Consider the following 55,822-nt stretch of genomic DNA (forward strand, 5'->3'; position numbering starts at 1 on the left):
ATCACGGATTTTTCCCGCGTGGTTCCCTTACTCACGCTTCGTTACATATGTATTTTCAAAAATGACACTGCGACGACGGATACCCATCGACAGAACGAATCGGTGATGTACACTTCGTCGTCCGGTCGAATCCAAGGTTCACCCCTACCGAGGAGGTTTCGAATGACAATTCAGGCACATCTGGTTGAATTGGAACGGAAGCACAAAACTCTCGAAAACGAATTGCACGAAGCTCTCGTGCACCTTTCAACAGACGACCTGCAAATTGTTGAGTTGAAGCGACGGAAGTTGATGGTCAAGGACCAGATCGAGCGCCTGAGGCACGGCGACACGCTCCACTAGTAACCCCCGTAAACAGCGTAGAGTTGATCGCACCCTTTCACGCAGGGATGGGAGCCTTTGCGCTCATCCCTGCTGCAAGGTGCGCACCGTGCAAAGATTTGCGCGGCTCTCGCTTCTTGTCTGGGCCGGTTCTTTACGCGCAACCGGAATCCACTTCGCTTTAAAACACTAGATGTTTGCGAGCTCGGCGACGTGATCCGCGATCGCGAGCGACGACGTCAATCCGGGTGACTCGATGCCGAACAGATTGATCAGGCCGTCGATGCCGTGATCGCGCGGGCCTTGCATCAAGAAATCCTGCGTGGCCACCGCCGGCGGCACGATCTTCGGGCGGATGCCCGAATAGCTCGGCATGAGCGCGCCGTCAGGCAGCGTCGGCCAGTATTTGCGGATCGCCGGATAGAAGCGCTCGGCGCGTGACGGGTCGACCTCATAGTCGATCGTCTCGATCCACTCGACGTCGGGACCGAAACGTGCCTGCCCTGCCATATCCAGCGTCAGATGCACCCCTAGCCCGCCGGGCTCGGGCACTGGATAGATCAGGCGCGAGAACGGCGCCCTGGCATTGCAGCTGAAGTAGTTTCCCTTGGCGAGGTAGGCCGTCGGGATCCGTTCCAGCGGCATGCCCTCGATGTTGCGCGCCACCGTGGTCGCCGACAGCCCGGCGGCGTTGACGAGGAGGCTGCATTGCAGCGTCATCGGCGCTTCGCCGCCCGCCTCGATCTCGATCACGCCGGCGGTCGCCTTGGCACGGATCAGCGGGGTGTGAAATGCGAAGGCCGCGCCCGCGTCCTCGGCTTCACCGCGCAGCGAGAGCATATAGGCGTGGCTGTCGATGATGCCGGTCGACGGCGACAGCAGCGCGGCGTCGCAGGCGAGCGCCGGCTCCAGCGCACATGCCGCATCGCCCGTGAGGAGCTGCATGTCGAGCACGCCATTGGCCTCGGCATGCGCCTTGATCGATTGCAGCTTCTCGGTCTCTTTCGGATTGGTCGCTACGATCAGCTTGCCGCTATTCCTGTGCGGGATGCCGCGCTCGGAACAGTAACGGTAGAGCGCGTGCTTGCCGTCGACGCACATGCGCGCCATCCAGCTTCCGGCGCGGTAGTAGATGCCGGCATGGATCACCTCGCTGTTGCGCGAGGAGGTGATGGTGCCGATGGCCTCGGCTTCCTCGAGCACGATCACCTCGCGCCCGGCTTGCGCCAGCTTTCGAGCCACCGCGAGCCCGATCACGCCGGCTCCGATGACGACGCAGTCGACCCTATCCATGGTTGTGCAGGACGTCCGTTCGAAACGATGGCCTGACGCCTGGGAATGGCGCGGGGGCGTTTTCCGTTAAGGAAGCATTTATCATGTCAGGGCAATTGCCGTATTTGATGCCACATTTTTCCGTTGCGCGTACAGGCGTTTACCCGATCCAAACCCGCGAGGCCAGACAATCCGACGTTGAAATCGCGGGTGGCTGATGGCTGAGAAGAACTGGCACGCGGGCAGCGCGCTTCCGATTGCGGTGCAGGCCGTCGTGTGCCTGGCCGCAGCGGTGACGCCTGCGCGCGCCTTTGCCCTCTCCGACAGCTTCACCCCTCCGAGCTATCTCGGCCACCTTGATCCCAACGTGATCTGGGAAGCCCTGATCGCGGGCGTCGTGATCTGCTCGTTCCTGGTCGCGATCGCGCTGTGGATCCATTCCTCGCTGCGCCGGACCAGGCGTCTGCAGCTGCGGCGCAATGCCTTCGTCTCCTCCGCCATGAACAACCTCAACCAGGGCGTGGTGATGACGGATGCGCAGCGGCGTATCATCTTCTGCAACGATCGCTATCTCGATATCTACGGCCTGATGCGGTCGGACATCTGGGCGGGAATGACCGGCCACGACATCCTTGAGCTGCGACGCAAGCGCGGGGTGCTCGGCGGGGCCTCCGACGACGAGTTCTACGAGAAGGCGGCAAGCACCAACGGCTTAATCACCGAACTTCCGGATGGGCGGGCCATCCTGGTGAAATATTTCGTGCTGCCCAACGGCGGTTCGGTGGCGACGCATCTGGACGTCAGCGAGCAGCGCAGGCTGTCGCGGCAACTCGCCTCCACCAAGCAGTTCCTGGAAACGTTGCTGGATCACGTTCCGGCCTGCGTGGCCGCGAAGAGCATTGAGGATGGCCGCTACATCTTCGCCAACAGCGCCTATGAGCGGTTCTGGGGCTTCTCGCGCGATCATGCCGTCGGCAAGAACGCCCGCGAGCTGTTTGCACCTGTCTCGGCGGACGGCATCGAGGCAACCGACCGGGCGGCACTCGATTCGCCGGACGGCCAGTTTCGCAACGAATTCGAGGTCGACCGCGCCGGCGAGCGACGCATGGTTGCCTCGATCCGGATCGTGGTCCGCAACGAGAGCAACAAGCCTGAATTCCTGATGCTCGTGTTCGAGGACATCACCGACCGCCGCTCGCTGTCGAAGGAGCTGGAGAGCACGAAGAAGTTCCTGGAGCTCGTGGTCGACAACATCCCGGTGGCCCTGATCGTCGAGCAGGTCAAGGACGGCCGCTATCTGCTCGCCAACCGCAGCGCGGAGACGATCCTCAACCGCAGGCGCGAGGAAGCTACGGGCCTGACGGCGTCCGACATTTTCAATCCCAAGGAAGCCAAGCTGATCATCGCGCGGGACGAAGCCGCGATCAAGAAACGTGGGATGATCACCGAAGAGCACCCGATCTCCACCAAGGACGGGCTGCGGCTGTTCCTCACCCGCCGCGCCACCGTGTTGGGCGACACCGGCGAGCCGCAATATCTGATCAAGACCCACGAGGACGTCACCGATCGCCGGCAAACCGAGTCGCGCATGGCGCACATGGCCTATCACGACGGCCTCACCGATTTGCCGAACCGTGCCGCTTTCCTGCAGGCGTTGACCCAGATGATCGAGGCCTGCGAGGGCACCGGCGAGGAGTTCGCGGTTCTGTGCGTTGACCTCGACGGCCTCAAGGAGGTCAACGACGTCTTCGGCCATGCGCACGGCGACAAGCTCCTGGTCGAGGTGGCGCAGCGGCTCCAGGACTCCGCGCGCGGCGGCGTGGTGGCGCGCCTGTCCGGCGACGAGTTCGGCCTGATCATCGACGGCAAGCAGCCGGAGGCAGGTCTCGCGCTGGCGCAGCAGATCGGTGATGCCATCGCCGCGGAATTCCAGATTGACGGTCGCCCGGTCCGCGCCGGTGTCTCCACCGGCATGTCGATCTTCCCTCACAACGGCGCCGACGCCGCCTCGCTGCTCGCCAATGCCGGCGCGGCGCTGTTCCGCGCCAAGCAGAAATCGCGCGGCACGATCAGCCTGTTCCAGCCGGAGATGGACCAGCAGATCCGCGATCGCCGCGTGTTGCATCAGGACCTCTCGATGGCGATCAAGAACGGCGAGCTCTCGCTCGCCTTCCAGCCGCAGGGAGCCGCGGGCCACAGCGTCGCCGAGAGCGAGATCATCGGCTTCGAGGCGCTGGCGCGCTGGCAGCATCCGGTGCGCGGCCAGGTCTCCCCGGCCGAATTCATCCCGATCGCGGAGGAAAGCGGCCTGATCGTCGAGATGGGCGAGTGGATCCTGCGCGAGGCCTGCCGCGAGGCAGCGTCCTGGCCGACGCCGCTTCAGGTCGCGGTCAACCTGTCGCCGGCGCAGTTCATGCACGGCGACGTGGTCGGGCTCGTCCATTCCATCCTAATCGAGACGGGTCTCGCACCCGGCCGGCTCGAGCTCGAGATCACCGAGGGCGTGCTGATCGAGGACTTCGATCGCGGACTTGCGCTGCTGCGCCGGCTCAAGGCGCTCGGCGTGCGCATCTCCATGGACGATTTCGGCAGCGGTTATTCCTCGCTGAGCTATCTCCAGGCGTTCCCGTTCGACAAGATCAAGATCGACCGCGCCTTTATCATCAATCTCGGCCGCAACCCGCAATCGGCGGCGATCGTGCGCGCGGTGATCGATCTCGGCCATGGCCTGGACATGTCGATCGTCGCGGAGGGCGTCGAGACGCTGGAACAACTCGCCTTCCTCGCCGAAGAAGGCTGTGACGGCGTGCAGGGCTATCTGCTCGGCAAGCCCCTGCCGATCGGGAAATATGCCGGCCTCGTCGGTCGCGCCGAAGTCATGGAGCTTGCACTCAAGACCGGGTAGAGCGTCTTCGAGCGAAGTGATGCCGGTTCGCGTCAAGAAAACGCGCCAAACTGGAATCTAGAGCCCCGTTCCGATTTCATCGGAGCGGAAATGGCTCTAGAGATGGCGAGCGTTTCGCTCCCATTCGACGGCTTTATGGCGGATTACGACCTTGCGATCATCGGCGGCGGCCTGAACGGTGTCAGCCTCGCGCGCGATGCGGCCGGCCGCGGCCTGCGGGTCATCCTGTTGGAGCAGGGCGATCTGGGCGGAGCGGCGTCCTCGGCAACACCGCGGCTGATCCACGGCGATCTCGCGGTGCTGGAACGGCGCGGCTTCCGGCGGGTGCGCCGGGCGCTCGCCGAGCGCCGGACCTGGCTCCGGATCGCGCCGCATCTGGTTCGGCCGATGCGCTTCGTGATCCCGGCGCATTCCGACGAGCGGCCACCATGGCTGCTGCGCCTCGGCCTGCTCCTCTACGACAGCCTCACCAGCCGGAGCGGCCTGCCTGCAACGGCGACCCTCGACATCACGCATCATCCGGTCGGCAACGCGCTGAAACGGCCATTCGGCACGGCCTTCGAATACTCTGACTGCGTCGTCGACGATTCCCGACTGGTCGTGCTCACGGCACTGGATGCGGCCGAGCGCGGCGCCGCGATTCGGACCGGAGCGCGCTGTGTGCGCGCCGATCGAACCGACACATGGCGGCTTGCGGTGGTGGACCGCGGCCACCGCCGCACGATTACGGCCCGCGCACTGGCCAACGCCACCGGCGGCTGGACGTCGATGGTCGCGGAGACCGTGCTGCGGCAGCCGCAACCCGCCATGGCGGCGATGCAGATGAGCCAGATCATCGTCCCGCGGTTGTTTGATTCCGATAACGTCTACGTCTTCCAGAACAGCGATGGCCGGCTGATCTTCGCTAGTCCCCTCGAGCGCGACTTCACGCTGATCGGCACAGTCACGCACGATTTCGCCGGCGATCCCGCGATCGTCGCGATGCGGGGGGCCGACGTCGGCTATCTCTGCGAAGCGGCCAGCCGCTATTTCCGCGAGCGCGTCGCCCCGACCGACGTGGTGCGCGCGGTCTCCGGCGTCAACCTGACGCTGGCGTCCGCGCGCCGGCGTGACGGCACGACGCTGTTTCACGCGCGGCGGCGCAAGGCGCCGCTGATCACAATGTTCGGCGGAGACGTCACCACCTCGCGCCTGCGCGCGGAGCGGGCGGTGACGAAGTTGACGCCGTTCTATCCGATGTCGCCGCCCTGGACCGCAGGCGCGGCGCTACCCGGCGGAGATTTCGCCTGGGATCGTTTCGATACCGAGGTCGATCTTGCGCGTGATCGCTGGCGCTTTCTCTCGGAGACGCAGGCCCAACGTCTCGTCGCGGCCTATGGTTCGCGGCTATCGGCTGTGCTTGGCGAGGCGAAGACCCGCGACGATCTCGGCCCCGCCTTCGGTCCCGAGTTGACCGGCGCCGAGGTGCGCTATCTCATGACCCACGAATGGGCGCGTTTTCCCGAGGACATCCTGTGGCGCCGCTCCAAGCTCGGCCTGACGATGTCGGCGGAGGAGCGCGATGCGCTGGCGGCGTTCATGCCGAATCCGATGTGAAAGAACCGCCTCTAACCGGTTGAGCTAGGGACGATCGGCCGCTAGCGTGCGGCGGGATTGGGGTTGGCAGGGACCATGACTGACGAGTTGCCCAGAACAGACGCTGCTGCGGATTCGGTCGGAGACACGCAGTTCGCGGCCGGCGAGCCGCTGCTGCGCATCGAGGGCGTCGCCAAGAGGTTCGGGACGTTCCGTGCCGTGGATGGCGTGTCGCTCGACATCAAGTCCGGCGAGTTCTTTGCACTGCTCGGGCCCAGCGGCTGCGGCAAGACCACGCTTCTGCGCATGCTCGCCGGTTTCGAAGCGCCGGATCAAGGGCGCATCCTGCTCGGCGGAAAGGACATTGCGCAGGCGCTGCCGCATGAGCGGCCGATCAACATGATGTTCCAGAACTACGCGCTGTTTCCGCATCTCGCGGTGCGCGACAACATCGCCTTCGGCCTGAAGCGCGCCGGCATGGCGCGCGCCGACATTGCCACGCGTGTGGCGGAGATGGTTGCGCTGGTGAAGCTTGACGGGCTGGAGAAGCGCAAGCCCGACCAGCTCTCCGGCGGCCAGCGTCAGCGCGTGGCGCTGGCCCGGGCGCTGGCGCGGCGGCCGCAATTGCTGCTGCTCGACGAGCCGCTCGCGGCCCTCGACAAGAAGTTGCGCGAAAGCACCCAGGGCGAGCTGATGGAGCTTCAGCGCCGGCTCGGCATGACTTTCATCATCGTCACCCACGACCAGGAAGAGGCGATGACGATGGCAAGCCGGATCGGCGTGATGAGGGACGGCAAGCTCGCGCAGGTCGCCAGCCCGCGCGAACTCTACGAGGCGCCACGCTCGCGCTGGATCGCGGAGTTCGTCGGCGACATCAATCTGTTCGACGGCGAGTCCAAATTGCGCGACGGTCATCGTCTGGTCATTGGCACGCGTGATGCGGGTGCGTTGGTGGTGGCCGAGCCGCGCGAACCGGTCGGTGCCGGAAAATTCTCGGTCGCGATCCGCCCCGAGAAGGTCAAGCTGTCGCGCCGGGGTCCGGTGAGGGAAGCCGGTCATGAAACGGCGATCAACCAGCTGGACGGCGTGATCGCCGATGTCTGCTATCTCGGCGGCACCACCACTTACAAGGTGAAGCTCGACGCCGGCGGGATGCTGCAGGCTTCGGTCGCCAACAGCGCGCGCCTCGACGTCGACGCCTACGGCCTGAACCAGCCTGTCGTCGCCTGGTTCACGCCCGACGACTGCGTGGTGCTGCCCTCATGAGTGCGCGCCGCATCTTCGCGCGACCGGCGCGGTTTGCCGCTATCGCGCCTTATGTCTGGATGGTGCTGTTCTTCCTGGTGCCGTTCGGCTTCGTGCTGAAGATCAGCCTGTCGCAGACGGCGATCGCGCAGCCGCCTTACGAGCCGGTGTTCGACCTGATGGCGGGATGGGGGGCGCTGAAGGCCGCTTTTGCGGCGCTGTCGATCGACAATTTCAAGCTGCTCGCCTCCGACGATATCTACGTGTTTGCCTATGTGCGTAGCCTCACCGTCGCCGTCACCGCGACCGCGCTGTTGCTCCTGATAGGCTATCCCATCGCCTACGGCATGACGCGGCTGCCGACGCGCTGGCAGGCCGTGGCGATGGTGCTGGTGATCGTGCCGTTCTGGACCTCGTTCCTGATCCGCATCTATGCCTGGATCAACATCCTCCAGCATGACGGCCTGCTCAACCAGATCCTGCTGGCGCTGCATCTGGTCAGCCAGCCGGTGGTGTGGCTCTCCACCGACAGCGCGATGTATATCGGCATCGTCTATTCTTACCTGCCGTTCATGATCCTGCCGCTCTACGCCACGCTGGCCAAGATGGAGCCGGTGCTGGAGGAGGCCGCCTCCGATCTCGGCGCGCCGCGCTGGCAGGTGTTCTGGCTCGTTACCTTCCCGCTGTCGCTGCCCGGCGTCGGCGCCGGCGTGCTGCTGTGCTTCATCCCCATTGTCGGCGAGTTCGTCATTCCGGATCTGTTGGCCGGCTCCAATTCGCTGATGATCGGCCAGACGCTGTGGCTCGAATTCTTCACCAACAAGGACTGGCCGGTCGCGTCCGCCGCGGCCATCGTGCTGCTGGTGGTGCTGCTGGTCCCGCTGCTGCTGTACGAACGGCTGCAGAAGCGGCAGCTGGAACAGGTGCGGTGAGGCGATGCGAAAGATCTCCCGCCTGTCCCGCTTCAATATTGCCTCGCTAGCACTGGGTCTGGCCTTCCTCTATCTGCCGATCCTGATCCTCGTCATCTATTCCTTCAACGCCTCGCGGCTGGTGACGGTGTGGGGCGGCTGGTCGCTGCGCTGGTATCACGAGTTCTTCAATGACCGCGCCATGATCGAAGCGGCCTGGATGAGCCTGCGCGTCGCGGTCTCCTCCGCGACCATTGCGACCCTGATCGGCACGCTCGCCGCATTGGCATTGTCGCGCGGCGAGCGGTTCCGTGGCCGCACCCTGTTCTCCGGCATGCTCTATGCGCCGCTGGTGATGCCAGAGGTGATTACCGGATTGTCGCTATTGTTGTTGTTCGTGGCGCTGAACGCCGAGCGCGGCTTCTGGACGGTGACGATCGCCCACGCCACGCTGACGATGTGCTTCGTCGCCGTCGTCGTGCAATCCCGCCTCGGGTCGCTCGACCGCTCCTTGGAAGAGGCCGCAATGGACCTCGGCTGCGACCCCGTGCAGGCCTTCGTGGCCGTGACGCTGCCGCTGATCGCGCCCGCGATCGTCGCGGGCTGGATGCTCGCCTTCACGCTCTCGCTCGACGATCTCGTCATCGCGAGCTTCACCACCGGCCCGGGCTCGGCGACGCTGCCGATCCGGATCTATTCGGAGGTGCGGCTGGGGGTGAAGCCCGAGATCAACGCGATCTGCACGCTGGTGATCGCGTTGATCGCGGTGGTCATCATCATCGCCTCGCTCGCCTCTAAACTATCGAGCTCGCGGGGCGAGAGCGCGGCGCCGCTGTGAGCGGGAGGCATCGTGGCGATGGCCTACCAGATCCTGATCCACACGCCGCCCTGGGTCTTTGCGTTGTTTGCCTATCTGGTGTGGCAGGGCATCAAGGCGATGCAGCCGCGCGCGATGCCAATCTGGCGCGCCTTGATCGTTCCGGTCGTGTTCATCGTCTGGGGGATGTCGCGGATCGGCCTCGGGCATCAGGACAGCGCATGGCCGCTGGTCGCCTGGACCGCGGCGGCGCTGGTATTGTTGCCGCTCGGCGTGCTGACGCCGCGTCCGTTCGATGTCGACCACACCACCGGACAAATCATCCGCCCAGGCGGCGCGTTTGCCCTGATCCGCAACCTCATCGTGTTCTTCCTGCAATATGCGGTCGCGGTGATCGCGGCGATCGACGCCAGCGACCGCGCGTTCGCGATCATCGTCGGCCGGGCCATCTCCGGCGCGACCGCCGGCTATTTCATCGGCTCGGCGATCGCGCTGCTGGTCGCGTATCGACGCAAGCGCGCGGCGGGATGATCAGCGCGACCGGGGGGCCCGTTTCGAGGCTCGTGTCCCTGTCGACCGCGAGCGCGTCGCGGAGGCTGCGGCGGGCTCGGCGTACCGCGCGCGCAATCCGCCCTGAACGGCTGAGCCAAGCTGCCGCAACGCAAGGCTGTCGAGCGGAAATTCGAGCAGGATGTGGATCAGGCTCAGCGCCAGCAGGAAGGTGAAGCCGAACGCGTAGTCGTAGAAGTACAGTGCGGTGGAGGCGGCGCTGGCGCAGGCCATCGCTACCAGCCGGGCCTTCGGCACCGCCGTCCAACGGATCACATCGGCTTTGATGAACCAGTTGAGATAGTGATAGGTGTAGACGAAGGCGAGCAGGCTCGTCAGCCTGGTGTCGAGCACCAGGCCGGGCACACCGAACAACCGGCTCAAGGCCGGGCCGACATTGCCGAAATAATCCTGTCCGACGCGGGCAAAGCTCGCGATCCGGATTTCGGCAGTTGGCGGCAGCAGCAAAATCGTGGCGATTGCGACGAGGTAGACGGCCACCAGTGCGGCCTGTATCCGGCTGCCGGACCGGTAGGCACCGAGCACCATGAAGATCAGCGTGAACAGCGAAACGTGGATCAGGGTCGGGATCAGAACGCCGATGACGGCGAGCGACGACCCGCTCGAATACATGATCGCGGACAGGGCTATTGCCACCATGAACAGCAGCATGCTCTCGACCGCCGAGGTGGTGGCTGCCAGCATGGCACACACGATCAGCGCGCCCCACATCGCGAAGCCGAACCAGGACGCGTTGTCGATCAGGGCCGCGACCACGGCGATGATCGCGAGCGCGGCCGCGATCCCGCGGTGAGGAAGATAGTAGCTGCGGTCGTGCAGCCACGAGATCTCGGTGAAGTAGTGCGCCGGGCCGAGCACGACATAGGCCAGCAGCAACAGCTCGAACGGCACCAGATAGGACGCGGCGAGCGCGCCGAGCATCAGGCCGAGATGGAGTGCATCGTTGCTGCGCATGAGCGCCCCGCTGGCTTTGCGGGCCGCAAGTTAGAGCAGGCGCGGACAACTTGCAATTGTCCGCTAGCCTGCTCAAGCGCCTTGCTTGTGGCGCCCCGATCCGTCCCGCTGCGTCAGGACTTCACCGCACCGGCCGTGAGCCCGCCCACCATGTAGCGCTTGAAGGCGTAATAGACCGCGGCCGGCGGCAGCGCGTAGATGAAGCCGGTGGTCATCAACAGCTCCCACGGCGAGTCGTCGGCGGCGAGGAAGTTGCCGAGCGCGACCGGCAGCGTGATGTCGGTGTCCTTGGACAAGAGCAGGAACGCGTAGAGATATTCGTTCCAGGCCAGCAGTACGGCATAGGTGCCGATCGCGACCAGCGAGGGCATCATCAGCGGCACATAGACCAGGCGGAACAGCTGCAGCGTGGTCGCGCCGTCCATCACGGCGGCCTCGTCGAGCTCGACCGGCAGCTTGTCGGACGCCTGCTTCAGCACCCAGATCGCGTAAGGCGAGGCGATCGTCACCATGGCCAGGATCAGCGACCAGTGATTGTTGAGCAGGCCGTAATTGCCCATGGTGCGGTACATCGGCACGGCGAGGAACGCCGCCGGGATGAAGTAGGTGAACAGCGCGAGATTCATCACCCAGCGGCCGCCCGGCACCTTAAGCCGCGAGATCGAGAATGCGGCGGCGGTCGCGATGAACAAGGTCAGCGCGCCGGCGGCCAGTGCGATCACAGTCGAGTTCCAGAACTGGATCCAGAAGTCGCGCAGGAAATAGTGCTCCTGGTAGAACACGATGTGGAAGTTGTGCAGCGTCGGATGATCCGGCCACAGCTTGCCCGAGAACGCGTCCTCCTTCGGCGAGATCGCGAACAGGAACATGTGGTAGATCGGAATCATGGTCCAGATGAAGACCGGGATGCCGATCAGCAGGAGCTTGGCTTCGGTGCCAACTTCGCGGAGGGTGGGAAGCTTCATCGCGACAACCGTTTCATCATGAAGTACATCAGCGGCAGCACGAGCGGTATCGCGCAGACGATGGAGGCCATCGCGAGCGAGAGCTGGTCGAGCCGGAGGTAGCGGATGCCGAGTGTCGACAGCACATGTGTGAGGTCGGCCGGCCCGCCGCCGGTGAGCAGATAGACGCTGTTGAAGTCGCCGAGCGTCCAGATCATCGAGAGCAGCGTGCAGGTGACGTAGAGCATCTGCATCGACGGCCATGTGATGAAGCGGAATTTCTGCCACGGACTGGCGCCGTCGACCTCGGACGCCTCGTACAGATCCTGCGGGATCGCGAGCCGCCCGGTCAGCAGGATCAGCGTCCAGAACGGCAGCGACTTCCAGATATGCACGGCGATCGCCATGGTCAGCGCGACCGTCGGATCGTTCAGCCAGTTCGGGCCGTCATCGCCGGTGAGGGAGAAGATGAAATGGTTGACCATGCCCCATTCGGGATTGAGCATGAAGCGGACCGACAGGATGGTCGGGATCGACGGCACCGCCCAAGGCAGGATGAAGATCACCGACAGCCATTTGATCCAGGGGCGCTGCTGGGCGAAGAAGCCGGACAGGAACAGCGCGATCAGCATCTTCACGTTGATGCCGATGACCAGGAAGATCAGCGTGTTGACCGCGGCGCGCGCGAAGATCGGGTCGTTGTACAGCGCGACATAGTTCGCCGGATTGCGCGCCAGCCACAGCCCGTAGCCGACGGGATAGACGACGAAGGCCAAGAAGACGAGGAGATAGGGCACAAGCAGCAAGATGCCCCAGACCTGCTGCGTGGTCAGGCGCGCCGACAGGGGAGGGGCCGGAATTGTGTCTGAGCCGGAAAGTGTGATCGCCATATCGCATACCCACCGAAAGCAACCGGTCGCGGAGAGCCGCGACCGGTATTAGCATATACCTTATTGCAGTCCGGGATCAGCCCGCGACCGCCTTGATGCGGGCGATCAGTTCGTCGACCGCCTTGTCCACCGGCACCTTCTCGCTGACCACGCGGTTCATCGCCTTGGCCCAGACGTTCTCGTTGTTCAGGATGGTGAACTTCCAGTTCTTGGTGAAGTCGAACGGCGCGGTGCCGCCCTTGAACTGCGCGTAGACCGCCTTGCGATGCCGGTCGGCCTGCCAGAACGGGCTCTCCTGGCTTTCCTTCGTCACCGGGAACCAGCGGCCGAGCGCACCCTCGATATAGGGCCGGACGTTCTCTTCCTGGAGCAGGAAGGCGATGAACTGCTTGGCCTCGGCCTTGTTCTTGGCCACGGAGAAGACCAGCCCGGTCTTGACGTCCGAGCGGTAGCGGATCGTCGAACCGTCCGGAGCCTTCGGGAAGGACGCGGTGATGATGTCCTCGCCATAGGCCTTCTTGCCAGCGTCGCGCTGCTCCTGCGTCAGAGACTGATTCTGGGAATCCTCGAACCACTTCGCCGCGATCGAGATCGTGAAGTTGTGGGTCATCACGATGGTCTTGTTGTGGAAGGCGACGTTGTTGTCCGGATCCTTCCAGGTCGTTGAGGACGGCGGCGTGCAGCCCTTGATATAGGTGTCGGTGTAGTCCTTCAGCGCGCCGATCAGGTTCTCGCGCACCTTGGGATCGTCGACCGTGAGCTTGCCGTCGTCGTCGACCAGCTTGACGTGGTAGGCGTCCATGAAGGTGTAGAACGACTGGAAGGCGTCGGTGGATTCGACGCCCATCGGCTGGCCGACGCCATAGATGCGCTGGCCCGTGGCCTTGCGGATTCCCGGCTGCACCTTGTCGCACCAGAATGTCCAGTAGCCCGCCCAGTCCGTCGGGATGTCGGCGAGCTTGAAGCCGGCCTTCTCCAGCATGTCGTTCCAGATCTCGACATGCATGCTCTGCTGCTTCAGCGGGAAGCCGTAATAGGCCTTCTTCTTGGTGACGTCGTTGTAGAGGATCGACGCATCCAGCGTGTTCTGCACGAACCGATCCTTGATCGGCTCCATGATCTCGGAGAGGTCCTCGAGCTTGCCTTCGTAGGCCCACTTGCCCTGCACCTGCACGTCGTAGGTGTCGGAATAGGCAACATCGGGCACGGTGCCTGAATCGAGTGCGGCCACCGTCTTCGGAATCATGTCCTGGATCGCGTACTGCGACAATTCGACCTTGATGCCGGTCTTGGCTTCGAACTTCTTGATCGTCTCGAGCAGCGCGTCATCTTCGGAGCGGTAGAAGCCCTTGCCCCACCAGACCGTAATCGTCTTCTGCTGCGCAAATGCGGGTGCAGCGGCTGCAAACAGCCCGGCCGCAGCGACCGCCAGTGATACTGCGCCAATAACCTTGGATTTCACGTTTTTCTCCCTCAAACGGCCGGTGTTTTTAACCGGTCGTATAAAACACTAGCGCATGGCCGTGATACGATCTAGCGGCTTGTTGTCAGACATAGGTCGTGGGGGTGTCGGGCGAGAGGAGATGCTTAACGTGCGCATCGATCCAATCGCGGCATCAATGCGCCCTGATCAATTCGCTCGATCGGCTGATGCCGCTTGATCGCCGTCCTCAATTGGACTTCGCGCCTTCCTTGGCGTTCTCCGCCGTCGGCGCTTCGGCCGGTGCGGGACGTTTTCCGGTGCCGGTGATGCGCTCGATCGCGGAGCGCACCGCGTCGCCCGGCTTGCGGTCTTTCAGCATGTCGAGCAGCGGCGCGGAGGCCGGCGAGCGGCGGATCAGGCTTTCCGGATCGGGAAAGACCAGGGGATCGTCCCAGGGGCCCTGCACCACGAAGGGCAATTCGAACCCCGACGCGCTGTTGAGGCTGGCCACGCCCTTCATGTCGTATTCGCGCGTCGGCACCGAGGCGGTGCCGGTCATCGTGATCTTCGCTGCAGGTCCTTCGACGCGGATGTCCTCGGCGGTGGCGACGCCGTCGGAGAACTTCACCGCGATGGTGAGATTGTCGTAAGGGGTGGAGCCGTTGCGGAAATTGCCGCCGCCGGACAGCGGCCGGCGCTCGAGCCGCTTCAGGAGCTGCTCGGCATTGAAGCCCGAGATCGCGCCGTCATGCCCGGTCACGGTGGCGCTGCCGTCGAGCGACTGCACGAGGCCGAACGGGCTCGAGCCGGACGCCAGCAGCGAGACGTTGATGTTGCCGCGCCCGGACAGCTTGTTGATACCGAACAGCTCGGAGGCGCAGGCCTGAAGGTCGACGTCGGTGAACTGGAATTGTGCCTTGATGTCGGCGACGGTGTCGGAGCGCGCGATGCCGAACGAGCCCTTGGCGATGCCGCCATAGACCTGGGCCTCGCCGACCGAGAGCGCCAGCGTGCCGTTGCGCAGATTCGCGCCGATCGCGGTGCGGCCGAGCTTCGACGCCCCGACCGTCAGCTTGGCGGCCGACAGGCGCATGTCGAGGTCGGTGGTCGACAGGGCGTTGAGATCGAACAGCTGCCTGTTCCAATCGCGGGCGCCGCTCGCGAGCAGGCGGAAGGTCGAGATATAGGGCGTGAAGTCGAGCGCGTCGGCTGCAAGGGTCGCCTGCAGCGTCTGCCGGCCGTTATTAGCGTAGGTCATCACGCCCTCGGCGGTGTTGCCGTCGAGCTCGACATTGACGTTGGTGAGCGCGATCGAGGCGCCGACGACGTTGGCGCGCGCCTTCAGCGCGAAGCGGCCGAAGCCGCCGCTGGCGGGCTGCGGTTGGCCGGTCCAGCGCAGCGCGTTGCGCAAGGACGGGCTGTCGATGGTGAGCGTGCCCTCCATCATCGGGCTGGTGCGGTTGGCGACGCTGCCGTCGAAGGCAAGCTTGAGCGGTGCGCTGGCGATCCGCGCCTTCAACCCCGAGCGCTCGCCGGAGAGCGCGGCGACGAAATCGGAAAAGCTGATCGAGCCGTCGACCCGCTCGCCGCGCCAGTCGAACTGTCCGGTCGCGGCGAAGGAGCGCGAGATCGAGGGCCAGGCCAGCGACAGATCGATGTCCTCGAACTTCTCGGTGCCGTGCGTGGCAGCGTCCTCGTAATCGAGCACGCCGTCCTGGATCCGGATCTCGGAGAACGACACTTGATTCTCGGCGCCGGGCTTCATGGTGCGCGCGATGGTCTGGATGAACGGCGTCCAGTTACTTTCGCCGTCCGGCTTCAGGCTGACATGGATGCGCGGCCGCAGCAGCGTCAGGTCGGCGATCTCGAACCGTTGCAGCAGCAGCGGCAGCAGCCGCAGGTTCGCGGTCAGCACATCGACGTGTAGCGCGGGGTCGCTGGTACCGCCGCCCTTCAGGCCGACGTCATGGAAGGAGATGTAGCTTGCCGGCAGCACCGAAATGTCGATCGCGCCTGCGACATTGACCTCGAGCCCGGTGACGTCACGGATCTGCGTTTCCACCGCCTTGCGCAGCGCGTCGCGGTTGATGAGCCATGAGGTCGCGATCAGGGCGATCAGCGCCACGCCGAGCAGCGCCGCGATCGGCGTCCCGAGGCGCTTCATTCCTTGGGCCATGGTCAATGGCATGTCCTGATCGAGTTGGTCGCTGGAGCCAGAAGGCGGGCCGGGAAACCTGCGCGCCTCACGCCCAAGAGCTATTGTGTTAAGTGCCGCAACTTGATGGGTTTTCTTGTCGCTTTCAAGGCCGCGGGAACGGTTGCGCCCACGGCTTGGGCAGCTTCTATCACCCGGGGGCGGAGCGGAGAACCCCGTATCATTGACGGCTTCGGACGATTTCGCCTAATAATCGCCGCCAATAAGGCGCGACGCCTGCAAGCCGAAGGTTCACTCGAAGGTTATTTGCATGAACAAGGTCTATCCCGACGCCAAGTCGGCTCTCGAGGGCGTTCTGAAAGACGGCATGATGATCATGTCGGGCGGCTTCGGCCTCTGCGGCATCGCCGAGACGCTGTCGGACGCGATCCGCGACTCCGGCGTCAAGGACCTGACGGTGGTCTCAAACAATGCCGGCGTCGACGGCATTGGCCTCAGCCGCCTGCTCGAAACCCGCCAGATCAAGAAGATGATCTCGTCCTATGTCGGCGAAAACAAGCTGTTCGCCCAGCAATTCCTCGCCGGCGAGCTGGAACTCGAATTCAATCCGCAGGGCACGCTGGCCGAGCGCATCCGCGCGGGCGGCGCCGGCATTCCGGCCTTCTACACCAAGACCGGCGTCGGCACGCTGATCGCCGAGGGCAAGGAAGTGAAGGAATTCGACGGACAGAAATACCTGATGGAGCGCGGCCTGTTCGCCGACCTCGCCATCGTCCACGCCTGGAAGGGCGACACCGCCGGCAACCTCATCTACCGCAAGACCGCGCGCAATTTTAACCCGATGATGGCGACCGCCGCCAAGGTCACGGTGGCCGAGGTCGAGCATCTTGTTCCGGCCGGCGAACTCGATCCCGACCACATTCATACGCCTGGTCTTTTCGTCAAGCGCATCGTCGAGGTCGGAACGGCCAAGAAGCGCATCGAATTCCGCAACACCCGCCCGCGCACGGCAGCTTGAGATCAGGAGACTAAGATGGCCTGGACCCGTGAACAGATGGCTGCGCGCGCTGCGAAGGAACTGCGTGACGGCTATTACGTCAATCTCGGCATCGGCATTCCAACGCTGGTCTCGAACTACATCCCCGACGGCATGGACGTCAGCCTCCAGAGCGAGAACGGCATGCTCGGCATGGGCCCGTTCCCCTATGAGGGTGAAGAGGACGCCGATCTCATCAACGCCGGCAAGCAGACCGTGAGCGAGCTGCCGTCGACCTCGTATTTCTCGAGCGCGGATTCCTTCGGGATGATCCGCGGCGGCCACATGGATCTGTCGATCCTCGGGGCCATGCAGGTGGCCCAGAACGGCGATCTCGCCAACTGGATGATCCCCGGCAAGATGGTCAAGGGCATGGGCGGCGCGATGGATCTCGTCGCCGGCGTCAAGCGCGTCATCGTGGTGATGGAGCATTCGGCCAAGGACGGCGCGAAGCTCCTGAAGCAGTGCAATCTGCCGCTGACCGGCGAGCGCGTGGTCGACATGGTCGTGACCGACCTGGCTGTCTTCACCATCGACAAGCACGGCAGCGGCGGCATGGCGCTGATCGAGCTCGCCGACGGCGTCTCGCTCGACGAGGTCAAGGCCAAGACCGAAGCCGAATTCCGCGTCGCGTTGAAGAACACCTGATATAGCAGTCGCGAATGATCGTGAATGGCCGGGCATCGTCCCGGCCATTTTTGATTCAGCTTTGGCGCCGCTGTGACCACATCTTCGGTGTCGTCCTGGCGAAAGCCAGGACCCATACCGCGAGGTCTATCGAGCGCAGTCGGTGGACGTCCCAAGGCCTGTTAACGCGAGCCTTCGCCAAACTTTGCTTGGTGGTTATGGGTCCTGGCTTTCGCCAGGGCGGCATTGTGGAGGCGGTACGCACATTGCCTCCTCAATCGCATCATGACTTAACCAACCATGTCCGACCCCATCGCGCCGACACGCTGGCGACCCAGGACGTTTCCTCTCTAACCAGGCGGAAGCCGAGATTGGCGGGCGGCACGCCTTGCGCGCAGCCGCCGGCGCGGGCGTCGCGGATGAAATCGGTGACATAGGCGCGGTGCGCACCCTCGGCGATACGCACGCCGCAGTTCACGGTGGGGCGGCCGGCATTGCCGGCCTCGTCGATCCGCGAGCGCACGAAGCAGGTCGAGGTCCACTCCCAGACGTTGCCGGCGAGATCTTCGATGCCGTGCTCGTTCGGGCCGAACCTGCCGAACGCATAGGCCGTCGTGTCGAAGAGGTCGCGCTCGGATTCGCGCTCGTAGCGGCCGATCCAGCGCTTCGATGGATCTGCTGCGTCCACTGGAAGGCCGTCATCCCTGAATCGGGAGCCGGCCGCAAAGGCCCATTCCGCGTCGCTCGGCAGGCGGTAACTGTGACCGGTCTTGCGCGACAGCCAACCCGCATAAGCCTCGGCATCGTGCCAGCTCACCTGCACCGCAGGTCGATCGGAGGCGATGGCCACGCCGCGATCAAGCGCGCGACAAGCGCCCTCCTGCACGCAAATCTGGTAGTCGGATGACGAGACCTGATGCTGCATGATGTGCAGCGGCTTCTCGAAGCGCATCGCGCGCAGCGGCGCTTCCGCCTGCTGCCCGGCGCGCGTGAAATCGCCGGCCTCGCGATAGGACAGGCTGCCTGGCGCGATCCTGACGATGGCGGGCTCCGTCGCGGTGCCGCGGGGCCCGATGTCCGACACCAGCGGCGCTACAGCGATCGGCCCTGCAAGCCCGGCGGCGCAGGCGAGTAGCAGTTTCAGCTTGAACGCTATCAGCATGGTCGTTCCCCAGGAAAAAGGGGCCGGTCCTCACCGGCCCCTGCGTCGCGTCTAGTTGGTGTTGGGGGCCGGGATATCCGCAGGGGCCTTCACCTGGGTCATCAGATCGTCGTTCCACTTGCCTTCGACCTTGAAGTGCGCGGTGGCGCCGAGGTCGGCGGCCTCGATCAGATTGTGCGTGACATAAGCGTAGATGCCGGGCTGCATGAACTTGTACAGCGCAGCTCCCGCCGAGCCGCCGCGGATGAACCAGGTCTCGAGCCCGGTCTCCGGCGCGTTGGAGAACTTGCCGGTCTCCCAGACATAGTCGCCATGGCCGCCGATCAGATGCGGACGGCTGTCGCGGTTGGCCTGCGAATGCACGATCAGCACGTTCTCGCCGACATTGGCGGTCAGCGCATTCTTGCCGGTGAGCGCGCCGACCTTGCCGTTGAACACGACATGGGAGGGGATCAGCTTCTTCATCACCTCTTCGGTGTCGGTGAAGGCTTCGCCCGGCGATTCATAGGACTTGAAATTGCCCTTGTCGTCGCGCGGCACGTACATGTCCTGCTCGCCGACATAGTAGATCTTGTCGTATTTCAGTGCGTGGCCCTTGCCGTCGTTGAGGCCGTCGCGCGGCAGCACCATCACGGCGCCGTTCATGCCGGAGACGACGTGCCAGGGGATCATCGGACCGCCCGGTGCGCAATGGTAGACGAACACGCCGGTCTTGGTCGCCTTCCAGCGCAAGACGACTTGCTCGCCGGGATTGACCAGCGTGAGCGCACCGCCGCCGAGCGCACCGGTCGCGGAATGGAAGTCGATATTGTGCGGCATGGAGTTGGTTGCGGGATTGACCAGCGTGGTTTCGACGTAGTCGCCCTCGTGCACGACCATCATCGGACCTGGCATCGAGCCGTTGAAGGTCATTGCCTGGAAGGTGGTGCCCTTCTCGTCGATGACGACCTTCTTCTCCTCGATCGTGAGTCGGAACTCCACGATCTTGGGCCCCTGCTTGGTCGCTTGCTCGTGCGCATGCACGAAGGGCGGAGCGACCAGCTCGACCTTCTGGCGCGGCAGTTTGAGATCGTCGGCAGCCAAGGCGGGTGTCGCCAGCATCAGGGCGGTCGCGGCGGCGCTGATCAATGCGGCTCGGCGGGTGAACATCGGAAGCATCCTTCATCTGAAATGGTTTTGATGACGGAATGCAGTGTGCGCCGATCGCGGCAAGCGTGTTTGTGCTGCGACAAGCTTTTGCCGAATTCGCTTCCGGTAAAATCCTCAGGAGCTTTTCGAAGACCGCATCGGCGATACGAAAGACGCGGTGGCGCGCGACGTCAGCCGCATCGACCGCAAGTCGCTCGCATGTTCAGTTGCGTTTATTGCGAATGGATTGTTGTCGGCTAGAGCAACTGGATCGCAATCCAGACCGTGCCCCAAACCGCGAGCGACAGCGCGGCCAAGACGGCGGCCGAAATGACCATCACGCGTACCAGGTGGCCGACGCCAATGCTTGGCGTGGAGGGGACGGGGGGAAAATCATCGAAGCGCGGGATATGGCCGCGAACGCCGGTGAGCCACAGAACGAGATCGAGCGCGAACGACGCCATAACCTGTCTCCAGAGGGCAATAATCAAATGTCACCATGGCTCCGATCCCGTGCTCGGACTTTGAGCGAGCGCAAGGTTTCGCACCCGAAAAACGGGTAATTTAATGCCATCCGGGATGCGCCGCCCCGCTGCGCAGCATTGATTTACGAATGGGTAAGATATGAGGGCCGATCTTGCGGCGAGTTACGGCGAAGAACGACTGCCGCGCTACACGAGCTATCCGACCGCACCGCATTTCTCGCCGGCGATCGACGAGGGCGCCTACGCCCGGTGGCTGGCTGAACTCCCGGCGGCGGCCAGCGCGTCGCTTTATCTGCACGTGCCGTTCTGCCGCGAGATGTGCTGGTATTGCGGCTGCCATACCCAGATCGTTCGTCGAGACGGTCTCATCACGGCCTATCTGCGTACGCTGCGCAGCGAGATCGCGCAGGTGTCCGAGACGATCGGCCGGCGCCTCAAGGTCGAGCACATCCATTTCGGCGGCGGCACGCCGACAATCATGGCGGCGGAGGCTTTTGCCGACTTGATGGCGACGATGCGCCAATCGTTCTTCGTGCTGCCGTCGGCCGAGATTGCAGTCGAGATCGATCCCCGCACGCTGACTGCCGACATGGTCGAGGCCATGCGGCTCTCCGGCGTCAATCGCGCGAGCCTGGGGGTGCAGAGCTTCGATCCTGTCGTGCAGCGCGCGATCAACCGCGTGCAGAGTTATGAGCAGACGGCTGCCGTCGTCGACATGCTCAAGCGCGCCGGCGTCAACGGCATCAACTTCGATCTCATCTACGGACTGCCGCACCAGACCGTTGCCTCGTGCCTGGACACGGTGCGACGTTCGCTCGAGCTTGGGCCCGCCCGCTTCTCGGTGTTCGGCTACGCGCATGTGCCTGCTTTCAAGAAGCACCAGCGCATGATCAACGAGGCCGTGCTGCCCGACGGCCTTGCGCGCCACGACCAGGCCTGCGCGATCGCAAATGCGTTGAAGGAGGCCGGTTATGTGCAGATCGGGCTCGATCATTTCGCACGACCAGACGATTCCATGGCCGTGGCCTTCGAGCAACGCACGCTGCGGCGCAATTTTCAGGGCTACACCACCGACAAGGGCGAAATTCTGCTCGGCTTCGGCGCGAGCGCGATCGGACATTTGCCGCAGGGCTATGTCCAGAACGAGGTGCAGATCGGCGCCTATGCGCAGAGCATCGCCGCGGGCCATTTGGCCACCGCGAAGGGCTATGGACTCACCGACGACGACCGGCTGCGCGCCGACATCATCGAACGCATCATGTGCGAGTTCAGCGCCGATCTCGGCGACATCTGCGCGCGTCATGGCGCGGAGGCTGGGGCAATGCTGAAATCGGCATCGCGTCTGAAGCCGCTGATTTCCGACGGCGTCGTGAGACTGGACGGCGACCGAATCGCAGTCGCAAAGGACTCGCGCTTCCTGGTCCGCAGCGTCGCGGCCGCATTCGATGCGCATCTGGATCCGGCGAAGCAGCTGCATAGCCGGGCAGTGTGAGATCACCTTGCCGTCATGCCGGAATGACGGGCCAGCTTGCGCTTCGACAAAGAGACCCTCGCCCGCTCCGCTATCGTGGTTTCGGAACGGAGTTGTTGTCCATGCCTTTTGGATCCGACGATCTGGTCGATGACATCATGCGCACGGCGCCGCACACGATCCGCGTGTTTCTCGCCTTCAGGATGGCCTGCGTGGGCTGTCCGATCGCAACCTTCCACACGGTCGATGACGCCTGCCGCGAGCATGGCATCGATCGCGACAAATTCCTCGCCGCGCTGTGCGACCGCGTGCCGGCGTGAACCGGTCTGGAATTCGCGCGGGCCGCGCGCGGATTCCCGGGTGAGGGGCGCTTTCGCCGTAAGCGGACGCACCCTCACCCCTGTTTTCCTTCTTCACCTCTCCCCGCTTGCGGGGAGAGGTCGGATCGCCTTTTGCGATCCGGGTGAGGGGGTACAGGTCTCTCGACGATCTCATACGCGGAAAGAGGCCCCTCAACCCGACCCTCTCCCCGTAAGAACGGGGAGAGGGAGAAGAGCTACGCCGCGCCGCTGTCGGGACTCCGCTCCGCCAGCACGACGATCCCATGCGGATCGCGCAGGATGATGCGCTGACGGCCGCTCTCGACCAGCCCCTGCTGTTCCCAGCCGCTCAGGATGCGGCTCACGGTGTGCAGCGTGGTGCCGGTCATCTGCGCGATGTCCTGGCGGCTGATCGGGAAGTCGATCTCGATGCCGTGGTCGAGCTTCTTGCCGGATTGTTTGGCGAGGCGCAGCAGCGCATGCGCGACGCGCTGCTCGACCTGCTGGGTCGACATTTCCAGGATCCGCGTGTGGCTCTCCTGGAGCCGCGTGCCGACAGTCTGGAGCGTGTTGGCGGCAAGCGAGGGAAATCGCTCGATCAGTCGCGGCCAGGCCGACGTCGGCCAGATCAGGGCGACGCTGTCGTCGACGGCGATCGCCGTGGCCGGATAGCGCGCGGCTCCGATCGCCATCGCGAGACCGAACGTTTCGCCCGGCGCGACATAGCGGACCACGATCTGCTCGCCGGTCGGTGTGGTCTTGGCCGCGCGAACATGGCCGTGCAGCAGCAGGAAGAAGGATTGTGCGTCCGCGCCCTGCTCGAAAATGGCACTGTTCTTGGGGTAGCGCGCCGAGCGGGCCTCGCGCAGGATCTCCTCGAGGTCCTCGGGTTTGACACCCGCAAACAGCGGCAAATGCGCAACCAGCGATGTGTCGACCTTGGCCATTCTGCCTCCTTGGCGCTGGAAGTGTGATGACACCTGCAATCGTCAGGGTGTTTGCGATAGCTCAAAAGGCGGACGCCCGGACGGCAGTATTTTTCCAGGCGACGATTTGAATCGACTGGAGTTGACCATGGCTGGCGCCCGATCCCGTAACTTTGAGGGCTGGCCGCTGTTTGCGAACAGCTTTCGGCCCTTTTTCCTGCTCGCCGCGATCCAGGCAGGGCTTTCGATCCTGGCCTGGCTGCCGATGTTCTACGGCGAATTGTCGGTGAGCTCCGCTTTCGCGCCGCGCGACTGGCACGTCCATGAGATGCTCTACGGCTTCCTGCCGGCGGTGATCACGGGATTCCTGTTCACGGCGATCCCGAACTGGACCGGGCGGCTGCCGATCCAGGGGACGTCCTTGGGCGCGCTGCTGGCGGTCTGGCTCGCCGGCCGCGTGGCAGTGACGCTGTCCGCCGATGTCGGCTGGGCGTTTGCGCTTGCCGTCGATGCCTCCTTTCTGACGTTGGTCGTCGCCGCTGCAACACGCGAGATCATCGCCGGCGGCAACTGGCGCAACCTGCCCGTGGTGGTGCTGGTACTCGTGCTGCTCGCCGGCAATGTCGCCTTCCATCTCGAAGCGCATTATGCGGGTGGGGCCGATGTCGCCATCCGCGTCGGGATCGGCGTGGTCGTCCTGACGATCTCGCTGATTGGCGGCCGCATCATCCCAAGCTTCACCCGCAATTGGTTGGTCAAGTTCAACCCTGGCCGCCTGCCGGTGCCGTTCGGGCGTTTCGACGGTGTGGTGATCGGGTGCAGCGCGCTGGCGCTCGTCTCATGGATCGTCGCGCCGTTGAGTACGGGCACCGGGGCGGTGATGGCTTTGGTCGGTGTGTTGCACCTGGTGCGGCTCGCACGCTGGGCCGGTGATCGCACCTCGCGCGAGCGGCTGCTCCTGATTCTCCATGTCGGCTATGTCTTCGTGCCGCTCGGCTTCCTTCTGCATGCTTTTGCCGTCTTCGGCGCGTTGCCGCCGAGCGCGGGCATCCACGCCTGGATGGCGGGCGCGGCCGGAACCATGACGCTCGCGGTGATGACCCGTGCGAGTCTCGGCCATACCGGACAGGCGCTGACGGCTTCGCCGGCGACACAAGGCATCTATGCCGCGATCGTCGTCGCGGCGCTGGCGCGGGTCGCGGCGGTGGTTTGGCCTGCGCACAGCGATGCGTTGCTGCACCTTGCCGCCTGCGGCTGGATCGTTGCGTTCCTCGGCTTTGCCATCGCGTTCGGCCCGTTGCTCGCCGGCAGCCGTCGCCGCGCGCTTGCCATCATGGGCGTGCCCGTCCCGGCACGCTGAATTCAAGCTGCGGTTGCCACGGTCGATGATCCCGGTGGCCGGACGCCTTTGCGCCATGCGGTGATGGTGCAGCCGAAGCGGCCGCGGAACCAGCGGGCCATGGCGCTCTGTGCGGAGAAGCCGAGCTGCGCGGCGATGTCGGCCAGCGGCCGGCCGGGGTCGTCGATCAGCTGGACCGCGAGATCGGCGCGCTGCGCGTCGAGAATGGCCGAGAAGCTGGTGCCGGCTTCGGCGAGGTGCCGGTGGATGGTGCGGCGGGTACAGGCAAGGTGCTCGGCGACGCGCTCGACCGTGCAGTCGCCGCCGACGAGCAGGAGACGCACGACCTCGTCGACCTTCTCCTCCCAACTTGCCGGCCGCGTCTCGATCGCCTCGATCCGCTTGCGGAGATAGCTCGCGATCAGCGGATGCGCACTCGGGATCCGGCGCTCCATGTCGTGTGCCGACAACAGGATCGAATCGTCCTCCGCGTTGAAGATCACACGGCAGCCGTAGAACTCGCGGTAGCGCTTGCGGTCGTGCGGCGGTGGATAATGCAGGTGCACTTCCTGCGGCCGCCAATCGCTGCCGAACAGCGACTGGATGATGCGATGGACGCTGCCGAGCGCCATGTCGATCGACTGGCGCGGCGCGGTCGGCTGTCGGCCGCGCAGATGCAGCGTGACGGTCACGGTCTGCTTGTTGCGGGTGACGTCAAGCTTCATGCCGTCGTGATGGATCGGGATGAAGCGCGAGAAGGCTTCGATGGCTTCACCAACGGTCGCCTGTTCGCGCACGATCAAGCCGACCGCGCCGAAATTGGTCAGCCCGCCACGCTCGGCAAGCCGCAAGCCGAAATCTTCGGCTCCGGACGCCTCCGCCGACAATTCGAGCAGACGTCGCAGGCCGGTGACGGCAATGGGCGTATCGGGCTTGTCGAGGCAGGCCAGCGGCAGCCTGATCTTGCGCATCATTTGCTTGGGGTCGAGCCCGACCGACCGGGCGACCTCCGGATAGTAGCTCAAGCCCGCGCTACGAATGAGGTCGGTCATGCGACCCGCTCCTGCCAGCCATCCGGCAGATGTCCCGAAATGTAAAGTTTCTGTCCCGATCCGTCAAATCCGGGAACAGCGTGGAACATACATAAGTGAAACCGAAGCACGGCGTGAATGCCGTGCATATGACGGCGCGGCGCGATGAGGCCCCGCTGCCGTCTCGGACCATTTGACCAAAGACATTGCTGGATCGGAATTATGCCGGGGAACATGCTTTCCAAGGGTGAGGTATTCGTCATCGACACCGATGCCGCCTCGCGCGAACAATTGTCCACCGCGCTTCAACAGAGCGCATACAACGTAATCTGCTTCGCCGATGGCGCCTCTCTGCTCTCGGAAGCCAAGGCGCGGATGCCGGCCTGCGTGCTGCTGGAGATGCCGCCCGATCGCTCCGGTCTCGACGTGCTAAAACGCCTGCGCGAGGAAAACTGCATGGCGCCGGTGCTGGTGACCGCGACAAACGGCAGCATCGCTATGGCGGTCGACGCCATCAAGAGCGGTGCGGCCGACTTCATCGAGAAGCCGTTCCGCACCTGCGACATCGTCGACCGGATCGATGCTGCGATCGACGAGTTCGCACAGCCCGGCTCCAACCGGCAGCGCTGGTTGCCTGGCTGCGAACCCCTGACAGAGCGGGAAGGCGACGTACTCGAGCATCTCGCCGCCGGCCTGACCAACAAGGAGATCGCCCGGCGCATGCATCTGAGCGCACGGACTGTCGAGGGCTATCGCGCCGGCATTTTGAGGAAGGCCGGTGCCAAGAATGTAACCGATCTGCTCCGCCGCATTTTCGGACAGGGATCGTCCGCTCAGGATTAAGGGCTCCGTCGCGGGCCGACGCCACGGTCCGGGCCTTGCTGCCGCCGCGGCGGCGCCCCACGGAAACCCCAATCGAACCAATTCCTTCCCTGCCGCGTCCAACCATGTTGGCGAGGCATTGGATCGCGCGTCCGGCTGGCGGCGGCGATGACTTGGAGGAGGGACTTGATGCGCATCACCGCAAAATGTTTGGCAACGACGAGCCTGGTTCTGGTGACCACGGCATTCGCGTCGCCGTCATGGGCCGCCGAATTGGACGCCACATCGGCGATCGATACCGTCACCGTTTACCCCGATGGCGCGACCGTTACCCGCGTCATCGCGGTGGACCTGCCGTCTGGTGACTCGACGCTCATTACCAAGGACTTCCCGCTTGGTCTCGACACCTCCTCGATCCGGGTGGAGGGTGAGGGGGGAGCGAAGCTCACCATCGGCACGATCGATGCGCGAACACCGCGTGCGGCGCCTGTCAATTTGCCGGAGCTGGACAAGCGCATCGAGGCGCTGAACGACCAGCGCGCCGACCTGCAAGGCGCCATCGACTCGGCCAATGCGCGGCGCAAATTCGCGGAGCATTTTGCGGAAGCGTCGCCCGCGGGCATCGGCGACAAGGGCGAGGCGCGACCGATTGCCGAATGGCGCACGGCCTTTGCCACCGTCGGCGAGGAAATTGCGAGCGCCGATACCGCCGTTCGCGACGCCACGCGCAAGATGCGCGAGATCGATCGGCAGATCGCCCAGTTCGAAGTCGAGCGCAAGGCCAAGCCGCCGAGCAAGCTCGAAGTCCGCATGGACATCGCCGCGCCGGCAGCAACCAAGGCGACGTTGAGGGTCACCTACAATGTGCGCAATGCGCGCTGGCTGCCGCTCTACGACGCCCGCCTCGACACCGGCGCGAAGGATCGCAAGCCGCAGCTCGAGCTTGTCCGCCGTGCCGAAGTCACCCAATCAACCGGCGAGGACTGGTCCAACGTCACGCTCGGCGTCTCCACGGCGCGGATCGGTCGCGGCGGCAGCGCGCCGGAGCTGAATTCGCTGGTTGCACAATATCCGCAGGTGCCGAGGCCGCGGGCGCTGGGCTCAGTTTCGGATTCGGCAATGCCTGCGGCGGCGCCAATGCAGCAGCGAAAGATGGAAATGTCGACGGCCAAGGCGGCCGACGATATCCGCGAGCGCGCCGAAGAACAGCAGGCCGTTGCTGAAATCGGCGACTTCCAGGCCACCTACAAAATTCCCGGCCGTGTCAGCCTCGGCGCCGCCGAGGGCGCCAAGAGCCTGCGCATCGCCTCGATGACAGTGCCCGCCGATCTCATGGTGCGCGCGGCGCCGGTGATGGACCCCACCGCCTTCCTCGAAGCCAGCTTCAAGCAGACCGACGACACGAGTCTGTTGCCGGGTAAGGTCGCAATCTATCGGGATGGAACCTTCGTCGGCCGCGGCAAGCTCTCGGCTTCGGTCAAGGATGACATCGTGCGGCTCGGCTTCGGCGCCGACGACAAGGTCAGGATCGAGCGCGCCGTGCTCAAGCGCAACGAAGGTTCGGCCGGTCTCCTGGTCACGACGTCGAAGACTGACGAGCGCGCATTCAAGACCACAATCCGCAATGGTCACGACTTCCCGATCAAGGTCGCGATCGAGGACCAGTTGCCGGTCAGCGAGAACGAGGACATCCTCGTCGAGATGTTGCCTGCGACCACGCCGCCGACCGCAAGCAACATCCGCGACCGGCGCGGCATCCTGGAATGGTCGTTCGACGCCAAGCCCGGTGAGGTCAAGGACATCAATTTCGCCTGGCGCATTCGCTGGCCGAAGGACAAGAGCGTGGTGATCGTGCCGGCTGGCTAATGGGCGGCGCCGAAGTGCGATGTTGTCTTAGCTCGCGCTCGCTCACTCCCTGTCATGCCCCGCCTAGTGCGCAGTTGCGCACAGGGGCGGGGCATCCGGTACGCCGCGACGTCACGATCTAATCGCTGTCGACGCGGATTACTGGATCGCCCGGTCGAGCCGGGCGATGACCGTGTTGAGAGCGCCTTACTTCGCCTTCAGGAAGTCCGCGACGTCGAGCAGCATGAACTCGTCGTCGTCGGCCTTGTTAGGATCGCGGCTGGACGAGAACGGCAGATTGTTGTCGTTGCCGACGATGATGTGGGTGTCGTCGACACGATCGACGTTCTCGATGGTGAAGAACGGGAAGGTGTAGACGCCGTCATTGAGCGGCTTCCTCGCCTTCTTGTCGGGATCCCTGATCTTCAGGAGGTCGATATAGCCGATCTTGCGCACGGGCTTGCCGACATTGGCGTCGGTGAGCTCGATCTTGTAGACGCGCTTGAACTTGGCCACGTCAGGGAAGCAGTTCTCGCCGCGGGTGCCTTGCGGGCAGGCCTTGTCGGGCGTGCCTTCGCCGTTGTCGCGCTCGATGATCAGGCCGGCGCTCGGATCGATCATGTTGAAGTCGCCGATGGCATTGCCGTTCTGCTCGAACACATATTGCCAGTAGCGGCCGGTGAACTTCTCCGCGGTGACGTCGAATTCGAGGATGCGCGAGGCTTCCTTGCCGTCGACCTTCTCCCAGTCCTTCTTGTCGGCATCCCAGAGCGGACCCTCGAGCAGGCCGTAGAGGAACTTGCCGTCCTTGGAGGAGGCGAAGCCCTCATAGCCCTTGGAGCGGCGCAGGTTGACATTGGTGTAGGTTGCGCCCGGCGCGCCCGGCGTCGCCGCCGCCCAATGATCCGGCGATCGCACCGGTTTGCCGTCGGCGACCGTCTCGAACAGCCCGAGGATCTTGCCGGTCTTGTCGGCCTTCAGGATGTAGGGCCCGAACTCGTCGCCGATCCAGAAGGTGTCGCCGATGATCTGAAAACCCTCGGTGTCGAAGTCGGAGCCGGTAAGATAACGCCTCTCCGTGTCCTCGTGCACGATGCGGAACGGCACCTTTTTGTCGGGATCGTGCAGGAATACGGTCTCCAGCCGCTCGATCTTGCCGCCGGCCCAATCCATCTTGTAGCGGTTGAGGTACAGCATCGAATCCGGCGAGTTGGCGCGCGCGCCCATGCCGTTGTCGGTGATGACCCAGAAGGTGCCGTCCGGCATGGTCTTGATGCCGGAATGGCCTTGCAGCGGCTGGCCCTTGAACGGCAGCGACACGCCGGTCGCCCGCTCATAGGACTTGCCCATCACCGTGCCGAGCGCGTCGACGCGCTTGCCGGTGGTGTATTTGCCGGATGTCTTGAGATCGGCGGGAGCATCAGTCGGTGCGTCGATGAACGTGGCGGCTGGCATTACCACGTGGCCGGCGAGCTTGGCGGGGAATTCGCCTTCGCTCTGCGCGAGCGCAGAGCTCGCGGTGAGGATGATCGTTGCGACGGTGCCAAGAAAAGTCGCGCGCATGTGCGTCTCCTGTTAACGGAGGACGTCTTATGCGGACCGCGCATTGCAGTTTTGTGAAACCGGGCCAAACGCCGCAGCCCACGTTTATTTTTTTAGGGGTGTTGGGATCTCGAAGCTGACGGCCTTGCTGTCGATCACGTGGTGCGTGGGATCGGCCAGCTCCAATAGGACCTTGTGGGGGCCCGGCTTCAGTCCGACCACGATCACGGTCTCGCCACTGGCGTCGACAAAATGCCACGGCGCATCGTCGACCGTGATATGGACGTGGCCGATGCGCGGCGATACGTCGAGCGCGCCCTTGCCAAACACCGGCACGACGCGGAGATTCTCCGTGGTGTACTGGATGAAGACGAGACCCTGCGCCAACTGTTCGGCGAGCGGCGGATCCACGATCAACCGCGCAGGCGCCTCGTTTTCGATTGCGACCAACGGCGATGGGCCGCGCGCGTCTCTGGCGGTTTGGGCGACGGCGGCCGCCGCGAACAAGGTGGAGGCCGCCAGAACGGCCATGCAGTCGAGAGCGGCATACATGTCCGTTTCCTTCCGGGATGATCAGGCGATCTTGCGGGAGAGGAAGTTGCGGATCAGCGGAACCATTTCGTCGAACTTGTCCTCGAGCGCGAAATGGCCGGTGTTGATGAGATGAAATTCCACCTCGGGCAGGTCGCGCTTGTAGGGATGGGCGCCGTCGGCCGGGAAGATAAAATCGTTCTTGCCCCAGACGATCAGTGTCGGCGGCTTGTGCTTGCGGAAGTAGGCCTGCACCGCAGGATACAGCGGCAAATTGGTCCGATAGTCGTAGAACAGGTCCATCTGGATTTCGCTGTTGCCGGGACGGTCGAGCAGCGCCTGATCCTGCACCCAGTTGTCGGGTGAAATCCGGCTGACGTCGGACATGCCGTCGGTGTACTGGAATTTCGTCGTTTCCAGCGTGACCAGCTTCATCAATGCCTGCCGGCTGGCATCGGATCCGTCGGCCCAGTATTGCTTGATCGGATTCCAGAACTCCTTCAGCCCTTCGTCATAGGCGTTGCCGTTCTGCACGATCAAGCCGCTGATCCGCTCTGGATTCTTGAGCGCCAGGCGCCAGCCCACGGGAGCGCCGTAATCCATGACGTACATCGCATAGCGGGTGACGCCGAGCTGGTCGAGCAGGCCGCCGACAAGCTCGCCGAAACGGTCGAACGTGTACTTGAATGTCGCCCGCGGGGGCATCTCGCTCTGGCCATATCCAGGATAGTCGGGAGCGATCACGTGGTACTTGTCGGCCAGTGCCGGGATCAAGTTGCGGAACATATGCGAGGAAGTCGGGAAGCCGTGCAGCAACAGCACGACCGGCGCGTCCTTCGTGCCCGCCTCGCGGTAGAAGATCTTGATGCCATCGACGGTCGCGGTTCGATGATAGGTGACCGGATAGGCACCGGCGGTGTGTTCGTCGCGCTCCGGCTTCGCGGATGCTGCCGTGGAAGCAACTGCCGCGACCGCTCCGGACAACCCAAGAACGAGACGGCGACGATCGAGGAGCGATGGCTTGCGTGTGGTCTCTGCGGTTTTCATGTCAATATCCTTTCAAAACGATGAATTCGCCGACGACGCGAGGGGTTTTTCAAACGCCCTGGTAGACCAGCCTGGTGAAGAAGCCGGGATCGATCACGAACTGCCCCCATATCGCGTCGAAGGCCGCGGTCGGCTTGGCCGCAACGGCTTCGTCCCGCGTTCGTCCCTGCTTTTTGAGCCCGGCGACGTTGTCGCGGATCGCGACGAGCATGTCGCGAAAGGCCTGGAACTCGGCTTTGTTGCCGACCGGTTTGCCATGCCCGGCGATGACGATCGTGTCCTTGTCCATCGCCGCGAGATTGGCGTCGCACGCAGCGATCATCCCGTCGATGCTGCCCCCGGTCGAATAGTCGATGAACGGATAGATCCCGTTCCAGAACATGTCGGCGACGTGAACGATGTTGGCTTCTGCGAAAGTGACGGAGATGTCGCTGTCGGTGTGCGCGGGCCCGTAATACTTCAGGCCGATCGATGTTCCGTTGAGCTTGAGCTCGCGGCTGCCGGCAAAGACTTCACTGGGGATTCCGCCCGCGCCGAGCGGAAGGAAATTGTAGTCCCAGTCCTCGACGCGCTGGACTTCGGCAAGGTGTTTGCGGGTGTTCTCCTGCGCAATGATTTTGGCGCCGGCTGCATGTAGCCATTCGTTGCCGTCGGCGTGATCGAAGTGCCAGTGGGTATTGACGAGATGGGTGACGGGATCGGCGCCGAGATCGGCCAGCGCCTTGGTGAGTTGGGGACGTGAGACACGGATGCCCGCATCGATCAGCAGCTTGCCGTCGGGCCCGGTCAGCACGGCAATGTTGCCGCCGGAGCCTTCCAGCACGGTGATGTTGTTTCGGAGCTTATGCGGGACGATCGGCGATACCGCAGCACTGTCCTTGATCAGGCTGACGATGCCTCGCGCTTCTGCGTAGGCTTGCCTGGGGGTGAGCCATCCCGAAGCGGCGGCGGACGCGGCGGCGCCGACGCAACACAGGCAGAAACCGCGTCGAGATAGCGATGGGAGCTTTGGCGAACGCATGCAATTCCCGCTTTCTGAAGCGACAATCGACGGCGCCAACAATCGCCCCCGCTGTCACGATGGAGCGTGGGGCCAATGCAGCAAGCGGTCTATCACGATAGCACGATCGACTGCGCCTGTGCGCAGCCGCGCGTTACTCCTTTACCGCGCCCGTCAGCGACGACACGTAGTAATCGACGAACAGCGAGTAGAAGATCGCAACCGGCAGCGACCCGAGCAGCGATCCCGCCATCAGCGCGCCCCACTGGTAGACGTCGCCGGTGACGAGCTCGGTCAGGATCGCGACCGGCACCGTCTTGTTGGCACCGCTCTGGATGAAGGCGAGCGCGTAGATGAACTCGTTCCAGGACAGCGTGAAGGAGAAAATGCCGGCCGAGATCAGACCGGGCACCGCCAGCGGCAGCGTGATCCGCCGCAGGATCTGGAGCCTGGTGGCGCCGTCCACCAGCGCGCATTCCTCGAGTTCGTAGGGGATCGACTTGAAATAGCCGATCAGGAGCCAGGTGCAGAACGGCACCAGGAAGGTCGGATAGACCAGGATCAGGGCAAGCGGGCTGTCGAACAGGCCGAATTGCACGACCACGGTTGCGAGCGGAATGAACAGGATCGACGGCGGCACGAGATAGGCGAGATAAATGCCCAGCCCGACATAGGGGCTGCCGCGGAAGCGCAGGCGTTCGATCGCATAGGCGGCAAGCGTGCTCGCGATCAGCGACAGCGTGGTCGAGCCGATCGCGACCAGCATCGTCGTCCATAGCCAGCGCGGATAGGCGGTATTGAACAAGAGGTGCTTGATGTGCGCCAGCGTCGGCGAGGAGATCCAGAACGGATTGTGCTCCTTGTAGTTCATCAGCTCTGCGTTCGGCTTGAACGACGTGATCGTCATCCAGTAGAACGGAAACAGGAGGATCAGCACGAAGCAGCCGAGCGGCAGATAGATCATCATCAGCCGTCGCAGCCCGGAATCCCAGGCCATGGTGTCCGGCGGTGTGGTGGCGACGGCGGCCGGTTGGGCGGCGGTATCAGTCATTGCTCTCTCCCTGCTGCCATTTGCGGCGCGCCAGGCCGAAATAAGAGAACAGCGTCGCGAACACGAGGAACGGGATCATCGACACCGCGATCGCCGCGCCCTCGCCGAGCTCGCCACCGGCAATGCCGCGCTGGAAGGCCAGCGTGGCCAGCAAATGCGTTGAGTTGCCGGGACCGCCACGGGTGATGGCGTAGACGAGCTGGAAGTCGGTGAAGGTGAAGATGATCGAGAAGGTCATGACGATGGCGAGGATCGGCATCATCATCGGGAAGGTGATGTAGCGGAAGCGCTGCCAGGCGGTGGCGCCATCGAGCATCGCGGCCTCGTAAAGCGAGGGCGAAATGGTCTGCAGGCCCGCCAGCAGCGAGATCGCGACGAAGGGAATGCCGCGCCAGATGTTGGCGGCGATCAGCGAGAAGCGCGCCGGCCAGGGCGAGCCGAGGAAGTCGATATTGGTGGTGCGCCAGTGCAACACGTCGACCAGAAGGTAGGAGATGATCGAGAACTGCGGATCGTAGATCCACCAGAACGCCAGCGCCGAGAGCACCGTCGGCACGATCCAGGGCATCAGGATGATGGCACGCAACAGGCTCTTGAACGGAAAATGGTTGTTGAGCAGCAGCGCGAGCCAGAAGCCCAGCGCGAACTTCCCGAAGGTCGCGATCCCAGTGTAGACCACGCTGTAGAACACCGCGTTCCACCACAGGGGATCGGTGAGCAGATACTGGAAATTTTCGAAGCCGACGAAGTCGCCCTTTCTGCCGATCGTGGTGTCGGTGAAGGCGAGCCAGATGCCGAGGCCTAGCGGATAGGTCAGGAACACCGCGAGCAGCCCGATCGCGGGTGCGAGGCACATCACGATCAGGAACGGCTTGTAGTCGAACAGGCGTACCAGCCAGGAGGGCTGCCGTCGTGCGAGGGCGAGAGTGGGAAGTGTGGTCACGGACATCGGGTCGTTGTCCTGTCTCTGGAAGTCACCACGCCCGTCATTGCGAGGAGCGAAGCGACGAAGCAATCCGGGCTGTAACCGTGGAGACAGGCTGGATTGCTTCGCTTCGCTCGCAATGACGCGCTTCTGTCCGGCGTTACTTCTGCCGCCGGAAGTACCGCTTGCAGCGCTGCTCGGCTTCCGCGGCCGCGGCTTCCGGTGTGGCAGCGCCGGTCGCGACGGACGCGAACATCTGAATCAGCACGTAGTCGGCGCTCACCGCACCGGTCGCGGTCGAGATCGGGCCCGCGTAGCCGTCGTAATAGGTGCTGTTCATCGTGTCCTTGAACAGCTTCACCTTGGGGTCCTGCGACCACACGCCGGCCTCGGCATAGGCGGCCAGCGGCTGGGACCAGTAGCCGGAATTGGCGTTGAGCCAAGGCTCGTACTGGTCCTTTTCCAGCATGTATTGCAGGAAGGCCTTTGCGGCGTTGGGGTACTGGCTGTGCTTGAACACCATGGCGTTCAGCGTCAGGCCCGCCATCGGCGAGACCTTGGCCAAGCCCTTCGGCAGCAACTGATGCTCGCTGTCGTCGGCGATCGCCTTGGTTGCCGGATCGTTCTTCAGCGAAAAATACAGCGAGACGCCGTTGGCGGTCAGCGCGATCTCCTGCGCGGCGTAGGCGCGGTTGTTGCTGACGTCATTCCAGGACGTCGTGCCGGCGATGAAGGTCGGGTAGAGCTGCTTGACCCAGTTCAGCGCGGCGATGGTCTCCTTGCTGTTGATGACGACGTTGCCCTCCTCGTCGAGCAGGGCCGCGTTGTGCGACCATAGCGCCCAGCTTGCGAACCCGTTGCCGTCTCCCTTGGCATTGCCGAGCGCGAAGCCCGCCGGCTTGCCGGCCTTCTGGAGCTTCTGACACAGGTCGAGGATTCCGGCATGGTCTTCCGGCACCTTGTCGAAGCCGACCGATTGCAGGATGGACTTGCGGTAGATCACGGGGCCCGCGGTGGCTCCGAACGGCAGCCCGATCCAAGTGGGGCTCTTGTTCTTCTTGCCGTAGCGCTGCGCCAGCGGCAGCCAGCCGCCGTAGCGTTTGCCGAGATAATCGGCGACGTCGGTCAGCTCGACCAGCTTGTCGACATAGATGTGCGGTGCGTCGGAAAAGCCGATGATAATGTCGGGACCGGCGCCGGAATTCGAGGTCACCGCGGTCTGCTGGTTGATATCCTCCCAGCCGACGAAATCGACCTTGACCTCGACGCCGGTCTCCTTGGTGAATTTTGCCGCATTGGCGCGGAACACGTCCTCGTCGGCCTGGACGAAGCGTACCGGTCGCAGCATGCGCAGGGATGCGCCTTTCTCGATCGGCAGTTTCGGTGTGGGGACGTCCGCGGCCTTGATCGCGGATTGGGCATTTGCCGGAGCACCGGTTGCCGCGATTGCCGCAGCGGACAGGCCCAGCGCCAAGGCATCACGACGTGTGATGTCGTTCCTCATCGGTTCCTCCCTATGTGTTTCCCTTCCCGGCGTTGATCGCCGGTGAAGGGTCTTTCCGGTTGCCGGCGCGCCTTCGCGGCCGTCCCGCCTAGCTGTTCGGGCCGCGGTCCATGCTGACAGGCTGCCAGCGGCGGAGCGCGGTGTCTTGCAGCACCGACGGATTGACGCAGCTTACCGGCCACATGCCCTGAAGCACCAGTGACAATTCGTAGCCCACCCGGCGCTTGCGCGCCTCGTCAAACCGTGCCGAGGCGGAGGCGACATGGGCGGTCAGGGTGACGTTTTCCATGCCGAGCAGCGGATTGTTGTGCGAGGGCGGCTCCTTCTCCAGCACATCGAGGGCGGCATGGGCGATCCAGCCCTCCTGAAGCGCCTTGATCAGGCTTTCCTCGTCCACGGTGGCGCCGCGGCCCGTGTTGATGAAGACCGAGCCCTTCTTCATCTGCCGGAAGTGCTTCTCGGTGAGCATGTGGTGCACCTCGGGCCGGGCGGGGGCGTGCATCGAGACGAAGTCGGATTGCGACAACACCTCGTTCAGCGTCGCCGGAATCACGCCGTGGTCGGACATCAGCGTTTCCTGGATGAAAGGATCGTAGGCCATCATCCGCAGGCCGAAGGGAGCTGCGCGTTTCGCCACTGCACGCGCGACGCGGCCGAACGAGATGAAGCCGAGCGTCTGGCCCATCAGCCGTGGGATCTTCGACAACGCCGGCCTGCCCTCGGCCCAGCGGCCGCTGCGCACCATCCGGTCCTGCTCGACCAGCCGGCGGAAGCCTGAGAGCAGCAGCATCATGGCATGGTCGGCGACCTCCTCGATGAAGGTGTCGGGGATGTTGGTGACGGGAATGCCGCGCGCGGTTGCGGCCTTGATGTCGACGCTGTCGACGCCGACCGAGCCGAGCGTGATGACCTTGCAGCTCTCCAGCGCGTCGATGATGGTCTTGGTGATCGGGATGCCCTTGGCGTAGATGGCGTCCGCTGTCTTCGCGGCGGCGATGAACCCGGCCTCGTCGGACGGCGCCTCGACGATCTCGGCGTCGATCGGATCGAGCGCCTCACGCTCGTAGGAGTAGTCGCTGCTCGCGACCGTGAAGCTCGCGCCCTTCGGCGTCACCACCCTGTATTTCGGCATATCCTGCTCCCGATTTGGTTTCTTGTTGTGACCCGGACTTTGCGCGGGCCTTTGCGTCTTTTACGCGAAATCAGAGAGGGCGCGTACAATTCCCGGTTGTCGTTGAGGCGATTTATATGACTGGTTTGGCGTCTTCTCCGGGCTTCTACGGGGCGCCCCGTAACAGCTTGCTAAGGGGTCACCCTCTAAAAATTAATTTGATTTCGACTGATTCACTCGCGCGTCCTTATCCCTTTGTTGCCGGAGCATCCCGTGAAATTGAGCAATCTGAAGATCGCCCCCAAGCTCGGCATTCTCGTCGGCGTCACCTTGTTCGGCCTGTGCATTTCCGGGGTCCTCGCCGGATACCTGATGAAGCAGGAGATGGTGAACGCGCGCATCGAGCAGGCCAAGGCCATCGTCGACATGGGCCGCAACTATGCGGTAGCGCTGAAAAAGCGGGTGGATGCAGGCGAGATGACGAAGGACGCCGCGATGGCTGATCTTCGCCGCTATGGCAACGCGATGACCTATGACAAAGGCGCCGGTTATCTATTCGGGACGTCCTATGACGGTATCACGCAGCTGGCGCCAGATCCAAAGCAGATCGGTAGCAACCGCATGGAAGTTCTGACCAATGGCCGCAAACTGTCCTGGGAGCTGATGAACGGCGCGAAGGCTAACGGTTCGATCCTTTTGACCTATGAATACGCGAAACCGGGCCAGGAAGGCTTGATCCGCAAGATGGGCTACGCGGTGGCTGTCCCCGAACTCGAGATGTATCTCGGCACGGGCGCCTATCTCGACGACATCGACGCGAAGATGGGCCCGGTCTACTGGCTGCTCGGTCTTGCCATGTTCGGCATCGTCATCGTCGCCGGAAGCGTCGCCTGGCTGCTCGGCCGTAGCATCAGCGGTCCGCTGGTTCTGCTCGGCGCCCGCATGAAGGATCTCGCCGAGGGCAAGCTCGAGGGCGACATTCCCGGCGTCGGCCGTGGCGACGAGGTCGGCGCAATGGCGTCGACCGTCCAGATCTTCAAGGACAACGCACTGCGCATTCGCGACCTCGAGAAGACCGAAGCCGATGCCAAGGATCGTGTCGCGGCGGAACGTCGCAGCGCGATGGAAGGTATCGCCAGCGACTTCGAACGCAGCGTCAACGGCATCGTCCGCTCGGTCTCCTCGGCCGCGACGGGCATGCAAGCCACCGCGCAATCGATGACCGCCACCGCCAGCGACGCCTCTTCGCGTGCGGCGACCGTCGGCGCGGCCTCGCAGAGAGCGTCGGGCAATGTCGGCACGGTAGCGGCGGCCGCCGAAGAGCTGTCGAGCTCGGTTGCGGAAATCTCCCGCCAGGTCACCCGCTCGACCGAAGTGGCGAGCCGCGCCGTCAACGACGCCGAGCGCACCAATGCCACGGTGCAGGAACTCTCCACCGGCGCCGAGAAGATCGGCGAGGTGGTCAAGTTGATCCACTCGATCGCGGCACAGACCAATCTGCTCGCCCTGAACGCCACCATCGAGGCGGCGCGTGCCGGCGAATCCGGCCGTGGCTTCGCCGTCGTCGCTTCCGAAGTCAAGGCGCTCGCCAACCAGACCGCCAAGGCCACCGAGGAAATCTCCGCTCAGGTCGCGGCGATGCAGACCTCGACCAGCGATGCCGTCGCCGCCATCGGCGGCATCACCCAGACCATCGCCGAGATGAGCGAGATCACGGCGGGCATTTCCGCGTCGATCGAGCAGCAGGGCGAGGCCACCCGCGAGATCGCCCGCAACATTCAGTCGGTCGCGGCCGGTTCGAGCGAGATCAACGCCAATATCGGCAGCGTCACCTCGGCCGCGGAAGCGACCGGCACGGCGGCAGCCGACGTGCTCACCAACGCCCGCGAGCTCGACAGCCAGTCCGGCGCGCTGCGCAGCGCAGTCGACGGCTTCCTCGCCAAGGTGCGCGCAGCATAAGGCAGGCCTCGTGCCCCGGACGCAGCGTAGCGCTTCTTCAGCGGTGCGCTGCAGAGCCGGGGCCCATGCTGCCGCATTCTGGGTCCCGGCTCTGCGTCGCACCGCTTCGCGCTGCGCCGCGTCCGGGACACGATACCGTCCTACTGCTTCTCGATCCCCGCCTCTCGGATCAGCTTCTCCCACAACACGAGCTGTTCGTTCACGAACGTGCCGAGCTGCTCCGGCGTGCCTGAAAACGCGTCCATGCCGAGGGTGGCGAGCTGCGCCTTGATCTCCGGCTTCTCGACGATCTTCCGGATCTCGGCATTGAGCCGCGTCACGATCTCCTTGGGCATGCCGGCGGGGCCGAAATAGCCCTGCCACGACGAGATGTCGAAGTCCTTCACGCCGGCCTCCTGCATCGAGGGCAGGTTCGGCACCAGCGACGAGCGGTCCTTCGTCGTGACGGCGAGCGCACGTAGCGCGTTGCCCTGGACATGCGGCAGGCCGGTCAGGATGTCCACGAACATCATCGAGACGCGGCCGCCCATGACGTCGTTGAGCGCCGGCGGCGAGCTCTTGTAGGGCACGTGCAGGAGGTCGAGCCCGGCATTGTGCGCAAAGGTCGCCCCCGACACGATCGCCGAGGACGAGCCCGAGGCGTAGCTCAGCTTGCCCGGATTGGCCTTGCCGTAGGCGATGAGTTCGCCGACGGTCTTGGCCGGCACCTCCGGGTGGATCACCAGCATGAAGGGCAGGTCGCCGGTACGCGCGATCGGGGTGAAGTCCTTGACCGGATCGTAGGTCAGGCTTTTGAGCAGATAGGGATTGGCCGAATGCGTGGTGTTGGTGGTCACCAGCAGCGTGTAGCCGTCGGGCGCGGCGCGCGCGACATAGGTGGCGGCAATCATGCCGTTGGCGCCCGCCTTGTTCTCGATGACGATGCCGACGCCGAGGGCCTGCGACAAATGCTGCGAGATCAGCCGCGTCGTGGTGTCGGTGCCGCTGCCGGCCGCGAACGGCAGCACCAGCGTGATGTTGCGGCTCGGATAGTTGTCGGCCTGCGCCGCGGATGCGGCAGCGAGACAAAGGGCGGCCGTGCCGATGGCACGCAGGTTTCGGATCAACGCTGAAAGCATGTCTGGTCGTTCCCTCTTTTTTCGTTGGCGGGGAACCTAGCGTCTCCTCGTCGAAATCGGAAGGCGCGAGTTCGTCGCCTCGTCTTGCGCAGCGGAATTACTTTACCGCAGACCCCTGGCGCGAGGCGATCACGACGCCGGCGAGCACCAGCAGGTAGCCGATCAGGTGGAACGGCTGGATCTTTTCGCCGAGCAGCAGGATCGCCATCGCCGAGCCGAACACCGGCACCAGATGGAAGAACGGCGCGGCGCGGTTCGGGCCGATCAGCGCCACGCCCCGGTTGAAGAACAGATAGGCCAGCGTCGAGGGAAAGATCAGGATATAGCCCAGTGTCCCCAGCGTCACCGCGTCGAGTTGCAGGACGCGGCCGCTCCAGGCCTCCCAGATCGCGGTCGGCAGCAGCATCGTCGCGCCGCAGCAGGTGGTGAAGGAGAGAAAGGAGAGTTGGTGGATCTTCGGTCGCCGCGGGATGAAGGCGGAGTAGATCCCGAACGCCACCAGCGAGGAGGCGAACATGATGTCGCCCCTGTTGAAGCTGATGCTCGCGAGCGCGGCGAGATCGCCGCGCAGGATGATGATCAGCACGCCGAGAAGCGAGATCCCGATGCCGGCGAGCTGCGCACCGGTCAGCCGTACGCCGAAGAGCACCAGCGACCACAGCGCCACGAACAGCGGTCCGGCCGACTGGATCAGCAGCGCGTTCAGCGCCTCCGTGTACTGCATCGCCCAGTACGAGATCGCGTTGTTGAAGGCAAAGCCCACCAGCGACAGGAACAGCATCAGCGGCAGGCTCTTGCGCAAATTCGGCCAGTCGCGCTTCAGGTGCGGCCAGGCGAACGGCAGGAGGATCAGGAACACGCCGAACCAGCGGATCGTGGTCACCGTCAGCGGTGGCACATGCGCGCCGACGTGGCGCGCGAGCACGATGTTGCCGGCCCAGAACAGCGAGCTCAGGCTGAGCAGCAGATAAGGCTGGTTGTTGAGCCAACTGGCGGGATTGGAGGCCGGTGGCGCGGGCGAGGCGATCGTCATTTGCGTTGGATGCAAGCTTGCGCCGGATTTACGTCGTGACACAAGGCACGCGGCCGCAATGCTACAATGCAGGCATGACCAGAGGAGGCGGCATTGGCGGTTAATATGTTGAACATCGACGGCCTGGAGCGGCTCGATCGGCATGCACCGGTGGTGATGCTGAACCTGATGCGCTTCCATGCGCGCTCCGGCGACGGCAACGGTTCCGGCTGGGACGCCTATTTGCGCTACAGTGCGGTCACAGTGCCGATGATCAAGGCGCGCGGCGGCACGCTGCTCTGGACCGGCGACGCCAAGGCGGTCGCGCTAGGCCCGCAGCAGGGCAACAACTGGGATTTCGTGGCGCTGGTCCATTATCCCACGGTTGCGGCTTTCGTCGACATGATGACGTCGGAGGCCTACGAGACGGAGGCCGATCCGCATCGCGTCAACGCCTGCGCCGAGCACGTCATCATTGCGACCAACGAAGCGTACAGCAAGTTCAAAGTGAAGTAGGCACGTGCTCTTTCCCTCTCCCCTTGCGGGAGAGGGTGGCTCGCCGCGATAGCGGCGAGACGGGTGAGGGGTCTCTCTCCGCGAGTCCAATTCGCATTGCATGCAGAGAGACAACCCCTCATCCGGCGCTTCGCGCCACCTTCTCCCGCAAGGGGAGAAGGAAGCGCAGAGTAGTTCGACGTATAAGCCTAGCTCGCCTGCTTCCGTGACGCCACGAACACGCCGGCCAGCACCAGCGCGAAGCCGATGAAGTGGAAGGCCTGCGGGTGCTCGCCTAAGAACGCCATTGCCATGATCGAGCCGAACACCGGCACGACATGGAAGAACGGCGCGGCTCGGTTGGCGCCGATCAGCCGGACACCGCGATTGAAGCAGAGATAGGCAAGCGTCGAGGGGAACACCGCGACATAGAACAGGGTCAGGAGGTTCGGCCCGTCGAGCTTCATCACGGGACGCGCGGACAACTCCCAGACCTCCAGCGGAATGAGACAGGCAGCACCGCAGCCGAAAGTGAAGGCGAGGAACGACAGGCCGTGCATCGGCGGCCGCTTCAAGGTCAGCACCGAATACAGCGCGAAGATGATCAGCGCGACGACGAAGATGAGGTCGCCCTTGTTGAAATCGATGTTCGACAGCGTGGTGAAATCGCCATGCAGCAGGATGATCAGCACGCCGCACATCGACAGCAGCACGCCGAAGGCCTGCGCCGCGGTGAGGCGCACGCCGAGGATGGCCAGCGACCACAGCGCCACGACCAGTGGCGCGGCGGATTGCAAAAGGAGAGTGTTGAGCGCCTGCGTATGCTCGAGCGCCCAATATTGCAGCGTGTTGAAGGCGCCGATGCCGGTGATCGAGAGCGTGACCATCAGGCCGAGCTTGCCGCGGATCGCGGGCCAGTCCTGCGCGAGGTGTTTCCAGGCGAACGGCAGCACCAGCAGGAAGGCGAAGAACCAGCGCAGGAACGACAGCGTCACCGGCGGGATGTGACCGGCGGCCAGCCGCCCAACGATGGCATTGCCGGCCCAGCACAGCGCGGTGATGCTGAGCAGCAGATAAGGCTGGTTGGCGATCCAGTTGTGGCCGGACGTGGCGGCGCCGGTGGTCTCGTCGGTGGCGGACATTGGATTGTTGTGGCCCCGCGTCATGCGCCGAGCCTCCGGCCCGGCGGCACCCGGGCCGGTTCAGACCCGGCCCGTTCAAAGACACGGAAATCCGGCCGATATCAATGGCGCGAGGCGCATCGCGTCCATGCGCGGCAGTGGCCGGAACCTCGCTCAACCCTTCAGTCCGGCACGGATCGCAAATGGCTTCAACAGTTCGGCACAGGCGAGATAGATCACGACCAGAAGCGCGATGCCGGCCATCATGAGCGGTGGCGGCGTCACGAAGCCGAACCATGCACCGACCGGCGTGAACGGCACCGCCATCGCGACCAGCAAGGCGACCAGAGAGGAGGCGGACAGCACCGGATCGGGCCAGTTGCGCCACGGTCGGCCATTGGTGCGAATGATGAAAATGACGAGGATCTGCGTCGCCATGGATTCGAGGAACCATGCGGTCCGGAATTCCTCCGGCGAGGCGTTGAACAGATAGAGCAGGGCGCCGAAGGTCAGGAAGTCGAAGACCGAGGACAACGGCCCCATGATCGCGGCGAAACGCGCCAGCCGCGTCATGCTCCAGACCTGCGGCTGCGCGGTGGCCGCGCGCGAGACCTGGTCGAAGGGAATGCCGAGCTCGGAGAGATCGTAGAGCAGGTTGTTGAGCAGTATCTGCGTCGGCAGCATCGGCAAGAACGGCAGCGCCATCGAGGCGATCGCCATCGACAGCATGTTGCCGAAATTCGAGCTCGCGCCCATCCGGACATATTTCATGATGTTGGCGAAGGTGCGCCGGCCCTCTTCGACGCCGTCGGCGACGACTTCGAGATCCGAAGCGAGCAGGATGATGTCGGCGGCGGCCTGCGCCACGCCGGTCGCGCCTTCGACCGACAGGCCGATATCGGCGGCCTTCAGCGCCGGCGCGTCGTTGATGCCGTCGCCGAGAAAGCCGACCACCGCGCCGCCGGCCTGAAGCGCCTTCACGATGCGTGACTTTTGGTCGGGCGCTAGCCGGCCGTAGGCGTCGGTCGATTGAACCTGGACTGCCAGCGCTTCGTCGCTGAGCTCGGCGATGTCGGCTCCCGATAATACGCGGTCGGCGTTCAGCCCGACCAGGCCGGCGAGCCGCTTCACCACCACCGGATCGTCGCCCGACAGGATCTTCAGCGTGATGCCGGTTGCCGCGAGCCGTGCGATCGCAGCCGCTGCCGTCGGCTTCGGCGGGTCGGCGAAGGCGCAAAAACCTTCGAAGACGAGATCGGTCTCGTCGGCGGTCTCGACCTCGCGCGTTGCGCCGGTCCACGGGCGCGAGGCGATCGCGATGCTGCGGAGCCCTTCGCTCGCCAGCTCGTGCACGCGGGCGATCGCGCGGGTCCGGGCGCCGTCATCCATCACGCACAGCTCGAGCACCGCCTCCGGCGCGCCCTTGACGATGAGCAGCACGCCTTCGGGACCGGTCGCGAGCACGGATCCCAACCGCCGTGAAAAGTCGAACGCCTGCCTGCCGGCAAGCGTCCAGCCCTGTGCGGCATTCGACTGGCCGGCAACCAGCGCCGCGTCGAGCGAGCCGCGATCGCCGCCGAGTTTCGCGGCGATGGCGCCGAGCCGCGCGGCGCGGGCATCGTCCTTGCCGGCGGCATCGAGGCTCTTGGCCAGCGTGATCTCGGCGGAGGTCAGCGTGCCCGTCTTGTCCGTGCACAAGACGGTCATGGCGCCGAGATCGTGGATCGCGGCGAGGCGCTTGACGATCACCTTGCGGCCGGCCATGCGCAGCGCGCCGCGCGACAGCGTCACCGTGGTGATCATCGGCAGCAGTTCCGGCGTCAACCCGACCGCGAGCGCGACGGCAAACAGCAGCGAGTCCATCACGGGGCGGCCGAACACCACGCGGACGGTGAGCACGACCAGCACCAGTGCGAGCGTAGCGCGCGCGATCACGAGGCCGAATTCGCGCAAGTCGCGCTCGAACGGCGAAGGCGTCTGGGCCTCCGCAAGCGCGGAGGCCGCCGCTCCGAACACCGTGTCGCGTCCGGTCTTGACGACGAGCGCGATCGCTTCGCCGGTTTGCGCGACGGCGCCGCGAAACAGTGCATTCGACTTGTCGTCCGGGTCGGTGGTGGCACCGGCGCGCTTCTGGACCGGATAGGGTTCGCCGGTGAGCGCCGCTTCGCCCGCGGTGAAGGCTGTGCACTCCAGGATAAGCGCGTCCGCAGGAATGATGTCGCCTGAACGGACGCGCAGGATGTCGCCGGGCACGAGCCGATCGACGTCGATCTCGCGGAAGTCGTTGTCGCGTCTGACTTCGGCCTTGAGCGCCACCGATCGGCGGAGCACTTCCGCGGCCTGCAACGCATGGCCTTCCTGGATGGTGTCGAGCCCGATCGAGAGCACGAGTATCAGGACAATGATGAGCCCGCCGATATCGTCGCCGGTGAGCATCGAGACGATGCCGGCAACCAGCAGGATCAGCGACAGCGGCTCCAGCAGCCGGCGCATGATCGCGCGCGCCGCCCCCTCGACGCGCGGCCGCGCGTCGCTGTTCGGCCCAAAGCGTGCGAGGCGCTCGGAGGCGTCCGCGGCGGTCAGGCCTGTGAGGCCGCAGCCCAGTCGCTTGCAGAGCTGATCGGGTGAAAGACGCCAGAAGCGGTTGTCGGCGTGCGCTGGACTGTCCGACAAGCGAGGCTCCTTCAAGTGTCTCGTCAGGTAACTGCCTCGAAATTCGGTGTAACCTGTTGACCTACCGCAATTTGGACGGCCGCGGGCGCCCTGGCTTCGTCGGCATCTGCCGACTGAAACGAGGTGCTGCATCGCCTTGACCTCGAGCTCGACCATTGCTGCGACCGCATCATCGAAGTGGTCGACGGCTGCATCCGGGCCTAACGTCGTAGAGCCCATCCGACAAAGCGGATTTTTAGGGGATATCAAGGGCTTGGATAGGGCATTGGGCCCCGAAAAAGCCCCGTTCTTGCTTGCTTACAGAGGCTGCATCCTTTATCCGGTTGGCTGCCTCGCGTTCGAGCGGCCCCGGCCGTGATTGGGCTGGGCGCATCTAACAGATTGCATAGGGATTACCCGCGAATGGCCAATGTTGTCGTCGTCGGCGCCCAGTGGGGCGACGAAGGAAAGGGCAAGATCGTCGACTGGTTGTCGGAGCAGGCGGACATCGTCGTCCGTTTCCAGGGTGGCCATAACGCCGGCCACACGCTGGTGATCAACGGCAAGACCTACAAGCTGGCGCTGCTGCCCTCGGGCGTGCTGCGCGAGCAGAAGCTGTCGGTGATCGGCAACGGCGTGGTGTTCGATCCCACCGCCTTCCTCGACGAGGTCACCAAGCTGCGTGCTCAGGGCGTCGCCATCAGCCCGGAAAACTTGCGGGTCGCCGAGAACGTCACCCTGATCCTGCCGCTGCATCGCGAACTCGACGCGCATCGCGAATCTGCCAACGCGGCAACCGCGATCGGCACCACCCGCCGCGGCATCGGCCCGGCGTATGAGGACAAGGTCGGCCGCCGCGCTATCCGCCTGATGGACCTCGCCGATCTCGATACGCTGCCGCACAAGATCGACCGGCTGCTGGCGCATCACAATGCATTGCGCCGCGGACTGGGCCTGCCGGAGTTTGACGGCAAGGAGATCCTGAAGGAATTGACCGCGCTCGCGCCGCAGCTCTTGCCCTATGCCGAGACGGTGTGGCGGCTGCTCGACATCAAGCGGCGCGAGGGCAAGCGCATGCTGTTCGAGGGCGCGCAAGGCGCGCTGCTCGATGTCGATCACGGCACGTACCCTTACGTCACCTCGTCCAACACGGTGGCGGCGCAGGCCGCGACCGGTTCGGGCCTCGGCCCCGCCGCGGTCGGCTATGTGCTGGGCCTCTGCAAAGCCTATACGACCCGCGTCGGCCAGGGCCCGTTCCCGACCGAGCAGGACAATGAGACCGGCCGCAAGATCGGCGAGCGCGGCCGCGAGTTCGGCACCAATACCGGGCGTCCGCGCCGCTGCGGCTGGTTCGATGCGGTTCTGGTTCGCCAGGCGGTCCGGACCTGCGGCATCAACGGTCTGGCGCTGACCAAGCTCGACATTCTGGACGGCTTCGACACGATCGAGGTCTGCACCGGCTACAAGCTGGACGGCAAGGAGATCGACCACTTCCCCGCCGGCGAGGGCGCCCAGGCCCGGGTCGAGCCGATCTACGAGACCATCGAGGGCTGGAAGGAGCCGACCGCCAATGCGCGGTCCTGGGCCCAGTTGCCGGCCCAGGCGATTAAATATGTCCGCCGGATCGAGGAATTGGTGGGGTGCCCGGTCGCGCTGCTTTCCACCAGCCCCGAACGCGAGGATACTATCCTGGTACAAAATCCGTTTGAGGCTTAACGATCTCTTACCGGGACGCGCGTATAATTGAGTAGAAATGGCTGATTACTATCCGCTGATCGCCCGCGCTATTGCCGCCCTGGACCCCAACGCTCCCGGCGAGAGCCGTCGCGCGCTTTACGAGCGGGCGCGCACGGCGCTGATCGCGCAGCTCCGCAGCGTGCAGCCGCCCCTCTCCGAATCCGAGATCACCCGCGAGCGCCTGTCGCTGGAAGAGGCCGTCCGCAAGGTCGAATCAGAGGCTGCCCAGCGTGCCCGCGAGGCCTCGCGCCCCGCTGGCGGCGCCCGCAGCAGCGGCAGCGGCGATGCCTTCCGCCGCGCCAGCACCCGCGCCACCGAGGGCAACTCGCCCGCGCCCCAAACCGCGACCCCGCCGCGCACCCGTCCGGCGCCGCCGCCGCCGCGCGCCGACCGGCCCTCCTTCAACGTCGATGACCAGGGCGACGCCCCGCGTGCGCCGCGGGCTCCGCGTTTCGACGCGCCGCGCCAGCCGGGTCCGCCGGCACCGCCGTCGATGCCGGAGCCTCCGCCGGCTGGACGTGATCGCGCAAGTGTGCGCCGTCCGCCGGACATGGGTCCGCCGCCGCCGCTGCCGCCGGCACCGGGCGTGCGCGGCTTCCGCGACATCACGGCCGACGCCAATGATCTCGGCGGCGCCGCCGCGCAGGCCAACCGCGCCGCGCGCCGCACCTACGCCAACGTGCCTTCGCCCTCGCCGGAATTCGACCGGCTCGAGCCGAGCCTGGAGAATCGCGCCGCCGGGGCGGACGCGCCCTACTCCTACGACGAATCGATCGAGGAGGCCGAGCGCTACGCGCCGCAGTCGCAGCCGCAGCGTCCGCACATCCCCGTTCTCGACCGCGAACCCAAGAAGAAGCGCGCCCGAACCGGCTCCGTGTTTCCGTTCAAGAGCGCGATCGCCGTCGGCATCGTGCTGATCCTGGTCGGCGCCGGCATCCTCTGGGGCAAGCAACTGGTGCAGACCGCCACCAACCTGTTGAAGTCTTCGCCGACACAGGTGGTGGAGGCGCCCAGGGATTCGTCTCAGCCGCAGAGCAAGCCCAAGATTCCAGATCGCGTCGGCCAGCCCTCCGCCAGCGACCAGCCGGTCGCGCCGGTGGCGCAGAAGGTCGTGCTCTATGACGAGGATCCATCCGATCCGAAGGGCAAGCAATATGTCGGCTCGGTGGTGTGGCGGCTCGAGCCGATCAAGGCGTCGGGCAACCAGAAGGCCGACGTCGCAGTGCGCGCCGACATCGAGATCCCCGACCGCAAGTTCAAGATGACGATGTCGTTCCGCCGCAACACCGACTCCTCGCTGCCGGCAAGCCATACCGCGGAGCTGACCTTCGTCCTGCCGCCGGACTTTCCGGGCGGCGGCGTCTCCAATGTGCCGGGCATCCTGATGAAGTCGAACGAGCAGGCACGCGGCACGCCGCTCGCAGGCCTCGCGGTCAAGGTCACCGACGGCTTCTTCCTGGTCGGCCTCTCCAACGTCGACGCCGACCGCGGGCGCAACGTCCAGCTGCTGAAAGAGCGCTCCTGGTTCGACGTGCCCCTGGTCTACGCCAACCAGCGCCGCGCGATCATCGCCATCGAGAAGGGCGCTCCCGGCGAGCGCGCCTTCAACGACGCCTTCGCGCAGTGGGGCGACTAGATCTCTACTCCGTGAGACCTCGGCCTGCATGGTTCGAGACGCCCGCCTTGGCGGGCTCCTCACCATGAGGGTTTGATATCTCGCCGCGAAACGAGACCTCATCCTGAGGGCCCGCCCCTTGGGCGGGCGTCTCAAAGGATGGCCGCAGGTACGCTCTCTCTACTGCGCGGCAGCTTCCCGCTTGCGCGATCCTGTCGCGGCTGCGGCCTCGCGGTCCATCACGGCGCGGCAGCCGGGGCTGACCTGAGCCTTTTTCTGCACCATGCAGGCCCTGATCCTGGGGATGTCGGGGATCTCGCTCGAGCACAGCCGCATGGCATCGCCGGAGCACATCTGCTGCGCTTCGGATGAGAAGGAAAGGCTGGGCGATGTCTGGAATGCGATGGCTGCCGTTGTGACGGCGAAGAGAGTTGCGATGGTCTGGTAGCGTGTCATGCGGAATGCGTCCCCGAGTTCCGTGGGCTTGAGCCACTTGGTTTTGGGGCGCCGCACGCGGCTTGATCTGCCGCATGTCACAGCCTTCACGCCGGGATCTCAATCCCGCATGTGGTCGCTCGATCTCTCGTGATGTTCGAATCGAAAAGTGCTGCGCCGCCCGATTCAAGTATGCGCCATTGTCGCGCGGCCGCAATGGCAGGCAAAAAGGAAATCGCAATTGTTGCGCGCACGTCACGCACAATGCGACTCGCGTCCGATCAGATCAACCGATCGGAGGACACGCTGGCTTGTTCCGCATCGCTTGCGGCAAGTGCAGCGTGCTCCTCGACAGCCGTAACGCCCTTGGCGGTGAGCTCGAACAGATCGCCGTCCTTCATCACGTAGCCGTCGGCGATCAGTTGTCCCACCTTGCCTTGCCGATCATCGGCGAAGGCGACCGATTGGCTGATGTCCCTCAGGATCGAGAGCTGTTCGTCGCGCAACATGGCTTCACTCTCCGTTCGCCGGGGATGGTTCCGGTCCTCACATGCCGTGGCTCTGAAAGACCTTGCTGCAAGACCGCGACAGTTTGGCCCGGTTGGCTTGCAAGCAGCCTTGTACCGCCATGTCGTTGCCGAGGTCCTTGCGGCAGAAGCGCGAGGCGTCCCGCGAACAGGCCTGCTGCTCCTGCGGCGAACCCATATGGCCTTGTGCGAAAGCGGGCGCGCTCGACAGGCCGCTCACGGCCGTCAGCGCGATCGTCGCCAGGAAGAACAGTTTGCGGGACATCGGCGGCTCCAAATCTGACACGTGCGTTTCAAGTCCTGTCTGAACTCGTCGCTATGCCGCTTGTTCCCGGCGCAGAGCCGCCACCCGCCGCTATTCAAGGTTCCCGCAGCGCTGCTATAACGGGGCCGAAGGATGAGGGTGCCTGATGAAACGCTATCTCGTGTTTGCGCTGGTTGGCCCGTTCGTGGGCGGGTTCCTGTTGCTGCTGACGACGACCTATCAGTCCGGCTATTGGACCCAGACCAGTCTCGGTGAGGTCGGCAAGCTGTTCGCGGTGTTCTTCAAATCCCTGCAATACAGCTATCTGTTCGGCTTCCTGCCCTCGCTGATGATCGGTGCGGTCGACGACATCCTGATCCACATCCGCCGGATCGGTCCGGTGCTGCGGATGCTGCTGGTCGGCGTGTTCGCCTTCATCCTGGCCTCGCTGACCTACAGTTCGCGCGGGCCGGACTCGGGCGCGGTGCAGTTCATCCTGTACGGCCTCGTCGGGTTCGTGCCGGCGGTGATTTCATCCTGGCTCGTGCATAGATATGTCGCGGAGCCGCAGCCGGCGGCAGCACCGACCTGAACGCATCGTTCTCGATCACGCCGCAGCAACCTCCGCCCCGCTGCCGCGTTCCCTACAGGCCATGACCATGTCCGATGACGATATTGTTGCTCCGCGTCGATCCGGTTCGGGAAGCCGCGCGGGTGCGGCCTCTTCAGGCCCCGCGGGGCGTGGGCCGATCATCGATCAGGACGGTCAGGAGATCCGGCCTGAAACGCTCGAGCAGGGCTTTCGCGAGTTTCGCTCCGAGTTCGGGAAGGATAGCCCCTTCGCTGGCAACCCGTTTGGCAATCTGACGCGCGAGCAGCGGATCGCGCGGATCGAGGCGATCGCAAAGCTGCTCGACGTCGCCTTCGTGCTGCCCGGAACCAATATCCGCTATGGCATCGACGGGTTGATCGGATTGATCCCCGTCGTCGGCGACATCATCACCACCGCGATCTCGCTCTGGCTGGTGCGAGAGGCGAGGGCGCTCGGGGCGCCCTGGTACATCACCGCGCGCATGCTCGGCAATGTCGCCCTCGACGGCGTCGTCGGCATCGTCCCGTTCGCGGGCGACGCGTTCGATGTCATGTTTCGTGCCAACATGCGCAACGTGCGCCTGCTCCGCCGCTGGCTCGACAAGCAGCCGCGCATCTGACACTCCCCAAAACGCAAAAAGCGCGACGGCCTTTCGGCCATCGCGCCTTCGGCGCACATCGGAGTGCTTCGAAAACTTATGCCGCGTCGGCGGCGTCGGTGCTGGCTTCCACCGGCTTGCGGTGACGGGGCAGCGGGAAGGCTTCGCTCTCATAGAGCGAGCGGATGCCGTTCTGGTCGAAGCGCGCTTCCTCGACCTGGAGATAGGCGCCGTTCAGCGAGTCCGTCGGCAACTGCTCCATCGCGAACTGGACGGCTTCGGCCGCGGTGCCGAACCGGCGATAGGTGAAGCCTGCACGCTTCTTCTTGCGGATCGCAGCGGGGAAGAGTTCGGCGGAAGTGTTGAAGTTGAACGGACGCAGTGGACGCATGGTCAAAGACCTCGTGATCTCTCTGGGGCTTTAAGCGCGTGGGGTTGGGACGGGCAGAGGCCACCATTCAGTGGGCGCCGCACATGTCATTTTCGTCCTCTAATATAGCCCGTTTTGACAAAATTGCGACCCCCGCGATGCGAGATGATGAATCCGCGCATGGCAGCTCCGCAACTCGGAAAATTGCAATAATATCAGTGGTTTGAATGGTTTATAGCTTGCCAAGAAGCAGCAGCACGAGCAGCACCACCAGGACGAGGCCGCCGATCCCCATGCCGGAATGACCCATTCCGTAGCCGTAGCCACCGACGCGGCCCGACAGGCCGCCGACGAGATAAATGATCACCAGGATGATCAGGATGGTCCCAAGCGTCATGGCATCCTCCCTGGCGGCCGCCGCAACGCCATGGCCGGCCGCACCACCAAGGAAGAAAAGCACATCGCGCCGCCCGGTTCCATGACGGAACCGGGCGGCGTGCAAGGTTTATTTCGGTTCGAGCTTCAGCGCTGCGGAATTGATGCAGTAGCGCAGGCCCGTCGGCCCCGGGCCGTCGGGGAAGACATGGCCGAGATGGCCGCTGCACTTGGCGCACAGCACCTCGGTCCGGACCATCCCGTGGCTGACGTCCCGCTCCTCGTCGATATGGCCCTCGACGGCGGGCTGGGTGAAGCTCGGCCAGCCGCAGCCGGAATCGAACTTCGCGTCGGACTCGAACAGCTCGTTGCCGCAGCCGGCACAGGTATAGATGCCGGCGCGGTGGTCGTGTTCATATTCGCCGGAGAAGGGACGCTCGGTCGCCTTCTCGCGCAGCACCGCGTATTGCATCGGCGACAACTCGCTGCGCCATTGCTCTTCGCTCTTGATGACCTTGTCGTCCGTGGTTTTCGTCTTGGTGTCGGGCATGGGTCTCCCGTTTTTTCGATGATCTTGTTTTCGGTGATCTCGCGATCAGTTGGTGGCCTTGCTGGCGCTCACCAGCGTCGGCTTCTCGATATAGTTATCCGCGAACAGCTTTTTCAGGTTCTCGACCTTCGGGAGGTCGTTGTAGGCGATATAGGGCTGGTTCGGGTGCAGGGTCAGATAATCCTGGTGGTAGGCCTCCGCCGGATAGAACGCCTCCAGCGCGCCGACCTTGGTCGCGATCGGCTTGCTGAACACCTTGGCGCCGTTGAGCTGGGCGATATAGGCCTCGGCCACCTTCTTCTGCTCGTCGGAGGTGGTGAAGATCGCCGAGCGATATTGCGTGCCGGTGTCGGGGCCCTGACGGTTCAGCTGGGTCGGGTCGTGCGCCACCGAGAAGTAGATCTGCAGGATCTTGCCATAGGAGATCTTCTTCGGGTCGTATTTGATCTCGACCGATTCCGCGTGGCCGGTCCGGCCGCCCGAGACGGTCTGGTAGTCGGCCGTCGCCTTGGTCCCGCCGGCATAGCCGGAAACCGCGTTGATGACGCCTGCGGTGTGCTGGAACACGCCCTGCACGCCCCAGAAGCAGCCACCGGCGATCACGGCGGTCTGGGTCGCGCTTGCGGGCGCCACATCAACGGCGGGAGCGGGGATCACGACCGCATCCTCTGCGGCCCGGGTCGGCGCGGCAAAGGCCAGCGTCAGGGCGGTGGTTGCGGCGAGCAGGGACAGGATGGCAGGTCGGCGCATGGCGATCCTCTTTCCGAAGGTCTGATAGTCTAGGGCGGTTGGGGCCGGGCGAACAGCCTGCCCGGCATTTTCGGACATTCGAGATACGGGCGGTCCGGGTAATTGTTACGGCCGGATGGACACGAGTCTGTGAAACGCGCCGCCTGGAGCAGCCCGGCTTGGCGAGGACCGGAACTCCGGGCTAGATGAACCGGCGCGATCGGTGATCGACTTAAAGAATGATGGCTGGAGCTGACCTGACAACATGCTGCGCGTCGCATCCCTGACCCTCGTCGCTGTGCTCGCCATCCTGGCCGGCTGGAGCTCGATCGCGGCGGCCGATCCGAAGCCCGGCGACGACCTCGCCATTTGCCGCGACCGCCAGGCGGATGCGCAGGCGAGGGCGCAGGCCTGCGACAATCTGCTCAACGCCGACCGCGTCGCCGGCAAGGACAAGGCCATCGCGCTCTCCGTGCGCGGCAATACGCTGATCAACAAGCGCGACTACGTCCATGCGATCGAGACCTTGTCCATGGCCGTCGACCTCGATCCCGACAACGTCGTCACGCTCAATTTGCGCGGCCTCGCCTACGAGCGGACGGGCCAGGACGACCATGCGATGGCGGACTACAATATCGCGCTCCAGAAGCGCCCGACCTACGGTGTGCCCTACAACAACCGCGGCATCATCCAGTTGCGCCGGGGTGCGTTGCAAAGCGCGCTCGACGATTTCAACCTGTCGATCAAATACGCGCCAAAATTCCTGCTCGGCTACACCAACCGCGCCCGGGTGCGCACGCTGATGCAGGATTTTGACGGCGCGATCGCCGATTTCGCGGAGGCCGAGAAGATCGAACCGGCCGCGCAGCAGATCACCGGCAACCGCTGCATCACCTACGGCATGATGGGCAAGTTCGACCAGGCCTTCGCCGACTGCAACGGCCTGATCGAGAAGCAGCCGAAGAACGTGTACGCGATCAACAATCGCGCCGACGTCAACATGCTGAAGGGCGATTTCGACGCCGCGCTGAAGGACTACAATACGGCGATCCAGATCAACCCGAACAATGTCCGGGCACATTCAGGTCGCGGCCAGATCTACGAGCGCAAGAAGGACCTCGCCCAGGCCCGTGCCGACTATCGTGCGGCGGCCTATTCGCTGACGAAATTCGACGAGCTCGACGTCGCGCGCGCCCGCGCGATCGCGCAGGAGCGATTGGCCGCGCTGACCCCGCAGCCGTCGGCCGGATCGACGGGGCGCCGCGTGGCGCTTGTGATTGGCAACGGCGCCTACAAGAACGTCCACGCCTTGCCGAATCCGCCACGCGACTCGAAAATGATCGCAGCCGTGCTGCGCGATGTCGGCTTCCAGACCGTGATATCCGTCAGCGACCTGACCCGCGACAAGTTCTTCGAAGCGTTGCAGACGTTTGCCGCCGAGGCGGAGAAGGCGGATTGGGCGGTGGTCTATTACGCCGGCCACGGTTTCGAGATCGGCGGCGTGAACTATCTCGTTCCCGTCGATGCCAAGCTTGCCGCCGACAGGGACGCCGAGACCCAGGCGGTCGCGCTGGAGCAGGTGATCGCCGCCGTGGGCGCCGCGCGAAAAGTGCGTCTGGTGATGCTGGATGCCTGCCGCGACAATCCATTCGCGCCGACCATGCAGCGCACGCTGTCGCTCAAGTTGGTGGACAAGGGCTTTTCAAACATCGAGCCGGGCGCCGGCTTCATGGTGGTCTACGCCGCCAAGCACGGCGAGACCGCGATGGATGGCGACGGCGGCGCCGACAGCCCGTTCGCCACCGCGCTCGCGCGGGAGATCAAGGTGCCGCGCGTCGAGATCCGGAAGCTGTTCGACATCGTCCGCGATGACGTCTGGCTGGTGACCAAGCACGTGCAGCAGCCGTTTTCGTACGGCTCGCCGCCGGGGCGCGAGGATTTTTATTTCGTGGCGGGGAAGTGAGGGCTGCGCTCGAATTGTAGCCCGCATGAGCGTAGCGACATGCGGGTCCTTCTGTCCCGGATATCGCTTCGCTCATCCGGGCTACCGCAGCCTCACACCACAATGCTCAGCCGCTTCGCCGCCCGCGTAATTCCCGTGTACAGCCACCGCGCGCGGCTCTCCTGAAACGCAAAACTCTCGTCGAACAGCACGACGTCGTCCCATTGCGAGCCCTGCGACTTGTGCACGGTCAGCACGTAGCCGTAGTCGAACTCGTCATAGGGCTTGCGCTGCTCCCAGGCGATCGCCTCGACGCCGCCCTCGAAGCAGTCGGCGCGCACCGAGACCTTCGTCACCTTGTGGCCGAGATCCTCGTCCGGCGACAGCCTCATGCTGAGAATGCGGGATTTCGAGCGCGAGGTGTTGCGCGACTTCACGCGCCACAGCCCGCCGTTGAACAGGCCCTTCTTGCGGTTGTTGCGCAGGCAGACCAGCTTGTCGCCGGCGACGGGGAAGACGTCCTCGATGTTCTGGCGCTGCCGCACGCGCATGTTGTACGCGCGCCGCGTGTTGTTGCGGCCCACCAGCACCTGGTCGGCGGCCATGACGCGATCAGGATCGAGCTCCTTGCGCGACACCACCTCGCTCTCGCCGTAGCGGCCGATGTCGAGCTCGCGGCCCTCGCGGACGTCCATCGACATCCGCACGATCGGGTCGTCCTGGGCCTGGCGGTGCACCTCGGTCAGCATCGCGTCCGGCTCGGTATTGGTGAAGAAGCCGCCGCCCTGGATCGGCGGCAGCTGCGCGGGATCGCCCAGCACCAGCAGCGGGCAGTCGAACGACATCAGGTCGCGGCCCAATTCGGC

Annotated in this window: 52 protein-coding genes (1 of these 52 only partly in view); 21 read left to right on the top strand and 31 right to left on the bottom strand. The window is 64.4% G+C overall.

All coding sequences use genetic code 11. The features are described from left to right. The first annotated feature begins 162 nt into the window (after positions 1-162). Positions 163-342: a YdcH family protein gene (locus tag C7G41_RS07875; protein WP_007596254.1), complete on the top strand. Its 180-nt coding sequence runs from the start codon at positions 163-165 to the stop codon at positions 340-342. Positions 343-510: 168 nt separating this feature from the next. Here C7G41_RS07875 and C7G41_RS07880 read toward each other — a convergent pair whose 3' ends face one another. Further along, on the bottom strand, positions 511-1,614 hold the full coding sequence (locus C7G41_RS07880; RefSeq protein ID WP_106941999.1) for an NAD(P)/FAD-dependent oxidoreductase: 1,104 nt from the start codon (positions 1,612-1,614) through the stop codon (positions 511-513). 196 nt (positions 1,615-1,810) lie between these two features. Here C7G41_RS07880 and C7G41_RS07885 point away from each other — a divergent pair, with 196 nt between their 5' ends. The 6 genes from C7G41_RS07885 (at position 1,811) to C7G41_RS07910 (ending at position 9,577) form a co-directional block, all read left to right on the top strand. Further along, the gene (locus C7G41_RS07885; protein WP_106942000.1) at positions 1,811-4,498 is read left to right on the top strand and encodes an EAL domain-containing protein; all 2,688 of its coding nucleotides are present in this window, start codon (positions 1,811-1,813) and stop codon (positions 4,496-4,498) included. Positions 4,499-4,633: 135 nt separating this feature from the next. Further along, complete coding sequence (locus C7G41_RS07890) at positions 4,634-6,094, top strand: glycerol-3-phosphate dehydrogenase (RefSeq protein ID WP_106942196.1); 1,461 nt, start codon at positions 4,634-4,636, stop codon at positions 6,092-6,094. Positions 6,095-6,169: 75 nt separating this feature from the next. Next, complete coding sequence (locus C7G41_RS07895) at positions 6,170-7,339, top strand: ABC transporter ATP-binding protein (protein ID WP_106942001.1); 1,170 nt, start codon at positions 6,170-6,172, stop codon at positions 7,337-7,339. Continuing rightward, positions 7,336-8,250 carry an ABC transporter permease gene (locus C7G41_RS07900; RefSeq protein WP_106942002.1) on the top strand — a complete coding sequence of 305 codons (915 nt, stop codon included), beginning with the start codon at positions 7,336-7,338 and terminating at the stop codon, positions 8,248-8,250. The genes C7G41_RS07895 and C7G41_RS07900 overlap by 4 nt, the downstream gene beginning before the upstream one ends. A gap of 4 nt (positions 8,251-8,254) precedes the next feature. Beyond that, on the top strand, positions 8,255-9,067 hold the full coding sequence (locus tag C7G41_RS07905) for an ABC transporter permease (RefSeq protein WP_106942003.1): 813 nt from the start codon (positions 8,255-8,257) through the stop codon (positions 9,065-9,067). 18 nt (positions 9,068-9,085) lie between these two features. Next, positions 9,086-9,577: a DUF6622 family protein gene (locus C7G41_RS07910; RefSeq protein ID WP_373681104.1), complete on the top strand. Its 492-nt coding sequence runs from the start codon at positions 9,086-9,088 to the stop codon at positions 9,575-9,577. Here C7G41_RS07910 and C7G41_RS07915 read toward each other — a convergent pair whose 3' ends face one another. The 5 genes from C7G41_RS07915 to C7G41_RS07935 all read right to left on the bottom strand — a co-directional run bounded on the left by C7G41_RS07915 (position 9,578) and on the right by C7G41_RS07935 (position 16,003). Next, on the bottom strand, positions 9,578-10,570 hold the full coding sequence (locus C7G41_RS07915; RefSeq protein ID WP_106942005.1) for a hypothetical protein: 993 nt from the start codon (positions 10,568-10,570) through the stop codon (positions 9,578-9,580). It abuts the gene before it with no gap. Positions 10,571-10,683: 113 nt separating this feature from the next. Then, a complete protein-coding gene (locus C7G41_RS07920) occupies positions 10,684-11,535 on the bottom strand; it encodes a carbohydrate ABC transporter permease (RefSeq protein ID WP_106942006.1) in 852 nt (283 codons plus the stop codon). Then, positions 11,532-12,404, bottom strand: a complete 873-nt coding sequence (locus C7G41_RS07925) for a carbohydrate ABC transporter permease (protein ID WP_106942007.1) — start codon at positions 12,402-12,404, stop codon at positions 11,532-11,534. The genes C7G41_RS07920 and C7G41_RS07925 overlap by 4 nt, the downstream gene beginning before the upstream one ends. A 76-nt stretch (positions 12,405-12,480) precedes the next feature. Further along, positions 12,481-13,866, bottom strand: coding sequence for an ABC transporter substrate-binding protein (locus C7G41_RS07930; RefSeq protein ID WP_106942008.1), 1,386 nt, complete (start codon positions 13,864-13,866; stop codon positions 12,481-12,483). Between the two features lie 208 nt (positions 13,867-14,074). Further along, a complete protein-coding gene (locus C7G41_RS07935; RefSeq protein ID WP_199198263.1) occupies positions 14,075-16,003 on the bottom strand; it encodes an AsmA family protein in 1,929 nt (642 codons plus the stop codon). 289 nt (positions 16,004-16,292) lie between these two features. On the opposite strand from C7G41_RS07935, the gene C7G41_RS07940 reads away from it, so the two are divergent. Further along, complete coding sequence (locus tag C7G41_RS07940) at positions 16,293-17,000, top strand: CoA transferase subunit A (RefSeq protein ID WP_007596238.1); 708 nt, start codon at positions 16,293-16,295, stop codon at positions 16,998-17,000. Positions 17,001-17,015: 15 nt separating this feature from the next. Continuing rightward, positions 17,016-17,666 (top strand): CoA transferase subunit B, encoded by a 651-nt coding sequence (locus C7G41_RS07945; protein ID WP_106942010.1) that lies wholly within the window; start codon positions 17,016-17,018, stop codon positions 17,664-17,666. Between the two features lie 262 nt (positions 17,667-17,928). Here C7G41_RS07945 and C7G41_RS07950 read toward each other — a convergent pair whose 3' ends face one another. The 3 genes from C7G41_RS07950 to C7G41_RS07960 all read right to left on the bottom strand — a co-directional run bounded on the left by C7G41_RS07950 (position 17,929) and on the right by C7G41_RS07960 (position 20,399). Next, entirely contained in the window at positions 17,929-18,807 is an 879-nt protein-coding gene (locus C7G41_RS07950) for an SUMF1/EgtB/PvdO family nonheme iron enzyme (RefSeq protein WP_106942011.1), read from the bottom strand. Between the two features lie 51 nt (positions 18,808-18,858). Continuing rightward, complete coding sequence (nirK, locus tag C7G41_RS07955; RefSeq protein WP_007596231.1) at positions 18,859-19,956, bottom strand: copper-containing nitrite reductase; 1,098 nt, start codon at positions 19,954-19,956, stop codon at positions 18,859-18,861. Positions 19,957-20,192: 236 nt separating this feature from the next. Continuing rightward, entirely contained in the window at positions 20,193-20,399 is a 207-nt protein-coding gene (locus C7G41_RS07960; protein WP_106942012.1) for a hypothetical protein, read from the bottom strand. 160 nt (positions 20,400-20,559) lie between these two features. Here C7G41_RS07960 and hemN point away from each other — a divergent pair, with 160 nt between their 5' ends. Further along, positions 20,560-21,912: an oxygen-independent coproporphyrinogen III oxidase gene (gene hemN / locus C7G41_RS07965; RefSeq protein WP_106942013.1), complete on the top strand. Its 1,353-nt coding sequence runs from the start codon at positions 20,560-20,562 to the stop codon at positions 21,910-21,912. Between the two features lie 101 nt (positions 21,913-22,013). Further along, positions 22,014-22,211, top strand: a complete 198-nt coding sequence (locus C7G41_RS07970) for a DUF1858 domain-containing protein (RefSeq protein ID WP_007596228.1) — start codon at positions 22,014-22,016, stop codon at positions 22,209-22,211. Positions 22,212-22,447: 236 nt separating this feature from the next. Here C7G41_RS07970 and C7G41_RS07975 read toward each other — a convergent pair whose 3' ends face one another. Then, a complete protein-coding gene (locus C7G41_RS07975) occupies positions 22,448-23,158 on the bottom strand; it encodes a Crp/Fnr family transcriptional regulator (protein WP_106942014.1) in 711 nt (236 codons plus the stop codon). A 127-nt stretch (positions 23,159-23,285) separates the two neighbouring features. On the opposite strand from C7G41_RS07975, the gene C7G41_RS07980 reads away from it, so the two are divergent. Continuing rightward, positions 23,286-24,497 carry an NnrS family protein gene (locus tag C7G41_RS07980; RefSeq protein WP_106942015.1) on the top strand — a complete coding sequence of 404 codons (1,212 nt, stop codon included), beginning with the start codon at positions 23,286-23,288 and terminating at the stop codon, positions 24,495-24,497. A gap of 2 nt (positions 24,498-24,499) precedes the next feature. On the opposite strand, the gene C7G41_RS07985 is transcribed toward C7G41_RS07980, so the two are convergent. Further along, positions 24,500-25,528: an AraC family transcriptional regulator gene (locus tag C7G41_RS07985; RefSeq protein WP_106942016.1), complete on the bottom strand. Its 1,029-nt coding sequence runs from the start codon at positions 25,526-25,528 to the stop codon at positions 24,500-24,502. A gap of 201 nt (positions 25,529-25,729) precedes the next feature. Between C7G41_RS07985 and C7G41_RS07990 the strand changes: the two genes are divergently transcribed. Both C7G41_RS07990 and C7G41_RS07995 read left to right on the top strand, forming a co-directional pair. Further along, positions 25,730-26,350 (top strand): response regulator transcription factor, encoded by a 621-nt coding sequence (locus tag C7G41_RS07990; protein ID WP_106942017.1) that lies wholly within the window; start codon positions 25,730-25,732, stop codon positions 26,348-26,350. 168 nt (positions 26,351-26,518) lie between these two features. Then, positions 26,519-28,195: a mucoidy inhibitor MuiA family protein gene (locus C7G41_RS07995; protein ID WP_106942018.1), complete on the top strand. Its 1,677-nt coding sequence runs from the start codon at positions 26,519-26,521 to the stop codon at positions 28,193-28,195. Positions 28,196-28,381: 186 nt separating this feature from the next. Here C7G41_RS07995 and C7G41_RS08000 read toward each other — a convergent pair whose 3' ends face one another. The 8 genes from C7G41_RS08000 to C7G41_RS08035 form a co-directional block, all read right to left on the bottom strand. Then, entirely contained in the window at positions 28,382-29,737 is a 1,356-nt protein-coding gene (locus C7G41_RS08000) for an esterase-like activity of phytase family protein (RefSeq protein ID WP_106942019.1), read from the bottom strand. An 84-nt stretch (positions 29,738-29,821) separates the two neighbouring features. After that, positions 29,822-30,268: a DUF6130 family protein gene (locus tag C7G41_RS08005; RefSeq protein ID WP_106942020.1), complete on the bottom strand. Its 447-nt coding sequence runs from the start codon at positions 30,266-30,268 to the stop codon at positions 29,822-29,824. Positions 30,269-30,289: 21 nt separating this feature from the next. After that, positions 30,290-31,294 carry an alpha/beta fold hydrolase gene (locus C7G41_RS08010; RefSeq protein WP_106942021.1) on the bottom strand — a complete coding sequence of 335 codons (1,005 nt, stop codon included), beginning with the start codon at positions 31,292-31,294 and terminating at the stop codon, positions 30,290-30,292. A 49-nt stretch (positions 31,295-31,343) separates the two neighbouring features. Further along, positions 31,344-32,315 carry an MBL fold metallo-hydrolase gene (locus tag C7G41_RS08015; RefSeq protein ID WP_106942022.1) on the bottom strand — a complete coding sequence of 324 codons (972 nt, stop codon included), beginning with the start codon at positions 32,313-32,315 and terminating at the stop codon, positions 31,344-31,346. Between the two features lie 133 nt (positions 32,316-32,448). Next, complete coding sequence (locus C7G41_RS08020; RefSeq protein ID WP_106942023.1) at positions 32,449-33,345, bottom strand: carbohydrate ABC transporter permease; 897 nt, start codon at positions 33,343-33,345, stop codon at positions 32,449-32,451. Further along, positions 33,338-34,294, bottom strand: coding sequence for a carbohydrate ABC transporter permease (locus C7G41_RS08025; protein WP_106942024.1), 957 nt, complete (start codon positions 34,292-34,294; stop codon positions 33,338-33,340). Before C7G41_RS08025 ends, C7G41_RS08020 begins: the two co-directional genes overlap by 8 nt. Before the next feature lie 136 nt (positions 34,295-34,430). Further along, positions 34,431-35,774: an ABC transporter substrate-binding protein gene (locus C7G41_RS08030; protein ID WP_106942025.1), complete on the bottom strand. Its 1,344-nt coding sequence runs from the start codon at positions 35,772-35,774 to the stop codon at positions 34,431-34,433. Positions 35,775-35,862: 88 nt separating this feature from the next. Beyond that, a complete protein-coding gene (locus C7G41_RS08035; protein ID WP_106942026.1) occupies positions 35,863-36,906 on the bottom strand; it encodes a C-terminal binding protein in 1,044 nt (347 codons plus the stop codon). 252 nt (positions 36,907-37,158) lie between these two features. Between C7G41_RS08035 and C7G41_RS08040 the strand changes: the two genes are divergently transcribed. Next, complete coding sequence (locus C7G41_RS08040; RefSeq protein ID WP_106942027.1) at positions 37,159-38,844, top strand: methyl-accepting chemotaxis protein; 1,686 nt, start codon at positions 37,159-37,161, stop codon at positions 38,842-38,844. Positions 38,845-38,984: 140 nt separating this feature from the next. On the opposite strand, the gene C7G41_RS08050 is transcribed toward C7G41_RS08040, so the two are convergent. Both C7G41_RS08050 and C7G41_RS08055 read right to left on the bottom strand, forming a co-directional pair. Next, positions 38,985-39,962 (bottom strand): tripartite tricarboxylate transporter substrate binding protein, encoded by a 978-nt coding sequence (locus C7G41_RS08050; RefSeq protein WP_106942028.1) that lies wholly within the window; start codon positions 39,960-39,962, stop codon positions 38,985-38,987. A gap of 97 nt (positions 39,963-40,059) precedes the next feature. Next, complete coding sequence (locus C7G41_RS08055; protein ID WP_199198244.1) at positions 40,060-40,995, bottom strand: DMT family transporter; 936 nt, start codon at positions 40,993-40,995, stop codon at positions 40,060-40,062. 105 nt (positions 40,996-41,100) lie between these two features. Here C7G41_RS08055 and C7G41_RS08060 point away from each other — a divergent pair, with 105 nt between their 5' ends. Next, positions 41,101-41,490 carry a DUF1330 domain-containing protein gene (locus tag C7G41_RS08060; RefSeq protein ID WP_106942030.1) on the top strand — a complete coding sequence of 130 codons (390 nt, stop codon included), beginning with the start codon at positions 41,101-41,103 and terminating at the stop codon, positions 41,488-41,490. A gap of 188 nt (positions 41,491-41,678) precedes the next feature. Here C7G41_RS08060 and C7G41_RS08065 read toward each other — a convergent pair whose 3' ends face one another. After that, complete coding sequence (locus C7G41_RS08065; protein WP_106942031.1) at positions 41,679-42,611, bottom strand: DMT family transporter; 933 nt, start codon at positions 42,609-42,611, stop codon at positions 41,679-41,681. Between the two features lie 153 nt (positions 42,612-42,764). Continuing rightward, the gene (gene mgtA / locus C7G41_RS08070; RefSeq protein WP_106942197.1) at positions 42,765-45,263 is read right to left on the bottom strand and encodes a magnesium-translocating P-type ATPase; all 2,499 of its coding nucleotides are present in this window, start codon (positions 45,261-45,263) and stop codon (positions 42,765-42,767) included. A 402-nt stretch (positions 45,264-45,665) separates the two neighbouring features. Between mgtA and C7G41_RS08075 the strand changes: the two genes are divergently transcribed. Both C7G41_RS08075 and C7G41_RS08080 read left to right on the top strand, forming a co-directional pair. Then, a complete protein-coding gene (locus C7G41_RS08075) occupies positions 45,666-46,958 on the top strand; it encodes an adenylosuccinate synthase (protein WP_027570404.1) in 1,293 nt (430 codons plus the stop codon). 37 nt (positions 46,959-46,995) lie between these two features. Next, positions 46,996-48,615 (top strand): hypothetical protein, encoded by a 1,620-nt coding sequence (locus C7G41_RS08080; RefSeq protein WP_106942032.1) that lies wholly within the window; start codon positions 46,996-46,998, stop codon positions 48,613-48,615. Positions 48,616-48,774: 159 nt separating this feature from the next. Here the strand turns inward: C7G41_RS08080 and C7G41_RS08085 are convergent, their stop codons facing one another. From C7G41_RS08085 to C7G41_RS08095, 3 genes are all read right to left on the bottom strand, one after another. Then, complete coding sequence (locus tag C7G41_RS08085) at positions 48,775-49,050, bottom strand: hypothetical protein (RefSeq protein WP_373681102.1); 276 nt, start codon at positions 49,048-49,050, stop codon at positions 48,775-48,777. A 260-nt stretch (positions 49,051-49,310) separates the two neighbouring features. Then, a complete protein-coding gene (locus C7G41_RS08090) occupies positions 49,311-49,538 on the bottom strand; it encodes a hypothetical protein (RefSeq protein ID WP_106942034.1) in 228 nt (75 codons plus the stop codon). A gap of 37 nt (positions 49,539-49,575) precedes the next feature. Further along, positions 49,576-49,821 (bottom strand): hypothetical protein, encoded by a 246-nt coding sequence (locus C7G41_RS08095; RefSeq protein ID WP_199198245.1) that lies wholly within the window; start codon positions 49,819-49,821, stop codon positions 49,576-49,578. Between the two features lie 145 nt (positions 49,822-49,966). Here C7G41_RS08095 and C7G41_RS08100 point away from each other — a divergent pair, with 145 nt between their 5' ends. Continuing rightward, positions 49,967-50,392 carry a DUF5413 family protein gene (locus tag C7G41_RS08100; protein ID WP_106942036.1) on the top strand — a complete coding sequence of 142 codons (426 nt, stop codon included), beginning with the start codon at positions 49,967-49,969 and terminating at the stop codon, positions 50,390-50,392. A gap of 61 nt (positions 50,393-50,453) precedes the next feature. Further along, the gene (locus C7G41_RS08105; protein ID WP_106942037.1) at positions 50,454-51,011 is read left to right on the top strand and encodes a DUF4112 domain-containing protein; all 558 of its coding nucleotides are present in this window, start codon (positions 50,454-50,456) and stop codon (positions 51,009-51,011) included. A gap of 76 nt (positions 51,012-51,087) precedes the next feature. Here the strand turns inward: C7G41_RS08105 and C7G41_RS08110 are convergent, their stop codons facing one another. The 4 genes from C7G41_RS08110 to msrA form a co-directional block, all read right to left on the bottom strand. After that, the gene (locus C7G41_RS08110) at positions 51,088-51,381 is read right to left on the bottom strand and encodes a hypothetical protein (protein ID WP_007596188.1); all 294 of its coding nucleotides are present in this window, start codon (positions 51,379-51,381) and stop codon (positions 51,088-51,090) included. 211 nt (positions 51,382-51,592) lie between these two features. Further along, complete coding sequence (locus C7G41_RS08115) at positions 51,593-51,757, bottom strand: DUF3309 family protein (protein WP_081747975.1); 165 nt, start codon at positions 51,755-51,757, stop codon at positions 51,593-51,595. A 108-nt stretch (positions 51,758-51,865) separates the two neighbouring features. Further along, positions 51,866-52,285 carry a peptide-methionine (R)-S-oxide reductase MsrB gene (gene msrB, locus C7G41_RS08120; protein ID WP_007614118.1) on the bottom strand — a complete coding sequence of 140 codons (420 nt, stop codon included), beginning with the start codon at positions 52,283-52,285 and terminating at the stop codon, positions 51,866-51,868. A 45-nt stretch (positions 52,286-52,330) separates the two neighbouring features. Next, the gene (msrA, locus tag C7G41_RS08125; protein ID WP_106942038.1) at positions 52,331-53,035 is read right to left on the bottom strand and encodes a peptide-methionine (S)-S-oxide reductase MsrA; all 705 of its coding nucleotides are present in this window, start codon (positions 53,033-53,035) and stop codon (positions 52,331-52,333) included. A gap of 244 nt (positions 53,036-53,279) precedes the next feature. Here msrA and C7G41_RS08130 point away from each other — a divergent pair, with 244 nt between their 5' ends. Further along, entirely contained in the window at positions 53,280-54,977 is a 1,698-nt protein-coding gene (locus C7G41_RS08130) for a caspase family protein (RefSeq protein WP_106942039.1), read from the top strand. A 92-nt stretch (positions 54,978-55,069) separates the two neighbouring features. Here C7G41_RS08130 and C7G41_RS08135 read toward each other — a convergent pair whose 3' ends face one another. After that, positions 55,070-55,822, bottom strand: partial view of an ATP-dependent RecD-like DNA helicase gene (locus C7G41_RS08135; RefSeq protein ID WP_007596183.1) — the 3' portion only. The gene runs 363 nt beyond the window's last position; the window shows 753 of its 1,116 coding nt (coding positions 364-1,116); its start codon lies off the right edge, out of view; it ends in the stop codon at positions 55,070-55,072.

The sequence above is a fragment of the Bradyrhizobium sp. MOS002 genome, from assembly GCF_003020115.1.
GTDB lineage: Bacteria > Pseudomonadota > Alphaproteobacteria > Rhizobiales > Xanthobacteraceae > Bradyrhizobium.

Excerpts from the sequence above, each read along its gene's own strand:
- C7G41_RS07960 (WP_106942012.1), bottom strand. The coding sequence starts at position 20,399 with ATGGCGTCGTTCGCGCTCGATCTCGTTCTGTGGCTCACCGGCGTTCGC.
- C7G41_RS08085 (WP_373681102.1), bottom strand. The coding sequence starts at position 49,050 with ATGACACGCTACCAGACCATCGCAACTCTCTTCGCCGTCACAACGGCA.
- C7G41_RS07985 (WP_106942016.1), bottom strand. The coding sequence starts at position 25,528 with ATGACCGACCTCATTCGTAGCGCGGGCTTGAGCTACTATCCGGAGGTC.
- C7G41_RS08065 (WP_106942031.1), bottom strand. The coding sequence starts at position 42,611 with ATGTCCGCCACCGACGAGACCACCGGCGCCGCCACGTCCGGCCACAAC.
- C7G41_RS07910 (WP_373681104.1), top strand. The coding sequence starts at position 9,086 with ATGGCCTACCAGATCCTGATCCACACGCCGCCCTGGGTCTTTGCGTTG.
- C7G41_RS07975 (WP_106942014.1), bottom strand. The coding sequence starts at position 23,158 with ATGGCCAAGGTCGACACATCGCTGGTTGCGCATTTGCCGCTGTTTGCG.
- C7G41_RS07945 (WP_106942010.1), top strand. The coding sequence starts at position 17,016 with ATGGCCTGGACCCGTGAACAGATGGCTGCGCGCGCTGCGAAGGAACTG.
- C7G41_RS08035 (WP_106942026.1), bottom strand. The coding sequence starts at position 36,906 with ATGCCGAAATACAGGGTGGTGACGCCGAAGGGCGCGAGCTTCACGGTC.
- C7G41_RS07950 (WP_106942011.1), bottom strand. The coding sequence starts at position 18,807 with ATGCTGATAGCGTTCAAGCTGAAACTGCTACTCGCCTGCGCCGCCGGG.
- msrB (WP_007614118.1), bottom strand. The coding sequence starts at position 52,285 with ATGCCCGACACCAAGACGAAAACCACGGACGACAAGGTCATCAAGAGC.
- C7G41_RS08030 (WP_106942025.1), bottom strand. The coding sequence starts at position 35,774 with ATGAGGAACGACATCACACGTCGTGATGCCTTGGCGCTGGGCCTGTCC.
- C7G41_RS08080 (WP_106942032.1), top strand. The coding sequence starts at position 46,996 with ATGGCTGATTACTATCCGCTGATCGCCCGCGCTATTGCCGCCCTGGAC.
- C7G41_RS08110 (WP_007596188.1), bottom strand. The coding sequence starts at position 51,381 with ATGCGTCCACTGCGTCCGTTCAACTTCAACACTTCCGCCGAACTCTTC.
- C7G41_RS07980 (WP_106942015.1), top strand. The coding sequence starts at position 23,286 with ATGGCTGGCGCCCGATCCCGTAACTTTGAGGGCTGGCCGCTGTTTGCG.
- C7G41_RS08010 (WP_106942021.1), bottom strand. The coding sequence starts at position 31,294 with ATGAAAACCGCAGAGACCACACGCAAGCCATCGCTCCTCGATCGTCGC.
- hemN (WP_106942013.1), top strand. The coding sequence starts at position 20,560 with ATGAGGGCCGATCTTGCGGCGAGTTACGGCGAAGAACGACTGCCGCGC.
- C7G41_RS07995 (WP_106942018.1), top strand. The coding sequence starts at position 26,519 with ATGCGCATCACCGCAAAATGTTTGGCAACGACGAGCCTGGTTCTGGTG.
- C7G41_RS08060 (WP_106942030.1), top strand. The coding sequence starts at position 41,101 with ATGTTGAACATCGACGGCCTGGAGCGGCTCGATCGGCATGCACCGGTG.
- C7G41_RS08090 (WP_106942034.1), bottom strand. The coding sequence starts at position 49,538 with ATGTTGCGCGACGAACAGCTCTCGATCCTGAGGGACATCAGCCAATCG.
- C7G41_RS08015 (WP_106942022.1), bottom strand. The coding sequence starts at position 32,315 with ATGCGTTCGCCAAAGCTCCCATCGCTATCTCGACGCGGTTTCTGCCTG.
- C7G41_RS08075 (WP_027570404.1), top strand. The coding sequence starts at position 45,666 with ATGGCCAATGTTGTCGTCGTCGGCGCCCAGTGGGGCGACGAAGGAAAG.
- C7G41_RS07920 (WP_106942006.1), bottom strand. The coding sequence starts at position 11,535 with ATGAAGCTTCCCACCCTCCGCGAAGTTGGCACCGAAGCCAAGCTCCTG.
- C7G41_RS08005 (WP_106942020.1), bottom strand. The coding sequence starts at position 30,268 with ATGTATGCCGCTCTCGACTGCATGGCCGTTCTGGCGGCCTCCACCTTG.
- nirK (WP_007596231.1), bottom strand. The coding sequence starts at position 19,956 with ATGTTCACCCGCCGAGCCGCATTGATCAGCGCCGCCGCGACCGCCCTG.
- C7G41_RS08105 (WP_106942037.1), top strand. The coding sequence starts at position 50,454 with ATGACCATGTCCGATGACGATATTGTTGCTCCGCGTCGATCCGGTTCG.
- C7G41_RS07915 (WP_106942005.1), bottom strand. The coding sequence starts at position 10,570 with ATGCGCAGCAACGATGCACTCCATCTCGGCCTGATGCTCGGCGCGCTC.
- C7G41_RS07885 (WP_106942000.1), top strand. The coding sequence starts at position 1,811 with ATGGCTGAGAAGAACTGGCACGCGGGCAGCGCGCTTCCGATTGCGGTG.
- C7G41_RS07990 (WP_106942017.1), top strand. The coding sequence starts at position 25,730 with ATGCCGGGGAACATGCTTTCCAAGGGTGAGGTATTCGTCATCGACACC.
- C7G41_RS07905 (WP_106942003.1), top strand. The coding sequence starts at position 8,255 with ATGCGAAAGATCTCCCGCCTGTCCCGCTTCAATATTGCCTCGCTAGCA.
- C7G41_RS07900 (WP_106942002.1), top strand. The coding sequence starts at position 7,336 with ATGAGTGCGCGCCGCATCTTCGCGCGACCGGCGCGGTTTGCCGCTATC.
- C7G41_RS08130 (WP_106942039.1), top strand. The coding sequence starts at position 53,280 with ATGCTGCGCGTCGCATCCCTGACCCTCGTCGCTGTGCTCGCCATCCTG.
- C7G41_RS08000 (WP_106942019.1), bottom strand. The coding sequence starts at position 29,737 with ATGCGCGCGACTTTTCTTGGCACCGTCGCAACGATCATCCTCACCGCG.
- C7G41_RS07890 (WP_106942196.1), top strand. The coding sequence starts at position 4,634 with ATGGCGGATTACGACCTTGCGATCATCGGCGGCGGCCTGAACGGTGTC.
- C7G41_RS08025 (WP_106942024.1), bottom strand. The coding sequence starts at position 34,294 with ATGTCCGTGACCACACTTCCCACTCTCGCCCTCGCACGACGGCAGCCC.
- C7G41_RS07970 (WP_007596228.1), top strand. The coding sequence starts at position 22,014 with ATGCCTTTTGGATCCGACGATCTGGTCGATGACATCATGCGCACGGCG.
- C7G41_RS07875 (WP_007596254.1), top strand. The coding sequence starts at position 163 with ATGACAATTCAGGCACATCTGGTTGAATTGGAACGGAAGCACAAAACT.
- C7G41_RS08020 (WP_106942023.1), bottom strand. The coding sequence starts at position 33,345 with ATGACTGATACCGCCGCCCAACCGGCCGCCGTCGCCACCACACCGCCG.
- C7G41_RS08115 (WP_081747975.1), bottom strand. The coding sequence starts at position 51,757 with ATGACGCTTGGGACCATCCTGATCATCCTGGTGATCATTTATCTCGTC.
- msrA (WP_106942038.1), bottom strand. The coding sequence starts at position 53,035 with ATGCGCCGACCTGCCATCCTGTCCCTGCTCGCCGCAACCACCGCCCTG.
- C7G41_RS07895 (WP_106942001.1), top strand. The coding sequence starts at position 6,170 with ATGACTGACGAGTTGCCCAGAACAGACGCTGCTGCGGATTCGGTCGGA.
- C7G41_RS07925 (WP_106942007.1), bottom strand. The coding sequence starts at position 12,404 with ATGGCGATCACACTTTCCGGCTCAGACACAATTCCGGCCCCTCCCCTG.
- C7G41_RS07940 (WP_007596238.1), top strand. The coding sequence starts at position 16,293 with ATGAACAAGGTCTATCCCGACGCCAAGTCGGCTCTCGAGGGCGTTCTG.
- C7G41_RS08050 (WP_106942028.1), bottom strand. The coding sequence starts at position 39,962 with ATGCTTTCAGCGTTGATCCGAAACCTGCGTGCCATCGGCACGGCCGCC.
- C7G41_RS08100 (WP_106942036.1), top strand. The coding sequence starts at position 49,967 with ATGAAACGCTATCTCGTGTTTGCGCTGGTTGGCCCGTTCGTGGGCGGG.
- C7G41_RS07880 (WP_106941999.1), bottom strand. The coding sequence starts at position 1,614 with ATGGATAGGGTCGACTGCGTCGTCATCGGAGCCGGCGTGATCGGGCTC.
- C7G41_RS07935 (WP_199198263.1), bottom strand. The coding sequence starts at position 16,003 with ATGGCCCAAGGAATGAAGCGCCTCGGGACGCCGATCGCGGCGCTGCTC.
- C7G41_RS08095 (WP_199198245.1), bottom strand. The coding sequence starts at position 49,821 with ATGTCCCGCAAACTGTTCTTCCTGGCGACGATCGCGCTGACGGCCGTG.
- C7G41_RS08055 (WP_199198244.1), bottom strand. The coding sequence starts at position 40,995 with ATGACGATCGCCTCGCCCGCGCCACCGGCCTCCAATCCCGCCAGTTGG.